General features: G+C 68.2%; 44 protein-coding genes and 1 pseudogene (2 of these 45 running past the window's edge). 29 read left to right on the top strand and 16 right to left on the bottom strand.

Annotation, left to right across the window (positions count from 1 at the left end; all coding sequences use genetic code 11):
- The 3 genes from polA to coaE form a co-directional block, all read left to right on the top strand.
- A protein-coding gene (gene polA / locus A5732_RS13885; protein ID WP_171975022.1) for a DNA polymerase I crosses the window boundary here: on the top strand, positions 1 to 2,011 show its 3' portion. Its footprint begins 650 nt before the window's first position; only the last 2,011 of its 2,661 coding nucleotides appear in the window; its start codon lies off the left edge, out of view; the stop codon is at positions 2,009 to 2,011.
- A gap of 247 nt (positions 2,012 to 2,258) precedes the next feature.
- On the top strand, positions 2,259 to 3,695 hold the full coding sequence (rpsA, locus tag A5732_RS13880) for a 30S ribosomal protein S1 (protein WP_065056140.1): 1,437 nt from the start codon (positions 2,259 to 2,261) through the stop codon (positions 3,693 to 3,695).
- Between the two features lie 18 nt (positions 3,696 to 3,713).
- Complete coding sequence (coaE, locus tag A5732_RS13875; protein ID WP_076102496.1) at positions 3,714 to 4,925, top strand: dephospho-CoA kinase; 1,212 nt, start codon at positions 3,714 to 3,716, stop codon at positions 4,923 to 4,925.
- A gap of 6 nt (positions 4,926 to 4,931) precedes the next feature.
- Here the strand turns inward: coaE and A5732_RS13870 are convergent, their stop codons facing one another.
- From A5732_RS13870 to A5732_RS13845, 6 genes are all read right to left on the bottom strand, one after another.
- Positions 4,932 to 5,345, bottom strand: coding sequence for a hypothetical protein (locus A5732_RS13870; RefSeq protein WP_065075250.1), 414 nt, complete (start codon positions 5,343 to 5,345; stop codon positions 4,932 to 4,934).
- A gap of 50 nt (positions 5,346 to 5,395) precedes the next feature.
- A complete protein-coding gene (locus A5732_RS13865) occupies positions 5,396 to 6,172 on the bottom strand; it encodes an Fpg/Nei family DNA glycosylase (protein WP_076102495.1) in 777 nt (258 codons plus the stop codon).
- Complete coding sequence (gene ligD, locus A5732_RS13860; protein ID WP_076102494.1) at positions 6,165 to 7,055, bottom strand: non-homologous end-joining DNA ligase; 891 nt, start codon at positions 7,053 to 7,055, stop codon at positions 6,165 to 6,167. Before ligD (A5732_RS13860) ends, A5732_RS13865 begins: the two co-directional genes overlap by 8 nt.
- The gene (gene ligD, locus A5732_RS13855) at positions 7,055 to 8,065 is read right to left on the bottom strand and encodes a non-homologous end-joining DNA ligase (protein WP_076055138.1); all 1,011 of its coding nucleotides are present in this window, start codon (positions 8,063 to 8,065) and stop codon (positions 7,055 to 7,057) included. The genes ligD (A5732_RS13860) and ligD (A5732_RS13855) overlap by 1 nt, the downstream gene beginning before the upstream one ends.
- A gap of 36 nt (positions 8,066 to 8,101) precedes the next feature.
- Positions 8,102 to 8,542, bottom strand: coding sequence for a DUF402 domain-containing protein (locus A5732_RS13850; RefSeq protein WP_076055254.1), 441 nt, complete (start codon positions 8,540 to 8,542; stop codon positions 8,102 to 8,104).
- A 96-nt stretch (positions 8,543 to 8,638) separates the two neighbouring features.
- Positions 8,639 to 11,323, bottom strand: coding sequence for an ATP-binding cassette domain-containing protein (locus A5732_RS13845; protein WP_216351581.1), 2,685 nt, complete (start codon positions 11,321 to 11,323; stop codon positions 8,639 to 8,641).
- A gap of 412 nt (positions 11,324 to 11,735) precedes the next feature.
- On the opposite strand from A5732_RS13845, the gene A5732_RS13840 reads away from it, so the two are divergent.
- From A5732_RS13840 to A5732_RS13830, 3 genes are all read left to right on the top strand, one after another.
- Positions 11,736 to 13,700 carry a serine/threonine-protein kinase gene (locus tag A5732_RS13840; RefSeq protein WP_253189067.1) on the top strand — a complete coding sequence of 655 codons (1,965 nt, stop codon included), beginning with the start codon at positions 11,736 to 11,738 and terminating at the stop codon, positions 13,698 to 13,700.
- A 198-nt stretch (positions 13,701 to 13,898) separates the two neighbouring features.
- The gene (gene uvrB / locus A5732_RS13835; RefSeq protein WP_065051692.1) at positions 13,899 to 16,058 is read left to right on the top strand and encodes an excinuclease ABC subunit UvrB; all 2,160 of its coding nucleotides are present in this window, start codon (positions 13,899 to 13,901) and stop codon (positions 16,056 to 16,058) included.
- A 57-nt stretch (positions 16,059 to 16,115) separates the two neighbouring features.
- Complete coding sequence (locus A5732_RS13830) at positions 16,116 to 17,534, top strand: MFS transporter (protein WP_076102491.1); 1,419 nt, start codon at positions 16,116 to 16,118, stop codon at positions 17,532 to 17,534.
- Between the two features lie 90 nt (positions 17,535 to 17,624).
- On the opposite strand, the gene A5732_RS13825 is transcribed toward A5732_RS13830, so the two are convergent.
- The gene (locus tag A5732_RS13825) at positions 17,625 to 19,211 is read right to left on the bottom strand and encodes a glycosyltransferase family 39 protein (RefSeq protein ID WP_076102490.1); all 1,587 of its coding nucleotides are present in this window, start codon (positions 19,209 to 19,211) and stop codon (positions 17,625 to 17,627) included.
- A gap of 284 nt (positions 19,212 to 19,495) precedes the next feature.
- On the opposite strand from A5732_RS13825, the gene A5732_RS13815 reads away from it, so the two are divergent.
- Positions 19,496 to 19,939, top strand: a complete 444-nt coding sequence (locus A5732_RS13815; protein ID WP_076102489.1) for a universal stress protein — start codon at positions 19,496 to 19,498, stop codon at positions 19,937 to 19,939.
- Positions 19,940 to 19,947: 8 nt separating this feature from the next.
- Here the strand turns inward: A5732_RS13815 and A5732_RS13810 are convergent, their stop codons facing one another.
- Positions 19,948 to 20,625 (bottom strand): MBL fold metallo-hydrolase, encoded by a 678-nt coding sequence (locus tag A5732_RS13810; protein ID WP_065054562.1) that lies wholly within the window; start codon positions 20,623 to 20,625, stop codon positions 19,948 to 19,950.
- A 134-nt stretch (positions 20,626 to 20,759) separates the two neighbouring features.
- On the opposite strand from A5732_RS13810, the gene uvrA reads away from it, so the two are divergent.
- Positions 20,760 to 23,675, top strand: a complete 2,916-nt coding sequence (uvrA, locus tag A5732_RS13805; protein ID WP_076055122.1) for an excinuclease ABC subunit UvrA — start codon at positions 20,760 to 20,762, stop codon at positions 23,673 to 23,675.
- Between the two features lie 6 nt (positions 23,676 to 23,681).
- On the opposite strand, the gene A5732_RS13800 is transcribed toward uvrA, so the two are convergent.
- Complete coding sequence (locus tag A5732_RS13800; RefSeq protein WP_064953377.1) at positions 23,682 to 23,930, bottom strand: hypothetical protein; 249 nt, start codon at positions 23,928 to 23,930, stop codon at positions 23,682 to 23,684.
- 276 nt (positions 23,931 to 24,206) lie between these two features.
- Between A5732_RS13800 and A5732_RS13795 the strand changes: the two genes are divergently transcribed.
- From A5732_RS13795 to A5732_RS13785, 3 genes are all read left to right on the top strand, one after another.
- On the top strand, positions 24,207 to 24,923 hold the full coding sequence (locus A5732_RS13795) for a hypothetical protein (protein WP_076102488.1): 717 nt from the start codon (positions 24,207 to 24,209) through the stop codon (positions 24,921 to 24,923).
- 29 nt (positions 24,924 to 24,952) lie between these two features.
- Positions 24,953 to 26,323 carry a cytochrome P450 gene (locus tag A5732_RS13790; protein ID WP_076055118.1) on the top strand — a complete coding sequence of 457 codons (1,371 nt, stop codon included), beginning with the start codon at positions 24,953 to 24,955 and terminating at the stop codon, positions 26,321 to 26,323.
- A gap of 89 nt (positions 26,324 to 26,412) precedes the next feature.
- The gene (locus A5732_RS13785) at positions 26,413 to 27,012 is read left to right on the top strand and encodes a class I SAM-dependent methyltransferase (protein WP_076102487.1); all 600 of its coding nucleotides are present in this window, start codon (positions 26,413 to 26,415) and stop codon (positions 27,010 to 27,012) included.
- Here A5732_RS13785 and A5732_RS13780 read toward each other — a convergent pair.
- From A5732_RS13780 to lysX, 6 genes are all read right to left on the bottom strand, one after another.
- Complete coding sequence (locus A5732_RS13780; protein ID WP_076055114.1) at positions 27,009 to 28,859, bottom strand: putative bifunctional diguanylate cyclase/phosphodiesterase; 1,851 nt, start codon at positions 28,857 to 28,859, stop codon at positions 27,009 to 27,011. The genes A5732_RS13785 and A5732_RS13780 overlap by 4 nt on opposite strands.
- A 112-nt stretch (positions 28,860 to 28,971) precedes the next feature.
- The gene (locus A5732_RS13775; RefSeq protein ID WP_076102486.1) at positions 28,972 to 31,098 is read right to left on the bottom strand and encodes an Rv1355c family protein; all 2,127 of its coding nucleotides are present in this window, start codon (positions 31,096 to 31,098) and stop codon (positions 28,972 to 28,974) included.
- A 67-nt stretch (positions 31,099 to 31,165) separates the two neighbouring features.
- A complete protein-coding gene (locus A5732_RS13770; RefSeq protein ID WP_076055252.1) occupies positions 31,166 to 31,813 on the bottom strand; it encodes a TetR/AcrR family transcriptional regulator in 648 nt (215 codons plus the stop codon).
- Positions 31,814 to 31,888: 75 nt separating this feature from the next.
- Complete coding sequence (locus tag A5732_RS13765) at positions 31,889 to 32,308, bottom strand: DUF6653 family protein (RefSeq protein WP_349289931.1); 420 nt, start codon at positions 32,306 to 32,308, stop codon at positions 31,889 to 31,891.
- A 5-nt stretch (positions 32,309 to 32,313) separates the two neighbouring features.
- Positions 32,314 to 33,798 (bottom strand): alpha/beta hydrolase, encoded by a 1,485-nt coding sequence (locus tag A5732_RS13760; protein WP_216351580.1) that lies wholly within the window; start codon positions 33,796 to 33,798, stop codon positions 32,314 to 32,316.
- Positions 33,799 to 33,874: 76 nt separating this feature from the next.
- Positions 33,875 to 37,207: a bifunctional lysylphosphatidylglycerol synthetase/lysine--tRNA ligase LysX gene (gene lysX / locus A5732_RS13755; protein ID WP_371915812.1), complete on the bottom strand. Its 3,333-nt coding sequence runs from the start codon at positions 37,205 to 37,207 to the stop codon at positions 33,875 to 33,877.
- A 459-nt stretch (positions 37,208 to 37,666) separates the two neighbouring features.
- Between lysX and infC the strand changes: the two genes are divergently transcribed.
- From infC to A5732_RS13735, 4 genes are all read left to right on the top strand, one after another.
- Complete coding sequence (gene infC / locus A5732_RS13750) at positions 37,667 to 38,272, top strand: translation initiation factor IF-3 (protein WP_075232996.1); 606 nt, start codon at positions 37,667 to 37,669, stop codon at positions 38,270 to 38,272.
- Positions 38,273 to 38,335: 63 nt separating this feature from the next.
- On the top strand, positions 38,336 to 38,530 hold the full coding sequence (gene rpmI / locus A5732_RS13745; protein ID WP_007776073.1) for a 50S ribosomal protein L35: 195 nt from the start codon (positions 38,336 to 38,338) through the stop codon (positions 38,528 to 38,530).
- An 80-nt stretch (positions 38,531 to 38,610) separates the two neighbouring features.
- Positions 38,611 to 39,006: a 50S ribosomal protein L20 gene (gene rplT, locus A5732_RS13740; RefSeq protein ID WP_007776071.1), complete on the top strand. Its 396-nt coding sequence runs from the start codon at positions 38,611 to 38,613 to the stop codon at positions 39,004 to 39,006.
- A gap of 24 nt (positions 39,007 to 39,030) precedes the next feature.
- Complete coding sequence (locus tag A5732_RS13735) at positions 39,031 to 39,831, top strand: TrmH family RNA methyltransferase (protein ID WP_076055248.1); 801 nt, start codon at positions 39,031 to 39,033, stop codon at positions 39,829 to 39,831.
- On the opposite strand, the gene A5732_RS13730 is transcribed toward A5732_RS13735, so the two are convergent.
- Positions 39,818 to 40,897 carry an oxygenase MpaB family protein gene (locus A5732_RS13730; RefSeq protein WP_076102484.1) on the bottom strand — a complete coding sequence of 360 codons (1,080 nt, stop codon included), beginning with the start codon at positions 40,895 to 40,897 and terminating at the stop codon, positions 39,818 to 39,820. The genes A5732_RS13735 and A5732_RS13730 overlap by 14 nt on opposite strands.
- 210 nt (positions 40,898 to 41,107) lie before the next feature.
- Here A5732_RS13730 and A5732_RS13725 point away from each other — a divergent pair, with 210 nt between their 5' ends.
- From A5732_RS13725 to A5732_RS13660, 14 genes and pseudogenes are all read left to right on the top strand, one after another.
- Positions 41,108 to 42,019, top strand: coding sequence for an adenylate/guanylate cyclase domain-containing protein (locus A5732_RS13725; protein ID WP_076102483.1), 912 nt, complete (start codon positions 41,108 to 41,110; stop codon positions 42,017 to 42,019).
- A 9-nt stretch (positions 42,020 to 42,028) separates the two neighbouring features.
- Positions 42,029 to 42,847, top strand: coding sequence for a rhomboid-like protein (locus tag A5732_RS13720; protein WP_076102482.1), 819 nt, complete (start codon positions 42,029 to 42,031; stop codon positions 42,845 to 42,847).
- A 145-nt stretch (positions 42,848 to 42,992) separates the two neighbouring features.
- Positions 42,993 to 44,036 carry a phenylalanine--tRNA ligase subunit alpha gene (pheS, locus tag A5732_RS13715; protein ID WP_076102481.1) on the top strand — a complete coding sequence of 348 codons (1,044 nt, stop codon included), beginning with the start codon at positions 42,993 to 42,995 and terminating at the stop codon, positions 44,034 to 44,036.
- Positions 44,036 to 46,531 carry a phenylalanine--tRNA ligase subunit beta gene (pheT, locus tag A5732_RS13710; protein ID WP_076102480.1) on the top strand — a complete coding sequence of 832 codons (2,496 nt, stop codon included), beginning with the start codon at positions 44,036 to 44,038 and terminating at the stop codon, positions 46,529 to 46,531. Before pheS ends, pheT begins: the two co-directional genes overlap by 1 nt.
- A gap of 30 nt (positions 46,532 to 46,561) precedes the next feature.
- A pseudogene (gene argC, locus A5732_RS13705) lies at positions 46,562 to 47,621 on the top strand (N-acetyl-gamma-glutamyl-phosphate reductase).
- Positions 47,618 to 48,832: a bifunctional glutamate N-acetyltransferase/amino-acid acetyltransferase ArgJ gene (gene argJ / locus A5732_RS13700; RefSeq protein WP_076102478.1), complete on the top strand. Its 1,215-nt coding sequence runs from the start codon at positions 47,618 to 47,620 to the stop codon at positions 48,830 to 48,832. The pseudogene argC and the gene argJ overlap by 4 nt, the downstream one beginning before the upstream one ends.
- Entirely contained in the window at positions 48,829 to 49,716 is an 888-nt protein-coding gene (argB, locus tag A5732_RS13695) for an acetylglutamate kinase (protein WP_076102477.1), read from the top strand. Before argJ ends, argB begins: the two co-directional genes overlap by 4 nt.
- Positions 49,713 to 50,906: an acetylornithine transaminase gene (locus A5732_RS13690; RefSeq protein ID WP_076102554.1), complete on the top strand. Its 1,194-nt coding sequence runs from the start codon at positions 49,713 to 49,715 to the stop codon at positions 50,904 to 50,906. The genes argB and A5732_RS13690 overlap by 4 nt, the downstream gene beginning before the upstream one ends.
- Positions 50,903 to 51,829, top strand: a complete 927-nt coding sequence (argF, locus tag A5732_RS13685; RefSeq protein ID WP_076102476.1) for an ornithine carbamoyltransferase — start codon at positions 50,903 to 50,905, stop codon at positions 51,827 to 51,829. The genes A5732_RS13690 and argF overlap by 4 nt, the downstream gene beginning before the upstream one ends.
- Complete coding sequence (locus tag A5732_RS13680; protein ID WP_064953357.1) at positions 51,826 to 52,320, top strand: arginine repressor; 495 nt, start codon at positions 51,826 to 51,828, stop codon at positions 52,318 to 52,320. The genes argF and A5732_RS13680 overlap by 4 nt, the downstream gene beginning before the upstream one ends.
- Positions 52,321 to 52,346: 26 nt before the next feature.
- Positions 52,347 to 53,567 carry an argininosuccinate synthase gene (locus A5732_RS13675; RefSeq protein WP_076056902.1) on the top strand — a complete coding sequence of 407 codons (1,221 nt, stop codon included), beginning with the start codon at positions 52,347 to 52,349 and terminating at the stop codon, positions 53,565 to 53,567.
- Positions 53,564 to 54,982: an argininosuccinate lyase gene (gene argH, locus A5732_RS13670; RefSeq protein ID WP_076102475.1), complete on the top strand. Its 1,419-nt coding sequence runs from the start codon at positions 53,564 to 53,566 to the stop codon at positions 54,980 to 54,982. The genes A5732_RS13675 and argH overlap by 4 nt, the downstream gene beginning before the upstream one ends.
- Positions 54,983 to 55,093: 111 nt before the next feature.
- Positions 55,094 to 56,155, top strand: coding sequence for a type III polyketide synthase (locus tag A5732_RS13665; RefSeq protein WP_076102474.1), 1,062 nt, complete (start codon positions 55,094 to 55,096; stop codon positions 56,153 to 56,155).
- A gap of 91 nt (positions 56,156 to 56,246) precedes the next feature.
- Positions 56,247 to 57,671, top strand: the 5' end (the start) of a protein-coding gene (locus A5732_RS13660) for a type I polyketide synthase (RefSeq protein WP_076102473.1). Its footprint extends 4,962 nt past the window's final position; only the first 1,425 of its 6,387 coding nucleotides appear in the window; the start codon lies at positions 56,247 to 56,249; its stop codon lies beyond the right edge, outside the window.

Here is a 57,671-nt window from a genome sequence, read left to right as displayed (position 1 = left end):
GGTGCGCGGCAAGGTGGGCGACGCGCTGCGCGCACATCTGGCCAGCGTCATCCGCAACCGCGAGCTGACCGACCTCGTGAAAGACGTGCCGCTGGCCCAGACTCCGGACACGTTGCGGCTGCAGCCGTGGGATCGCGACCAGATTCACCGGCTCTTCGACGACCTGGAGTTCCGGGTGTTGCGGGACCGGTTGTTCGAAACCCTGGCCGCGGTGGAGCCCGAGGTCGACGAGGGCTTCGACGTGCGCGGCGGCGCGCTGGAAGCCGGCGAGCTCGCCGTGTGGCTGGCCGAGCACAGCTCGGGGAAGCGCTTCGGCCTGGCCGTCGTCGGTACCCACCTGGCCTACGACGCCGACGCCACCGCGCTGGCCATCGTCTCCGCCGACGGCGAGGGCCGCTACATCAACACCGCGACGCTGGATCCCGAAGACGAAGCGGCGCTGGCGTCTTGGCTTGCCGACCCCGGCCCGCCCAAGGCGCTGCACGAGGCCAAGCTGGCGATGCACGACCTGGCCGGACGGGGCTGGACGCTGGCCGGGGTCACCTCCGACACCGCGCTGGCGGCCTACCTGGTGCGGCCCGGGCAGCGCAGCTTCTCCCTTGACGACCTTTCGCTGCGCTACCTGCGTCGCGAGCTGCGCGCGGAAAATCCCGAACAGCAACAACTTTCGCTGCTCGATGACAACGAGGGCACCGACGACCAGGCGGTGCAGACGCTGATTCTGCGCGCCGTGGCGGTGCTCGACCTGGCCGACGCGCTCGACGAGGAGTTGGCCCGCATCAACTCCACGTCGTTGTTGAGCGGCATGGAGCTTCCGGTGCAGGCGGTGCTGGCCGGCATGGAAAACGCCGGTATCGCAGTCGATTTGGACCTGCTCAACGAGCTGCAAAGCGATTTCGCCCACCAGATCCGCGACGCGGCCGAGGCGGCGTACGCGGTGATCGGCAAGCAGATCAACCTGGGCTCGCCAAAACAGTTGCAGGCGGTGCTCTTCGACGAGCTGGAGATGCCGAAGACCAAGCGCACCAAGACCGGCTACACCACCGACGCGGACGCCCTGCAGTCGCTTTTCGACAAGACCGGCCATCCGTTCCTGCAGCATCTGCTGACCCACCGCGACGCCACCCGGCTCAAAGTCACCGTCGACGGGTTGCTGAACTCGGTGGCCTCGGACGGGCGCATCCACACCACGTTCAACCAAACCATCGCCGCCACGGGCAGATTGTCGTCGACCGAGCCGAACCTGCAGAACATTCCGATCCGCACCGAAGCGGGCCGGCGGATCCGCGACGCGTTCGTCGTCGGAGACGGCTACAGCGAGCTGATGACGGCCGACTACAGCCAGATCGAGATGCGGATCATGGCCCACCTGTCCAAGGACGCGGGCCTGATCGAGGCGTTCAACACCGGGGAGGACCTGCACTCGTTCGTCGCCTCGCGGGCATTCGGCGTGCCGATCGAAGAGGTCACCGCCGAGCTGCGCCGCCGGGTCAAGGCGATGTCCTACGGCCTGGCTTACGGACTGAGCGCCTACGGGCTGTCCGCGCAGCTGAAAATCTCCACCGAGGAAGCCAAAGATCAGATGGAGCAATACTTCGCCCGGTTCGGCGGGGTGCGCGACTATCTGATGGACGTCGTGGAGCAGGCCCGCAAGGACGGCTTCACGTCGACGGTCTTCGGCCGCCGTCGCTACCTGCCCGAACTCGACAGCAGCAACCGCCAGGTGCGCGAGGCCGCCGAGCGGGCGGCGCTCAACGCGCCGATTCAGGGCAGCGCGGCCGACATCATCAAGGTGGCGATGCTCGAGGTGGACAAGGCCATCAAAGCCGCCGGGCTGTCTTCCCGGATTTTGCTGCAGGTGCACGACGAGCTCCTGTTCGAGGTCGCGTCCGGCGAGCGTGAACGGCTGGAGGCGCTGGTACGCGACAAAATGGGCGGCGCCTACCCGCTCGACGTGCCGCTGGAGGTTTCGGTGGGTTACGGCCGCAGCTGGGACGCCGCGGCGCACTAGCGCGGCCGACCGGACCGTGGCCGCGCGCCGAGGCCGGGCGGGTGCATAGTCGCAGCTCAACCCGCCGTCGAGCCTGGTGTCATTCCGAAAAGTTCGCTGGGGATTCGGCGTGGCGTCATGTTCGGGCCGGCCGTTCGACCAGATGCGACGGCGCTGGGTTTGGCCAGCGTGTGCACAGTCGAGTAGCCTCGACAGGTAAATCCTGAATTATCCCTACGACCAAACCTGTCCGGAGCAACCCAACAATATGCCGAGTCCCGCCGTCACCTCGCCGCAAGTAGCCGTCAACGACATTGGCTCGAGCGAGGACTTTCTCGCCGCAATAGACAAAACGATCAAGTACTTCAACGATGGCGACATCGTCGAAGGCACGATCGTCAAAGTGGACCGGGACGAGGTGCTCCTCGATATCGGCTACAAGACCGAAGGGGTCATCCCCGCCCGCGAACTCTCCATCAAGCACGATGTCGACCCCAACGAGGTCGTTTCCGTCGGTGATGAGGTCGAAGCCCTGGTCCTCACCAAGGAGGACAAAGAGGGTCGCCTGATTCTCTCCAAGAAGCGCGCGCAGTACGAGCGCGCCTGGGGCACCATCGAGGCGCTCAAGGAGAAGGACGAGGCCGTCAAGGGCACCGTCATCGAGGTGGTCAAGGGTGGCCTGATCCTCGACATCGGGTTGCGCGGCTTCCTGCCCGCCTCGCTGGTCGAGATGCGCCGGGTGCGCGATCTGCAGCCGTACATCGGCAAGGAGATCGAGGCCAAGATCATCGAGCTGGACAAGAACCGCAACAACGTGGTGCTGAGCCGCCGCGCCTGGCTGGAGCAGACCCAGTCCGAGGTGCGCAGCGAGTTCCTCAACCAGCTGCAGAAGGGCGCCATCCGCAAGGGTGTCGTCTCCTCCATCGTCAACTTCGGTGCGTTCGTCGACCTCGGCGGTGTGGACGGTCTGGTGCACGTCTCCGAGCTGTCCTGGAAGCACATCGACCACCCGTCCGAGGTCGTGCAGGTGGGCGACGAGGTCACCGTCGAGGTGCTCGACGTCGACATGGACCGCGAGCGGGTTTCGTTGTCGCTTAAGGCGACTCAGGAAGACCCGTGGCGCCACTTCGCCCGCACCCACGCCATCGGCCAGATCGTGCCCGGCAAGGTCACCAAGCTGGTTCCGTTCGGTGCGTTCGTGCGTGTCGAGGAGGGCATCGAAGGTCTGGTGCACATCTCCGAACTGGCCGAGCGCCACGTCGAGGTCCCCGACCAGGTGGTCGCTGTCGGCGACGACGCGATGGTCAAGGTCATCGACATCGACCTGGAGCGCCGCCGGATCTCGTTGTCGCTCAAGCAGGCCAACGAGGACTACACCGACGAGTTCGACCCGGCGAAGTACGGCATGGCCGACAGCTACGACGAGCAGGGCAACTACATCTTCCCCGAGGGCTTCGACTCCGAGACCAACGAATGGCTCGAGGGCTTCGAGAAGCAGCGCAACGAGTGGGAGGCCCGCTACGCCGAAGCCGAGCGCCGGCACAAGATGCACACGGCGCAGATGGAGAAGTTCGCCGCCGCCGAGGCTGCCGGGCACGCCGAGCAGTCGCCGGGCAACGGCGCTCCTCCGGAGAAGGCGGGCGGATCGCTGGCCAGCGATGCCCAATTGGCCGCTCTGCGGGAGAAACTCGCCGGCAACGCGTGACGCTCTGCTGAGCACGCCATGCTGCGGATCGGGTTGACCGGTGGCATCGGCGCCGGCAAGTCGGCGCTCTCGTCCACCTTCGAGCGATGCGGTGCCGTCATCGTCGACGGTGATGTGATCGCTCGTGAGGTGGTGCAGCCGGGAACCGAGGGCCTGGCGGCGCTGGTCGAGGCGTTCGGCAGCGACATCCTGCTTGCGGACGGATCGCTGGATCGACCGGCGTTGGCCGCCAAGGCCTTTCGCGACGACGAGGCACGCAAGACGCTGAACGGGATTGTCCACCCGCTGGTGGGCAATCGCCGTTCGGAGATCATCGCCTCGGTGCCCGAGGATTCCGTTGTGGTCGAGGACATTCCGCTGCTGGTGGAGTCCGGGATGGCGCCACTGTTCCCGCTCGTCGTCATCGTCTACGCCGACGTCGAGGTGCGGCTGCGGCGGCTGGTCGACCAGCGCGGCATGCCGGAGGACGACGCCCGCGCGAGGATCGCCGCACAGGCCAGCGACGAGCAGCGCCGCGCGGTCGCCGACATCTGGGTGGACAACTCGGGCAGCCCCGAGGATCTGGTACAGCGGGCCCACGACGTGTGGAACACCCGCATTATCCCGTTCGCGCACAACCTGAGCGCACACCAGACCGTCCGGGCCCCGGCCCGGTTGGTGCCGCCCGACCCGAGCTGGGCGGACCAGGCGCAACGAATTGTGAACCGCCTCAAGACCAGCTGCGGTCACCGCGCGCTGCGCGTCGATCACATCGGCTCGACCGCCGTGCCGGACTTCCCGGCAAAGGACGTCATCGACGTTCAGATCACCGTCGAATCCCTGGCCGTCGCAGACGAACTCGTCGAGCCGTTGCTGTCCGCCGGGTACCCGCGCATCGAGCGCGTCGCCGAGGACGTGGCCAAGCCCGACGCCCGCAGCACCGTCGAGGGCTACGACCACCGGGACGCTCCGGAGCTGTGGCTCAAGCGAATTCACGCCTCGGCCGATCCCGGTCGGCCCACGAACGTGCACATCCGGGTGGACGGCTGGCCCAACCAGCAGTTCGCCCTGCTGTTCGCGGACTGGCTGACCGCGAACCCCGACGCCCGCGCCGAGTACCTGAACGTCAAGCGCGCCGCCGAAAAGGGCGGCGGAGACACCGCGGCCTACGTCGAGGTCAAAGAGCCGTGGTTCCTCGACGCGTACCGACGGGCCTGGGAGTGGGCCGACTCGACGGGCTGGAAGCCCTGACCCCTGTCAGGGCAGCGGTGCGCCGCACTGCAGCGCCCCGTTGTTGGGATCGCTGTTACCGGCCGTCGGTCTCACCATTTGGTCGGTTTGGGTGAAAACGTTGTCGTCGGCGTCGATTTCGCAGTGCACGTTGGCCGCGTAGGGAAAGCGCAGCACGATCCGCAGGCCGGCCTGCGCCGGGTCGGGAAGCACGGTGTTGGCCTCGAATACGTTGCCGGGCATGGAGGGAAGGCCAGTCGTGCTCGTCTGGCCGCCGTTGGTCACGAACGTGGCCTGGCTACCGGTCGTCAGGGCGTCGATCCTCGCCCGGTAGGTGATGTTGTGCAGATCGGCCCTTGCGATTGGCGGACTCAGCTGGGCGCCGGCGGCGATGACCGTCAGCGCGGCGATCGGCATCCACCTGCGGGGTTGGGAGGTCATAGGAGCTGAGATTACGCCCAGGGTCGTTGGCTCGCTGTTCGGTGGAGCCCCTAGGGCTGGCAATGGGGACACCAGAACGACATCCGGCCGCCGATCCGGCCGTGGTGAAGGGCTGTGCCGCAGCGGGGGCAGTGCGGGTCTGGTTCGTCGCGTACCCCGGTGAGCCAGCGAGCGAGGCCAGGCACCCGGCCGTGGCGCACCGCCGTGTGCAGCACTTGCGTCATCGCGCGATGCAAGTCCTTGACGGCTTGATCGTCCAACTCCGCAACCGCAACGGTGGGCCGTATCCTGGCCCGCCAGCAGATTTCGTCGACGAGCAGATTGCCGAGGCCCGCGATCACCGTTTGGTCCATCAGCATCGGTTTCAGGCGACCGCGTCGCCCGGCCAGCACGTCACGAAACTCTCGCAGGCCCATGCGTAGCGCGTCGGGCCCCTGTGGGCCCAGTACACCCGCGAGGTCGCCCTCGTCGTCGGCCAGCCAGACCCCGCGCAGCTTGCGCAGGTCGGCGTACCGCAGTTCACCCTTGTCGAGCGACACCACCAGGCGCTCATACTTTTCCGGCTCGGCGCTCGCTTCGGTGTAGTACGGGTGTCCGGTCATGCCGCTGTGGATCAGGAGCGCCGGACCATCGGTCGGCAGTATCAGCCATTTGCCGTGCCGGCGCGGGGCGCGGAAGCGGTGCCCGGCCAGGCGCCGCGCGAGCGCGGCGGCGGAGGCGTTGCGCAAAATCCCGGGGTCCAGGACATCTACGTGTTCAATCCGGCGGCGGGGCAAGGCTTTAGCAAGCTCGCGGCGGAACCCTTCGACATCCGGCAATTCAGGCACGAAGGTTCGCCAATCGTTCGCGCGGCCCGGTCAGCGAGCGGGCGTGCCGGAACATGCCTGCCCACGGATCGCCTTGCCCGACGACCCGGTTGGGAACATCGCGGATGCTGAACCGATCCGCCCGCATGCCGCGCGAATCCAGTTCGTCCCACTCCAGCGGCGTGGCCACCGGCGCGCCACTGCGGGCCCGCACCGAGTAGGGCGCGACGGCGGTCTGCGCGTAGGCGTTGCGCATGACGTCGAGGTAAATGCGGCCATCGCGTTTGTCTTTGCGGGCCTCGACCGTGCGGTGCGCCTCGTCGTCGGCGGCGACGACTTCGGCGACGTCACGGGCGAATTGGCGGACGGTGTCGAAGTCGGTCTCGGGGCGCAACGGCACCACCACGTGTAGCCCGCGCGATCCGGTGGTCTGCAGGTAGCGTGCCAGTCCCAAGTCGTCGAGCACATCGGCCACCGCGCGGGCGGTCGCCCGCACCGCCGCGAAATCTGCGTCGGACGGGTCGAGGTCGAAGACCAACCGGTCGGGACGGTGCAAGTTGGCCTGCCGCGACTGCCACACATGCAGGGTTATGCAATTCTGGTTGGCCAGCCAGCGCAGCGCTTCCGGGCGTTCGGCCAGCGGGTGCACCAGGGTGCCGCCCTCTTTGTCGACCTCGACCCCGCTCATCCAGTCGGGCAGCGTTTCAGCGAAATCCTGTTGCACGAAACCTTTTCCGCCGATGCCACGGGGGAACCGCTGTACGGTCAGCGCGCGGCCCATCAGGTGCGGCAGCATGGTCTCGGCCACCTCGCCGTAATAGTCGGCCAGGTCGCGCTTGGTGATCCCGTCCTTGCCGAACATGACCCGATCCGGGTGGGTGATCTCGATGTGAATGCGCGCCATCAGCGTGTCTCCCGTACCACCTCTGCGGCCTCCTTGTCGATGCGCAGGCCCTGGTAGCGCGGATGACGGAGCTTGCCATCGCGGGTCCATTCGGTAAACCCGATCTGCGCCACCAACTCCGGGCGCACCCAGCGTGCACCGTTCTCGCGTACCAGCCCCCGGGTGAACGGCGGGGCGTCCTGTTCGAGGGGGGAGAGCCGCTCGTGCAGGCTGCGCAGCGTGGCCTCGTCGAACCCGGTGCCGACCTTGCCGGCGTAGACGAGGTCGCGGCTTTCCCCATGGCCTGAGTAGTAGCCGAGCAGCAGCGCGCCCAGTTCGATTCGGCTACCTTTCGGGTTGGTGTAGCCGCCCACGACGAATTCTTGGTCGCGGACGCATTTGAACTTCAGCCAGTTCTTCGACCGACCGCCGTCGTAGGTGGCGTCGGCCAGCTTGGCGATCACGCCTTCGTCGCCGCGCTTGCAGGCGGCGCGGTAGGCGGCGAGGCCGTCGCCGATGCGGTGCGCGGTGTTGCGCAACGGATCATCGAAGCTGATCGCATCGCGTAGTAGTCGCTTGCGCCACCGCAGCGGCAGCGCGGTGGTATCGCTGCCGTCCAGGTGCAGCAGATCGAACAGGTAGTAGTAGACCCGGATTCGCGAGGCGCGAGCCACCTCGGAGTCGGTGATACCCAAGCGTCCCTGCAGGCGGGCGAAGCTGGTACGGCGTCCCTGGAACGCGACCACCTCACCATCCACCACGAATCGGGTGGTGCGCTGGGCGGCGAGCGCATCGACCAGCTCCGGGTAAGTTCCGTTGAGCGGCTTGCGATTTCGCGACAGCAGACGGACTTCATCGCCGTCACGGAAGACGAGGCAACGCATGCCGTCGAATTTGCGTTCGAAGATCCACCGCGGGTCACCGAACCGCTCGTCGGTCAGTGTGGCCAGGGTGGGATCTCGCCAGACGGGCACCCGTTCGGCACGCAGCGCGCCGCGCACCGCATCTGGCAGGCCGGCGATATCCGTCATCTCACGTGCATACCCGCCGCCGGACTCAGAAAACGGCTACGTCCCGCGCCAGGTCAGCGCCATGCCGTGGTGCGCCAGCCACCGCGACAGGTCATAGCCGTTGCAGGCCAACCCATCGACGGCGGCCACGGCGCGTCGCACCGCCCGCTCGGCGGCCTCGGGAGTCAGCAACCCGTGCCGGACGGCGTCCAGCAGCTCGTCGACGTCGGTGAGCTCGGCCCTGGCGCCGGTGCGGACCTCGATGTCCAGGTAGTGGTCTTCGGAATGCCACACGGCGGGACCGGGTGAGTACTCGCCCACATCCAGGTAGTAGTCGTGGTCGCGTTCATGCCCGGGATTGAAGTGAAACACGGTGGCGCGCAAGCCCACCGACGGCAGCAGCCACGATTCGAGGTAATGGAACTGGGCGCGACCGGGGGTGGGGCGGGCGACGTAGAGGCCCCACGGGTGCACCGCGTACTCGTCGACGGCCCGCACGATGCCCTTGGGATCGGTGTTGGTGCGGGCCAGGAGGTCGAACGTCTCGTGCTTCGGCGGGTGAATCATGTCACCCTACCGCCGCGAGGCGATTGCTTACCGGCGCAACCGGATCTTCCACCGCACGAACCCGGCATAGAAGAGCGACAACGCGGCCAGCATGCCCATGTCCAGCAGCCACATCTTCGGCGTGTGTTGCCAGAACCGGTCTTGGGACAGCAGCGAATCGGGCACCAAGTGGCGCAGATCCACCGTCGACGACGCTGCGGCGTAGCCCCAGCGCGCCGGCATCGCCCACGACAGCTGGTTCAAGCCGAGTCGGCCGGTCACCGGGACCATGCCGCCGCACAGCACCAGCTGCGCCATCACCGTCACCACGAACAGCGGCATGATCTGCTCGCTGGACCGAACCAGCGACGAAATCGCCAGGCCCAGAATGGCCGAGGCGACACACGTCGCCGCCACGGTGGCGAACAGTTCGACGGTGGCCCCGACGGTCGAGTGGCCGAACAGCACCGCGCCGCGCGTCGGGGCGCCCTTGCCGATCACCACGATCGCCGTCACGATCGCCGACTGCAGTATCGCGAACCCGCAGAACACCGCGCTCTTGGCGAGCAGGTAGGCGGTGGTCGACAACCCGACCGCCTGCTCACGCTGGAAGATGGCGCGCTCGCCGACCAGGTCGCGAATTGTCAAGGCGGTACCCATGAATGCCGCGGCCGGCATCAGCAGGGCCAGTATCTGCGCGGCCTCGTCGGGCGTCCCCGCGTTGGGTGCCGGAACGTGAAATCCGTTGCTGCCCGGGACGGTCAACGACAGCGAGCCGAGAATGAACGGCAGCAGCGCCAGAAAGACGAAGTAGGCGCGGTCGGCGATGACCAGGCGGACCTGGCGGCGGGCGATCGTCGAGATCTGGCGCCGCACGCTGGTGTGCACCGGTTCGCCGAGACTGCTCGGCTCGTCGGTCTTGTCCGGCAGGTACTTCTGCGGCCGCTTCTGCGCCTCGTTCTGTTCCAGGAAGCGGCGGTTGGCCTCGTCGGGGTCGGCGCCGACCTGGGTGAAGATCTTCGCCCAGTTGGTGGTGCCCATCGCCCCGCCGATCTGGTCGGGCGCGCCGCAGTAGGCCGTCTTGCCGCCGGGCGCCATCAGCAACACCTGATCGCAGACGTCCAGGTACGACAGCGAGTGTGTCACCACCAGCACGACTCGACCGGCGTCGGCCAGTTGGCGCAGCATCGTCATCACCTGTAGGTCCAGCGCGGGATCCAGGCCCGAGGTGGGCTCGTCGAGGATCAGCAGCGACGGCCCGGTCAGCAACTCGAGCGCCACCGAGGCGCGTTTGCGTTGCCCGCCGGACAGCTTCTCGACGCGGGTATCGGCGTGCTTGGTGAGGTCGAGCTCCTCGAGCACCTGGGCGACGACCTTGGCGCGGTCCGCTTTGCTGGTGTCGGGCGGCAGCCGCAGCTCGGCGGCGTAGCCCAGCGCCTGGTTGATGGTCAGCTGGCGATGCACCACGTCGTCCTGCGGGACGATGCCGATCCTGCTGCGCAGCGACGCGTACTCGGCGTGAATGTTGTGGCCCTCGAACGTCACTGAGCCCGACGTCGGGGTGGTGTAGCCGGCGATGAGCCGGGCCAGGGTGCTCTTTCCGGCGCCCGAACCGCCGATCACGGCGGTCAGCGTGCCGGGGCGCGCGGTCAGCGAGATGTCGTCCAGCAGTTGTTTGCCGTTGTCGACGACATACTTGACGTCGCGCACTTCCAGGCCGCCGGTGCGGGTGGCGGCGCCGCCGTGTTCGGTCAGGGTGCCGTCGCGGAACACCAGGTCGACGTTGCCGATGGTGACGATGTCGTCCTCGGACAGGATGGCCGACCCGATCCGCGTGCCGTTCACGAACGTTCCGTTGACGCTGTTATCCCGGATCTCGGTGCCCAGCTGGGTGGGCACCAGGGTGGCGTGCTGACGCGACGCCAGGACGTCGGAGACGACGATGTCGTTCTCGGCGGCCCGGCCGATCGTCAAGGCGCCAACCGTGCCCGCGGCCGACGACGCGCGCGGCGAGAGCAATTTCACAAAACGGGTCGCGAGGTTCGACACGTCGGCCGTCTTGGCGTCGATGACGGTGAATTCCGCTGCGGGCGGCTTGACCTGCAACCTTGCCGGCGAGCCGGGGTCGATGACGGTGCGCTGCTCGGGCGGTGTGCCATGGGGCGCCGGCAGCGGGGGCACGCGGGGCGGGGGCGCGGGCTGTCGCAGCGGTGCGTTCGGCGGTCTGGCCGGCTGCCGGGGTGGCACCGGGCGCGACGGCGCCCTCGGCGGACCGCCGCGCGCCGGGCCGCTCGGCCGGGCCTGCGGGGGCCGCGGCGAGTGCGTCGGGTTGGTTTGCTCAGCAATTGCGGACCAGGGCAGGGTCGGCGGTCCGGAATCGTGGCTCGGCCGGGTCCGCGGCGGATGCCCGGCATGGCCCTGCTGCGGTCCGATCGCGAAGGTCAAACGCGGACCCTGCGGGTTTCCGATGTGAATGCTCTGGCCGTCGTGGACATCGACCACCGGCATCCGGTAGCCGTTGAGGTAGGTCCCGTTCAGCGAGCCGTTATCGATTGCCAGCCAACGGCCTTGATCGAACCGCAGGATCAGATGCGCGCGCGAGATCCGCGGATCGGGGATGCGCACATCGGCCTGCACGTCGCGCCCGACGACCACCTCGTGGCCGGCCGCGAAGGATCGTAGGGACCCGTCATGCCGGATTGTCAGGATGGGCGGGGCGGGTCGAGTCACTATTCAAGTATCGGCCCGCTTTGGCAGTGGGCTCTATTGGACCCAGCTGTGACTTCGCTTTGTTTCGATCCGGCCACTCATAGCCGTTTCATAGCCTGCTGCGACGAATCGCCTACGGAGGTGGGGCATTATTCGAACGGGAGGGGTAGTTCGATTGTGTCCGCGCGCCGAGCACAGCGTTGTGCCGGCAGCCAGCGAGACGGAGTAAAGGGCCCAATCGCTATGCGCATGCCCATGGTGGGCGATCCGCATCACATTGCGGCGACACCTGGGGAGGTGCCGGAAACGAGGGGGCAATGCATTGACGAACGAGCACAAGGGAACTACTCGGCGCATCGGCGCCGGGCGACGGCTGCTGAGCAACCCGCGACAAGCCCGTGCGGCGCTGCGCGCGGGTTTTCACTCGTTGCCCGCCATGCCCATCGGGCAGCTGTTCCGTCGGATACCACCCGTCGATTCCGCGCCGAACGTGGAACCCGTGGTGGCGCAACAGCCCAACGATTCGTCGGGGTCGCGCCTCGCGGTGGCCAACGGCGCGTCGTTCGCCGGCTACACGATCCTGCGGCAGCTGGGCGCGGGCGGCATGGCCGAGGTGTATCTCGCGCTGCACCCCAGGCTGCCCCGCCGTGACGTGATCAAGGTGCTGGCCGAGGCGGTGACCGCCGACCCTGAATTCCGCGAAAGGTTCAACCGGGAGGCCGATCTCGCGGCGACGCTGTGGCACCCGCACATCGTCGGTGTGCACGACCGGGGCGAATTCAACGGGCATCTGTGGATTTCGATGGACTACGTCGAGGGCACCGACGCCGCGCGGCTGGTCAAGGAGAACTACGCCGACGGCATGCCGATCCACGAGGTGTGCGCGATCGTGCAGGCGGTCGCGGGCGCGCTGGACTACGCCCACGACCGTGGCCTGCTGCACCGCGACGTCAAGCCCGCCAACATCCTGCTCACCCATCCGGACGAGGGCGAGCGCCGAATCCTGTTGGCGGACTTCGGCGTCGCGCGTCACCTCGGCGACATCAGCGGGATCACCGAAACCAACGTCGCGGTCGGAACCGTGGCATACGCCGCGCCCGAGCAGCTGACGGGTTCCCCCATCGACGGCCGCGCCGACCAATACGCCTTGGCCGCAACGGCTTTCCACCTACTCACCGGGGCGCCGCCGTTCCAGCATTCCAACCCGATCGCGGTGATCAGTCAGCATCTGCACGAGGACCCGCCCCGGCTCACCGACTTCCGCCCCGATCTGGCCGAGCTCGACGAGGTGTTCTTCCGCGCCCTCGCCAAGCGACCCGAGGACCGGTTCGAGCGGTGCCGCGCGTTCGCCGGCGCCGTCAGCGAGGCGGCCGGCGGTGTCTCCGAGGCCGGCACGGGCGCCCCGCCGCGAGCCGTCGTATCGACACCGCATCGCCGCCGCGGACCCGTGGGTGCCGTTGCCGGGCTGAGTCACCGGTTTTCGGCGAAGACCCGGTGGTCGACCGCGCTGGTGTGTGCGGTGCTCATCGCCGTCGCGGCGACCTGGTCGCTGCTCTACTCGTTTCAGCCCGACACACCGCCGGCCAGCCCCGCGCTCGCGTCGAGACCGTCCGCCCCGGCCGCCAGCGCCGCGCCCACCCCCGGCGCACCGGTGCTCAATGGGACCTACAAGCTCAACTACGACCAGACCAAGCGCACCACCAACGGCATCTCGATCCGCCACGACGGGGCGGCCACCAGTTGGTGGGCCTTCCGGTCGGCGTGCACCACCAACGGATGCGCGGCCACCGGGACCCAGCTGGACGATGCCACCCACCAGGTGGCCAACGCCACCGACGGGGGACAGACCGACACCCTGCGCTTCGTCGGGGGCTACTGGCAGGGCACCCCGGCGCAGCAGCGGGTGGGCTGCACCCAGCAAAATGGTCAGGTTCGGGCCACCCAGCAGGAAACCATCGCCTGGTCACTGGCGCCGCAGGCCGACGGCACCCTGCGCGGCACGCTGACCGAGACCGTGCTGAGCAACGAATGCGGCGCCCAGGGGGCGGTGGTGCGGGTGCCCGTGGTGGCCACCCGGACCGGCGACGTGCCCCCGAAGGTGACGTTGGGCGACCCCACCCAGGTCATCAACACCTCCACCACCGCGTCCGCCCCGGCGCCGCCGGTGCTCGGCGGGCTGTGCAGCGACGTCGGCAAGGTCGCCTACGACCCGACCAACAACGAGCAGATCGTCTGCGAGGGCAGCAGCTGGGCCAAGGCGCCGATCACGATGGGCGTGCACGCCGCCGGCGGCTCATGCGACCGGCCCGGCACGTCGGTGTTCGCCATGAGCACGTCCAGCGACGGCTATCTGCTGCAATGCGATCCGGTGACCCGGACGTGGACGCGCCCGGTGGGCTAGCCAACGCCGTTCGGGGCGGTCGGTCTCCCGGGTAGCAATAGGTGAGTCTCGAATCCGCTAGCGCATGCGCTAGCGCGTTTGGCAATCGCCCTATCCTTCCGGACAGGTACGGATGTGGCGGATGTGGCTGGCCGCCGGCGCTGACCTGGGCGGACCAGGCCCAGAGCACTTGTCGGTGATCGGTTCTACCCTGGTGGCATGGCATTCGCCACGGAGCATCCCGTAGTAGCGCATTCGGAGTATCGCGCTGTCGACGACGTCGTGCGCGTCGGCGGCGAGTTCGAGGTGGTCAGTCCGCACGATCCCGCCGGCGACCAGCCGGCCGCCATCCAGGAGCTGGAACGCCGGATCAGGGCGGGGGAGCGCGACGTCGTGCTGCTGGGCGCCACCGGTACCGGCAAGTCGGCCACCACCGCGTGGCTGATCGAGCGGCTGCAGCGGCCCACCCTGGTGATGGCGCCCAATAAGACGCTGGCCGCCCAGCTGGCCAATGAGCTGCGAGAGATGTTGCCGCACAACGCGGTTGAATACTTCGTCTCGTACTACGACTACTACCAGCCCGAGGCGTACATCGCCCAGACCGACACCTACATCGAGAAGGACAGCTCGATCAACGACGATGTGGAGCGGCTACGGCACTCCGCGACGTCCTCGCTGCTGTCGCGCCGCGACGTGGTCGTGGTGGCGTCGGTGTCGTGCATCTACGGCCTGGGAACCCCGCAGTCCTACCTGGACCGCTCGGTGGAGGTACGGGTGGGCGCCGAGGTGCCGCGGGATGCGCTGCTGCGGCTGCTGGTCGACGTCCAGTACACCCGCAACGACCTGTCGTTCACCCGCGGCTCGTTCCGGGTGCGTGGCGACACGGTGGAGATCATCCCGTCCTACGAAGAGCTGGCGGTGCGCATCGAGTTCTTCGGCGACGAGATCGAGGCGCTGTACTACCTGCACCCGCTGACGGGCGACGTGATCCGCCAGGTGGACTCGCTGCGGATCTTTCCGGCCACCCACTACGTGGCGGGCCCCGAGCGGATGGCCCACGCGATCTCGACGATCGAAGCGGAGCTGGCCGAGCGGCTGGCCGAGCTGGAGGGCCAGGGCAAGCTGCTCGAGGCGCAGCGGTTGCGGATGCGCACCAACTACGACATCGAGATGATGCGCCAGGTCGGGTTCTGCTCGGGCATCGAGAACTACTCCCGGCACATCGACGGCCGGGGTGCGGGCTCGCCGCCGGCGACCCTGCTGGACTACTTCCCGGAAGACTTCCTGCTGGTCATCGACGAATCCCACGTCACCGTCCCGCAGATCGGCGGCATGTACGAGGGCGACATGTCGCGCAAACGCAACCTGGTCGAATACGGGTTCCGGCTGCCGTCGGCGTGCGATAACCGCCCGCTGACCTGGGAGGAGTTCGCCGACCGGATCGGGCAGACGGTGTACCTGTCGGCCACGCCCGGCCCCTACGAACTCAGCCAGTCCGGCGGCGAATTCGTCGAGCAGGTGATCCGGCCCACCGGCCTGGTGGACCCGAAAGTGGTGGTCAAGCCGACCAAGGGGCAGATCGACGACCTGATCGGCGAGATCCGGAAGCGCACCGAGGCCGACCAGCGGGTGCTGGTCACGACGCTGACCAAGAAGATGGCCGAGGACCTCACCGATTACCTGCTCGAGATGGGCATCCGGGTGCGCTATCTGCACTCGGAGGTCGACACGCTGCGCCGGGTCGAGTTGCTGCGCCAGCTGCGGCTGGGCGAATACGACGTGCTGGTCGGCATCAACCTGCTGCGCGAGGGCCTGGACCTCCCCGAAGTGTCGCTGGTGGCGATCCTGGACGCGGACAAGGAGGGCTTCCTGCGGTCATCGCGCAGCCTGATTCAGACCATCGGCCGCGCCGCCCGCAACGTCTCCGGTGAGGTGCACATGTACGCCGACACCATCACCGATTCGATGAAAGAGGCCATCGACGAGACCGAACGGCGGCGGGCGAAGCAGGTCGCGTACAACGAGGAACACGGCATCGACCCGCAGCCGCTGCGCAAGAAGATCGCCGACATCCTCGACCAGGTCTACCGCGAGGCGGACGACAGCGAGACGGTGGAGATCGGCGGGTCAGGGCGCAATGCGTCCCGTGGCCGCCGCGCGCAGGGCGAGCCGGGCCGCGCGGTCAGCGCCGGGGTGTTCGAGGGCCGCGACACGGCCAGCATGCCGCGCGCCGAACTGGCCGACCTGATCAAGGACCTCACCGCCCAGATGATGGCCGCGGCACGTGACCTGCAGTTCGAGCTGGCGGCGCGGTTCCGCGACGAGATCGCCGACCTCAAGAAGGAACTGCGTGGGATGGACGCTGCTGGCCTGAAATGAGTTTGCTGGCAACCGATCTCCGGCTCTTATCTCCGCGTGACCCCATACGGTAGAGGGGTGACCGACGCGGCGACTATCACCGGCGGCTGGCGGGAGCTGCTGGGCGCGAGGTACCTGAGGACTTCCATCCTGCTGGCCGGCGGGGTGGCGCTCTACGCCACGAATGAGTTCCTGACCACCAGCTTATTGCCCAACACCATCGCAGAAATCGGCGGCAGCCGGCTCTACGCGTGGGTGACCACGCTGTACCTCGTGGGGTCGGTGGTCGCCGCCACGATGGTCAATCCGATGCTGCTGCGCATCGGGGCGCGGTCGTCATACCTGTTGGGTCTCGTCGTGTTCGGTATTGCCAGCCTGGTTTGCGCTGCCGCACCAACCATGCATGTTTTGATTGCTGGGCGGGCCATGCAGGGGGTGGCTGGGGGCTTGCTGGCCGGCCTGGGCTACGCGGTCATCAACTCCGCCCTGCCCCGCTGGTTGTGGACGAGGGGCTCGGCCCTGGTGTCGGCGATGTGGGGGGTCGCGACCGTGGTCGGACCCACCACGGGGGGCCTGTTCGCGCAGCTCGGGATCTGGCGATGGGCTTTCGTCGCGATGGCCATCCTGACCTTGCTGATGGCCCTGCTGGTCCCGGTCGCGTTGGCCCAGGTCAACCCGACGAACGGCCTCGCCAGGATGAAGATCCCGGTGTGGTCGCTGCTGATCATTGGGCTGGCGGCGCTGGCCGTCAGTGTCGCGCAGATTCCGCGCAACGCCGTCGCGACGTATGGGCTGCTCGCGGCGGGCATCGGCCTGGTCGGCGTCTTCGTGATCGTCGACTGGCGGATGCACGCGGCCATCTTGCCGCCCAGCGTGTTCTCGCCCGGCCCCCTGAAGTGGATCTACCTCACCATGGGCGTGTTGATGGGCGCGGCGATGGTGAACACCTACGTGCCGCTGTTCGGGCAGCGGCTGGCCCATCTGACGCCGATCGCGGCCGGATTCCTGGGAGCGGCGCTCGCGCTGGGCTGGACGGTGAGCGAGATCGTCAGCGCATCGCTGGAGAACCCACGGACGATCGGGCGGGTGGTCATGGTGGCGCCTATGGTGGCCGCGTCGGGCCTGGCGCTGGGTGCCGTCGCCCGGCACGGCGACGGCTCGCCCTGGACCGCCGCGCTGTGGGCGGTGGCCCTGCTGGTCGCCGGCATCGGGATCGGGATGGCCTGGCCGCACCTGTCGGCCCGCGCGATGGCTTCCGTCGCGGACCCGGCCGAAGGCGGCGCCGCTTCCGCGGCGATCAACACCGTCCAGCTGACCTCCGCCGCGATCGGTGCCGGATTGGCCGGTGTCGTCGTCAACACCGCGACCGGCGGCGAGGATATGGCGGCGCACCTGCTGTTCACGGTGTTCACCGCGTTGAGCGCGGCCGGCGTCGCCGTGTCCTACGCCGCTACGCGGGCCACCCGGCAAGCCGAGCCGGTCGCCACCGGGGGCTGAGCTTGCCGCCGAATAGCGTTGCGGTCAGCCAGATCTGCATGCTGCTCAACTACCGGCATCCGGCGCGTCACGCGGACGGCATAACGCAGATCACCGCGTGGACTTGACCACCTGCGAGTAGTGGAACTGCCACCGCTCGACAATGTGGAAGCCGAGGTAGCCCGGGAACCGGTACGCCGGGGCGCGCCCGAATGCGCTTCCGGGCGGTAGCGATTGCCCGGTTTGATGGTCGGGCAGCGAGTTGTCTTTATTGGTGATGGTCCAGATCGCCGGGCACTTATTGATTTTGGCCGTCGTCAGCCACACGGCGACGTGCCCGTCCCACAATGATCCGGCCTTCGGGCCGTACACCCCGCGTTCCACGTCGATCAACGACCGGAAGGCCGCCGGGCGGGTGGCCAGCAACGCACGAATCGGCCCGGGCCGCCACGGCACGGTGTTGTCCACCATCAGACAGTCGCCGGGGGCGGCGTGGGAGCTGATCAGATCGGCGACCTGGCTGTAGTCCCAACCCTCTTTGGCGTACGGCCAGCGTTGCACGAACAGGTAGTCGGGGACGGCCGCGCCGACGAAAAGCGCGACGAGACCGGCGATCAGCCACGCCCGACGCCCCACGGTGATGATGCAGATCGCCAGCACGACGGCCATCGCCGGCGTGGTCAGGATCAGGTAGCGGGGGAAGTACATCGGCTCGGAGACCGCCGAATAGATCACGACGGCGGCGGTGGGCAGCACCATCCACGCGATGCAGATGGTCAGGAGGCGACGCATGTCGCCCGGCGGGGCGGGCGCGCCGGCCAGCCGAGCGGCGACCGCGGCCACCATGATGACCGCACTGAGCACCGCGAACGGCACACTGTGGTCGAAATACTGGCGCTGGGTGATGTCGAAGGCGTAGTGCCAGCTGACCGGGAAAAGCCAATTGACCTGGAACGCCTGACCATGTGCGAACAGGATGAACGGCGTCATCGCGCCCAGCGCGACGGCCGTGCCGGCCGCGCACCAGATCGCCGGGAATTTTCGGGATCCCTTGGGGGCCACCAGCGGCAGCATCGCCGCGTAGACGAGAACGAGCAGGATCAGGTTGAGGCTCAGCAGGATCGACACCATCAGCGCCACGGCGTAGCCGACCCACAGCCGGGCACGATGTCGCCGCACCGCGGCGACGAACAATACCGTTAGCCAGATCGCCGCGGCCACCGACATCGCATACGAGCGGGCCTCCATGCCCGCCCACGTGATGCGAGGCAGGATCGCGAAGACGACGCCGGCGCACACCGCGGTACCGCGGCCGGGCGTGAACTGCCTGGTGAACACCGTGACGCCGGCGGCGGCGGCCCCGATCGCCAGGGCACTGGGGAAACGCGACCAGAATTCGGTAGGCGGGAACAGCGCGAACCAACCGTGCATCAGCAGGTAATAAGCGCCATGGACGGCGTCGATGTGACCCAGCAACCGCCACAGCTCTGGCAAAGTCCGGCTGGCCGCAGCCGATATCGTCGCCCCTTCGTCGAACCAGAGCGACGGCCGGCACGCCCAGGCGGCGCTGACGGCGGTGGCGAACATTGCGATTGCCCACGGATCGAGCAACCCGCCGCGAGCACGCCCGGCCGCGGGCTCGGCGCCGAAATCCCCGGCACGGGGCTCGACGGTGGGCTCGAGGGTGGGCATGGACATGATGCTTGTTACTGTAAGGCGCCGTTGATGGAACGAGTCACAAATCGCGTCCGGGGCATTCGCACTTCGCGCCCGCTTTCCCGAAAAGCGGCGTAATGCAATGCCTTCCGCGTTGGCCCTGCACATTCGAATGTTTTTTCATTGGCAATATTGTCCGTTGCCGCAGCCAGCGCCCGCAAATTGCGGACGCGCCACGCCGCGTTGTGTCGTTAATCTGTCTCCTCTGCAACGAGCAAACGCGCTACTGTCTTGGGTTGGCTGACCAACCGAAACTGGGAGGGTAAATGGGCGCCTATCGGACTGTGGTGGTAGGAACCGATGGCTCGGATTCGTCAATGCGCGCGGTGGAGAAGGCGGCGCAGATCGCGGGAGCGGACGCCAGGCTGATCGTGGCGTCGGCGTACCTGCCGCAACATGAGGACGCCCGGGCCGCCGACGCCCTGCGGGACGAAAGCTACAAGGTTTCGGGCACCGCCCCGATTTACGCGATCCTGCGTGACGCCAAGGACCGCGCCCACGCCGCCGGTGCGCAGAACATCGACGAGCGACCCATCGTCGGGGCGCCGGTCGACGCGCTGGTGCACCTCGCCGAGGAGGAGCAGGCCGATCTGCTCGTGGTCGGCAACGTCGGCTTGAGCACGATCGCCGGCCGGCTGCTGGGATCGGTGCCGGCCAACGTCTCGCGTCGGGCCAAGACCGACGTGTTGATCGTGCACACCACGACGTAGCCGTGCCGCTACCAGCCCCGCTCGCGCCACTCGCTCAGGTGCGGGCGCTCGGCGCCTAACGCCGTGTCGTCGCCATGACCGGGGTAGATGACCGTGGAGTCGTCATACACGTCGAACACCCGGGTGCTGACGTCCTCGATCAGCTGGGTGAAATCCCCCGGCTGCCACGTCTTCCCGACGCCGCCCGGGAACAGGCAGTCGCCGGTGAACAGCTGGGTGACCCCGCCGGTCGCGGGCCCGTCCAGAGCAAGCGCGATCGAGCCCGGGGTGTGCCCGCGCAGGTGGATGACATCGAACGTCAGCTCGCCGATCCGCACGGTGTCGCCATTGCCCAGCAAACGGTCCGGTTTGACCGGCAGCGGTTCCGCGTCGATCTCGTTGGCGGCGGTCGGCGCCCCGGTGGCGGCCGCCACCGCCTCCAGCGCCTGCCAGTGATCGAAGTGCTGGTGGCTGGTCACGATCAACGACACCTTCGGCGCGTTCTGCCGGATCAGGTCGATCAGCACGTCCGCGTCGTTGGCGGCGTCGATCAGCAGCGTTTCGCCGGTAGCGGAACAAGTGATCAGATATGCGTTGTTGTCCATGGGGCCGACAGAGACCTTTAGGATCGTGGCGCCGGGTAGGGTCCGGCGAGCCGCGGTACCGGGGTCAACGTGCCCGGTGTAGTTGTCGTCCACTGCAGTCATACCGGTCACGCTACTGGTCAAAACTTGCTTGTCGGTATGGGCACATAGCATGGAATGCGCCGTGCGCAATTCCGGTTTCGGATTCCGCAGCGCGGCTACGAGAAGTCGCCAGATAGTTCCTGAGAGGGGCAGCGTTGGCTGACCGTCTGATCGTCAAGGGCGCCCGCGAGCACAACCTGCGCGGCGTCGATCTCGACCTGCCCCGCGACGCGCTGATCGTCTTCACCGGGCTGTCGGGTTCGGGTAAATCGTCGCTGGCCTTCGACACGATCTTCGCCGAGGGACAGCGCCGATACGTGGAGTCGCTGTCCGCCTACGCCCGCCAGTTCCTGGGGCAGATGGACAAGCCGGACGTCGACTTCATCGAGGGTCTGTCCCCGGCGGTGTCCATCGACCAGAAGTCCACCAACCGCAACCCGCGCTCCACCGTCGGCACCATCACCGAGGTATACGACTACCTGCGCCTGCTTTACGCGCGGGCGGGCACGCCGCACTGCCCGATCTGTGGCGAGCGGATCGCCCGCCAGACCCCGCAGCAAATCGTCGATCAGGTGCTGGCGATGCCGGAGGGCACCCGATTCCTGGTGCTGGCCCCGGTGGTGCGCACCCGCAAGGGCGAGTTCGCCGACCTCTTCGAGAAGCTCAACGCCCAGGGCTACAGCCGGGTGCGGGTCGACGGCGTCGTGCACCCGTTGACCGATCCGCCGAAGCTGAAGAAGCAGGAAAAGCACGACATCGAGGTGGTGGTGGACCGCCTGACCGTCAAGGCGTCCGCCAAGCAGCGGCTCACCGATTCGGTGGAAACCGCGCTGAACCTGGCCGACGGCATCGTGGTGCTCGAGTTTGTCGACCACGAACACGACGCACACAACCGGGAGCAGCGGTTCTCCGAGAAGTTGGCCTGCCCCAACGGGCACGCGCTGGCGGTCGACGACCTGGAACCGCGGTCGTTCTCGTTCAACTCGCCCTACGGCGCCTGCCCGGAGTGCAGCGGCCTGGGCATCCGCAAGGAAGTCGACCCCGACCTGGTGGTGCCCGACCCCGAGCGCACCCTGGCCGAGGGCGCGGTGGCGCCGTGGTCGGCGGGCCACACCGCGGAGTACTTCACCCGGATGATGGCCGGGCTGGGCGACGAGATGGGCTTCGACGTCGACACCCCGTGGCGCAAACTGCCGGCCAAGGCCCGCAAGGCGATTCTCGAGGGCTCCGATCACCAGGTGCACGTGCGGTACCGCAACCGGTACGGCCGGACCCGGTCCTACTACGCCGATTTCGAGGGCGTGCTGGCGTTCCTGCAGCGCAAGATGGCCCAGACCGAGTCCGAGCAGATGAAGGAACGCTACGAAGGCTTCATGCGGGACGTGCCGTGCCCGGTGTGTGAGGGGACGCGGCTCAAGCCCGAGATTCTGGCGGTGTTGCTGGCCGCCGGGGACCGGGGCGCGAAGTCCATCGCCGAGGTCTGCGAGCTGTCGATCTCGGACTGCGCCGACTTCCTCAACGCGCTCACCCTGGGTCCGCGCGAGCAGGCGATCGCGGGACAGGTGCTCAAGGAGATCCAGTCGCGGCTGGGCTTTTTGCTCGACGTGGGGCTGGAGTACCTGTCGCTGTCCCGCGCCGCGGCGACGCTGTCCGGCGGTGAGGCGCAACGCATTCGGCTGGCCACCCAGATCGGGTCCGGTCTGGTCGGCGTGCTCTACGTCCTCGACGAGCCGTCCATCGGGCTGCATCAGCGCGACAACCGCCGGCTCATCGAAACCCTCACGCGGCTAAGGGGTCTGGGTAACACGCTGATCGTCGTCGAGCACGACGAGGACACCATCGCGCACGCCGACTGGATCGTCGACATCGGCCCGCGGGCCGGTGAGCACGGGGGCGAGATCGTGCACAGCGGCACCTACAGCGAGCTGCTGGCCAACAAGGATTCGATCACCGGCGCCTACCTGTCGGGCAAGGAACGCATCGAGATGCCGGTGAAGCGGCGACCCGTCGACCGCAAGCGTCAGCTCACCGTCGTCGGCGCCCGCGAGCACAATTTGCGGGGCATCGACGTCTGTTTCCCGCTCGGCGTGCTCACCTCGGTGACCGGCGTGTCCGGATCCGGCAAATCGACGCTGGTGAACGACATCCTGGCCGCGGTGCTGGCCAACCGGCTCAACGGCGCCCGGCAGGTCCCCGGCCGGCACACCCGGGTCACCGGGCTGGATCATCTGGACAAGCTGGTGCGAGTGGACCAGTCACCGATCGGTCGCACGCCGCGATCCAACCCCGCCACCTACACGGGGGTATTCGACAAGATCCGCACCCTGTTCGCCGCCACCACCGAGGCCAAAGTTCGTGGCTATCAACCGGGCCGGTTCTCGTTCAACGTCAAGGGCGGCCGCTGCGAGGCGTGCACCGGCGACGGCACGATAAAGATCGAGATGAACTTTTTGCCCGACGTGTACGTGCCGTGCGAGGTCTGCCACGGCGCCCGGTACAACCGGGAAACCCTGGAGGTGCACTACAAGGGCAAGACCATCTCCGAGGTGCTGGACATGTCCATCGAGGAGGCGGCGGAGTTCTTCGAGCCGATCACCGGCATCCACCGATACCTGCGCACCCTGGTCGACGTGGGGCTGGGATATGTGCGGCTCGGCCAGCCCGCGCCGACGCTGTCCGGCGGCGAGGCGCAACGCGTCAAACTGGCCGCGGAACTGCAGAAGCGCTCGACCGGGCGCACGGTGTACATCCTCGACGAGCCCACCACGGGACTGCATTTCGACGACATCCGCAAGCTGCTGAAGGTCATCAATGGCCTTGTCGACAAGGGCAATACGGTCATCGTCATCGAGCACAACCTGGACGTGATCAAGACCTCGGACTGGATCGTCGACATGGGCCCCGAAGGCGGCGCCGAGGGCGGAACCGTTGTCGCGGAAGGCACTCCAGAGGACGTCGCCGCCGTTCCGGAGAGCTACACCGGGAAGTTCCTCGCCGAGGTGATCGGCCGCAGCCCGGCGCCATCCAGCGCTCCGCCGCGATCGAACCGGCGCCGCAAAGTCACCGCCTGAGCCCGGTCATCCCTGATCGGGCCGCATCGACTCCCGGATCTGGGCCAGCCGCTCGGCCGCGGCACGCCGGCGTTCGTCGTATTGTTCGTCGACCGAGCGGCCTTCGGGTGATTCCGCGTCGAGTTCGGCGGCGCCTTGCGCGGTGGCATACCGCGCCTCGATCTGGTCGCGCACCGACTCGAAGGTCGGCACACCGGAGTCGTCGTATTCGGGGACGGGCCCGGTGGAGCTGGGCGTGACTGGTTCGTCGGGCATGACGTCACGGTACTGCGACGACGGATCGAAATGCCGCGTCGTGGTTTTGGTGCGGCAGCGTCAATATCCGCGTCGCGGCACTACAGCGGGTCCCGGTGGCCAAAACAAATGCGCCGCAAGAGCCTTTTTGTGTCCCATTGCGCTCGCGCTGCAGTCGAATTCGTCGGTTTATGTCACAATCCCTTTGGTTAATTTGTCGCGAGTCGAATTAACAAACGATTCAGAGGTGTTCAAAAAAATTACTGGTTAGTAACAGCGAATAAGCGGAGGTCACGTATGGAAGCGGTGCAAATCACGGGGCTCGGGATTGACGGTCCGTGGTCGGAATCGGGATGTGGTTGGCGCGATCACGCGACGGGGTGCTGGGTCACCGCGGCGACGCCGGCCGCGGAGCCCGATCTGTGGAATCAGTACCTGCAAGGCGCGCTGAACAGCTATCGCCGACACGGGCTGGATTGGGTGCTCGACCTCGACCAGATCCAGGATGGAACCGACACGTCCCTGTTTTTTGCTGCGCTTGACCCACATGGGCGGGTCGTCGGAGGTACGCGTGTTGTCGGGCCTTTGCGCTCGCCGGAGGACTCCCACGCTCTCGAGGAATGGAAAGGCAACCCGGGCCTTCCGTTGCTGCGCCATATGATTTCCAACCGGCTTCCGTTCGGCGTCGTGGAGGTGAAAAGTGCGTGGACCAATTCTCGCGAATATGGCAATCGCGCGCTGTCCACCGTGCTGGCCCGCACCGCGCTGCCGATGATGACTTTGCTGGGTGTCCAGTTCGTGATGGCCACCGCCGCGGCTCACGTGCTCGAGCAGTGGCAGTCGTCGGGAGGCGTGGTGGCCAACCGGGTGCCTGCGGCGGCCTATCCCAACGAGGACTATCGGACCAAGGTGATGTGGTGGGATCGTCGCACCCTTGCCACACATGCCGAGCCGGGACAATTCAGGCTGATGTGCGCCGAGAACGCCGAAATCCTCAGTCGCATCTCGGCGTAGCAGAAATCAAAGTGCTCTAGGGTCGACTCGTGTCCATCGCTGAGCCCGTGCGCGACGTTGCGGCGTTGCCCCTGGCCCCGAAAAACCCGCTTCCGTATCGGGAACGACTGAAGGCCATCAAGGAATTTCATACCGGCACCAACAAACTCCGCGATGCCGGTGGTCCTGTCACCCGGGTTACCTTGGGCCCGAAGTGGCTGATCCCGCCTATCGTTTTGGCGACATCACCACAAGGCATCCGCGACATCGTCAGTGTGAGAGACGGTTCGGTCGACAAGACGAGCACGGTGGCCACCGAGCTTCGTCGGCTGCTTGGCGCAAACCTGTTCGTCTTGCCCCACTCGGAGTGGTTGCCGCGCCGACGCACCCTGCAACCGGTGTTCACCCGCCAGCGTGTCCGCCAGTTCGGTGGGCACATGGCCGAGGCCGCTCAGATCGTGTGTGCCCAATGGCGCGACGGCGCCGAGATCGATCTGGACGCGCAATGCCGCACGCTGACGCTGCGGGCATTGGGTCGCTCGGTATTGGGTTTGGATCTCGATGAGCGCTCCGACGCGATCGCCGAGCCGCTGCGCGTGGCGACGAGTTACGCGGTACGGCGCGCGCTGCGGCCGCTGCGTGCACCAGAGTGGATGCCCACACCGGCGCGTCGGCGTGCCCGCGCTGCGGCCGCGGCGATTCGCGAGCTGGCCGAAGAGATTTTGCAAGCGTGTCGTGCCGACCCCGGGAGGGAGGCTCCGCTGGTACACGCGCTGATCGCCGCCACCGACCCCGAGACCGGGCAGTCGTTGTCGGATAACGAGATCCGCGACGAAATGATCATTTTTCTGTTCGCCGGCCACGACACCACGGCGACGACTCTGACCTACGCGCTGTGGGCGCTGGGTCGCCACCCGGACTTGCAGCAGCGCGTCGCGGCCGAAGCCGCCGGCCTGCCAAACCGCCAACTCACTCCCGACGACGTTGCGCGGCTGGGCTTTACCGTCCGGGTACTTCAGGAGGCGCTGCGGCTGTGCCCACCGGGCCCGACCGGAACCCGAATGGCGACGCGCGATGTGGAAGTCGCCGGCTACCGCGTCAAAGCCGGCACCATGCTGGCGTTCGGAAGGATGGCGGTACAAACCGACCCGGGCCTGTGGGACGATACGCTGCGGTTCGATCCCGACCGGTTCAGTCCCGAGCGCGCTGACGGTCGCGACCGTTGGCAGTATGTTCCGTTCGGGGGCGGGCCGCGCTCGTGTATCGGGGACCACTTCGCGATGCTGGAAGCCACCCTCGCGTTGGCGACCATCGTGCGCCGAGTCGAAATCGAGTCTCTTTCCGAAGAATTCCCGCTGGCCGTGCCCTTCACAATGGTCGCGGCAGCTCCGATCAGGGCCAAGATACGACTGCGTGAGTGACCGTTCCGCTGCCTAAGTCCTGACGCAGTGCGCACCTGCCGGCCGGGGGTGGGGACCGGCGAGTTGTCGCGAATGTCATGATTGCGGCTATGGCTTCTCGACACATGCGATTTCGGTTCTTCTATCGGGTTGGCTTCACGCCGTGGGAGGGCCATCCGATCGGGCAGGGTCTGCGGGATCTGGTCGAGGGAAACGCGGAGACCCCCGGGCTGCCCGAGGGGTCGGCTCTCGACGTGGGATGCGGCACCGGGGATTGCGCCATCTACCTTGCTCAGCAGGGCTGGAAGGTCACCGGGGTTGACTACGTCGCAAAGCCGCTCGACAAGGCGCGGGCCAAGGCCGGCGCCGCCAAGGTTCCGGTCGATTTCGTCCGTGCTGACGTCACCCAGTTGAGTCAGTCCGGAATCGGCACGGGCTTTGACTTGATCGTCGATAACGGGTGCATCCACAACATGAGTGGCGCCGATCGTGAGGCCTACGTCCGGGAGATCAGCGCCGTGGCCGCGCCCGATGCGCGGCTATTCATTGTCGCGTTCCCTCCCGGTGGCCGGTTGGGGGTGCCGGGCATTGATCACGCCGAGATCGAACGACGATTCGCTCCCGGCTGGAGGCTGCTGTCCACCGGCAACGAGAGGGAACTCGACGACAAGACCGCAACGTATTACTACCTGCTTCAACGCCACCCTTAAGAAGGGCCCGTGTCGGAGAAGTCAATCGGGACGACGCGTTTGGTCAAGAGCGACTCCATCGCCGAGTTGTCCAGCGGGCGGGACAGCAGAAAGCCTTGTGCGCGATGGCAACCGAGGCTGAGTAGCGTCTTGGCTGCGGCCACGGTTTCGACCCCTTCGGCGACGACCTCGAGCCCGAAGGCCTCGGCCAGTGCCATCGTCGAGCGCACGATCGCCAGGTCACCGGCGTCGGTATCGAGACTGCGGACAAACCCTTTGTCGATCTTGAGTGCGTCAACGGGCAGAGATTTCAGATAGGTCAGCACACTGTAACCGGTGCCGAAGTCGTCGATGGCGATCTGTACGCCGATATCCTTCAATCCGAACAATGTTTTGCGTGTGGCGTCGATATCTTGAACCACAACACTTTCGGTGATCTCCAGACATACGGTGCTGGGATCGAGACTAAACTCGTCGAGGGTGGCTGCGACCGCGCCGACAATGCCATCTGTGACGAGCTGCACCGGCGACACGTTGACACGGAGCACCGTGCCTTGTCCGACGCCGCGTGATTGCCAGAGCCCGAACTGTGCACACGCGGAACGCATTACGAGACGGCCGAGTTTGGCGCCGAGGTTGATCGATTCCACGACCTGAATGAACGAATCGGGCATCAATAACCCCAGAGTCGGATGTTGCCAACGGATTAGCGCCTCGGTACCCAGGATGGCGCCGGTGTTCATGTCGAACTCCGGCAGGTAGTGCAGCACTAAGGTCCCGATGCCGCTATCGATCGTTCCTTCCAGATGCAGTTCGATGTCGTTGCGGATCATGTCTGTCGTAGACATCTCCGGACTGAAGGTTGCGAGTTTGTTGCCGCCGGAACCCTTAGCTGACCGGGTGGCCTGGTCGACTCGACGCAGTAGGTCCGACGTGCTCTCGTTTCCGGGTAGGCCGGCTGCGACGCCGATACTGACGGTACGACTGAGCATCTCACCGTCGATTGAGACTTGTCCGTGAACCTTGTTGTGCAGCGACCGGGCGAATGCTTCGGCAGCCTCGACGTCCATGGGCCCGGTCGGCACGACGACAAACTCGTCACCGCCGAAACGCGCTATGACGGTGGGGACGGCATCGACGGCCTCGCGCAGCAGCGCGGCGAAGGCCACGATGAACCGGTCGCCGGCGTCTTGGCCGAGGCGGTCATTGATGACTTTGAAGCGGTCGAGCGAGACGAACACCACCGAGACCGGACCCGGCTGTCCCTCGGCCAGCCGCTTGTCGAGGTAGGCGATGAGCGCCCTGCGGTTCAGCAACCCGGTGAGTTCGTCATGTTCAGCGAGGTAGTGGATCTGCTCTTCGGCGACGACCCGGGCCTGCAATTGGGCGAAGAGCGCGGCGATCGCCTGCAGCGCGTTGAGCTCTTCGGGCAACCATTCGCGGTCTCCGACCTTGCCGAAGGCCAGCGTGCCGGTCGTTACATCGCCAGACAGCAGCGGCACGGCGGCCAGGGATACGGTGCCCCACCCGGTGCCCTCGTCGATATTGCGTTGATAGTCGGCATTCGCCGGCGCGGGACGCACAACTTGCGGCACCTTGAGGTGCTCGGCCTGGGCGAAGACGGAGTCGGCGTCGGAGAAATAGATGACGCCGATCGGGTCGGGGTCGGCGTTGCGTGGCGGCCACTCGGCGACGAGCACCGTGGCGTGGATCGTGTGATCGTTGTGGCGCAGGAAACTGAAGTCCACAGCCAATTCGCGGACCAAGTCGCCGAGCACTCGTTGACTCATCGCGGCAGAGTCAGCCGCGGTGGCCGCCATCAACTCTGCGGCGGCAGCGGTGACCAAATAATCTAGCGTGCCCGACATCGCCCTTACCGTAGCCTCAACTCGTGGGCCGCGCCGACATTGCGTACTGGGTCATGGGCATGCGCGCCAAACAGACTCGGAATCCATAAGTGGTGGATCAGCAGGGGATCGCTCAACGAAGCACCCGTCCGCGGTCAAAATCGCGGCGGCTTGGTACCGATGCCGGTGGACCGGCAGTGAACCGGAGTACCAGTACCGCGGAATGTTCGGAAGGTATGCCTGCCAAACCCCGGAAGTCGCGCTGCAATTGCGTTAGCTCATTCGCGAATTGGGTTGACAACTCGCCGAATTCAGTTTCGTTGTGGGCGTACAGGAAGACCGGGGAGACCGGCTGCACGGAAAGCCCTTGCTGCTGCGCAATGATCCAGATCAATTCAACGGCCGCTCCTCCCATCGCGTAGTCGCGAAGGTCCTCTCCTGGTACGGAGATCGCGGCCAGCGCAGAACTGGCTAATATCCGGTCCCGGGCGTCTTCACCGAGAGCGCTGCCGGCGTTCCATTGGGCCAGATGGGTCATGACGTCGGTGCGGCGCAGGATATCGAGCATCGCCAGATCTCCGGTGTCGAGTTCCAGACTGCGCACGTCGATGCCGGTGTCGGGGTCGGCGTCACCGGGCCAGCGCAGCTCGGAGACCATCTCCTTGTGCAGCTGCGGCGTCAGGTAGCGGGCGCGGTCGGACGCGGCAAGAATTGTTGCCGCATGCGCGATGTCGTCTCTGTCGGTGATGAGGTGTAGCTGCGCGCCTTCCCGTTTCGCCGCGGCGCGCAACGCCTCGATGGTGGTGGCGCCGATCGGCCGGGGGCTGCCGTGGTGGCGGTTGGTTTCGCGCTCGAGCATCGGTCGATAGAGATCGGCAAGGTCGGGGTCGGTGCCGTCGCTCAATTTCAGGGTGGCGCGCAGCGGCGATCCGTTGCCATTTTCGGTGAGGCTGACGGGGCCCAGGACGTGGTGAGCCGCGGCGGCGATCCTGGCGTTCAAGAGGGCAGCCCCCACTGCGACAGCGCTGCCCCGGAATCCGACGTCCATTGTCGACGTGTGTTGGGCGGCAACATCGATGGTGATCTCGGTAGCTCCGGCTTGGACATACCAGGGCTGCACATTTCCCCCGGAAGGCGCGCGGATCGCCGCGGCAGCGATGATTCCGGCGATCCCGGGCAGTTCCGGTGGCTCGGGATGGTCTACCGGCGTGGGGTGGTGGCTGGCCATATCGGGGTCATCGAGTTGGTCGAGCGCCCAGCCGATATCGATGCGAGTACGGCCCGAGCGAAGCTCCTCGCCGAGCCCGATTCTGCGCACGCCCTCGGCCAACGCCGACGCCCCCAGCACGACATCCGAGGCCACCTGCGGCCAGGTCGACACCGTGCGGTCGATCTCTAACAGGGAGGCAGCCGTCCGGGGTGAAAGGCGTTCGGCCTCAAGGTGACGCAAGATGTGGGGGACCTTCTCGCGGCTGCTCATGCCGGGCAACAATCCGATGTCGAGGTCGCCGAGCAGACCATGCAGAATCGGTCGCTGAGGCTGTTGATCGAAACGTTCCACATCGATCAGGCCGCGATCACTAGTCGCCATCAACACCGGAATGCGGCGGGCGCGGGCGCCTTCCCGCAAGACCGCCTTCATGTCCAGCGAATCGCATTCTTCGATGACGATGTCGAGCCCGTCCAAAAATGCGTCGACGGTATCGAAGGTCAGTCCGGCGTCAAACACCTCCACTGGCAGGTACGGGTCGAGCTCGGCGATCCTGCGCGCCGCCACACAAGCTTTATTGACGCCAAGGTCGAACACGGTGGCAGGCACCCGATTCAGGTTCGATAGCTCGAGATGATCGAAGTCAGCCAGCCGAAGGCGGCCACACAATCCCTGGGCCGCCAGGGTGTGCGCGATGACGTGGCCGACGCTGAGACCGGCGACGCCGATGCGCAGTGCGCCCAGCCGGTCCTGTTCCGCCGGGGTGATGTTATTGCGATTGCGGTCCAGGCGTACGGCGCGATATCCGCGCGGGCCCAGCACCGCCACAACCGCGCGCCGCCACGGGTAGTAGGCCCAGCGGCCGGGCTCTGTCAGAAGCTCAGGATGCGGGGTGGGCCGAAGGCTACGCAGGTTGGCTGTCTGTGCATCGAGCCGGTCGATGAACTCCACGCTGGGATCGGCGTGTAGTCGCTGCAACGCCAACTCGCCCTGTGCCACCGTAGCGTCGAGAAGCTGCGCGGTGTAGGCAATTTCGCCGGGCTCATCCATGGTGCTATGTGTATAGCACCTGGGCGGCAAGCCGGACCTGGTTTGAGCCGGTTTGCGTAGCGCAAGATCAACGCCGAGGTGTTCCTTCGTCGAGGAATTGCCCATGCCGTATGAGATTGGTGACGGCTGCATCCCAGCGGCGCAATTGCGGCTCGGTAAAGAAAGATTCCTGCAGGTATAGCTCGATGTACGGATGCAGAATGATCGCGCCGACACGCAGGATCAGCGGGTTGAGCGCAGCCCAATCGGGGTCGAGGTCGGGGTGTATGTTGTTCCGTCGGGCGAACTCGTCGCGCTGGGCCGTGCTGATTCCCAAGAGCCCGGTGAAGATGACCGAACCCAACGCGCCGCCTTCGACGAGCGCGCGACCGATATAGGTCATCACGTCGGGTCGTTCGAGCATAAGTGCTGTCAGTCGGCGCCCGGCCGCGTTGAGCCCGTCGGACGGGGGGTCGGGCAACGTTGTGGGTTCCAAAGCCTCGCTTACCACCTGCAGGACGTACTGATCGACCGCGGCGGTCAGCGCGGCCTTAGTACGAAAGTGGTGCTGCACCAGCCCAATCGAAACCTCCGCGCTCTCCGCGATCGCGCGCAGGGTCGTGGCGGCGATGCCGCGAACAGCGAAGCAGCTCAGCGCGGCGTCGCGAATTCGCTCCTTGGGGGGAGGCTCTGCCGGCGGGGGCGGGTCATACGGAAACAGCCGGGTGGATCCCACGGCCGGACAATATACCCGCGCCGCGTCGCGATACGCAGATATCGGATTACCGTACATTGGTATCGATTCCGGCGTTTAGCGCGTTCGACGCTCGAAATACCGGACCATCTGTTGCCAGTACACAAGCGTCAGTGCCATCTGCACCACGACGGCGATCAGCGCCGGGCGCAGCCGATGCCTGCGCGCGGCGACCACCGCCACGAACGCGGCAGCCGACGTCGCCGCGCTCACCAACATCGCCGCATCGCCGGGCCGACGGCTGATCCACAGCTCTTCGCCCAGCATCGCCCGCGTCGACCATGCGCGGTGATGCGCCGGCTTGCCGAAGACCACGGGATTCACGGCCAGCCACAACGCAATCCACACCGCGTGGGCCCGCCGCCGCGTCCAGACCGGGACCAGGACCAGCGGCGTGCTGGCCCACCGGGTCCAGGCGCTGAGCGGATGGCAGTGCCGCGCGAAGACGGCGCGCCGAATCCGCGCGACGGACGACACGGGCGCTATCGCTTGGCGGTGTTGGAACGCTGGGCCGGGACGACCACCGGGGCGCCCACGGCGGGCGCAGACGCGGCCGGCAGCGGCGGCCGCGGAATTCCCGGGGTGCCCAGCGCCCCCGCGAGCCAGGGCAGCGACGCCGCGAACACTCGGTCCGCGAATGGCCAGTCGTGCTTGCCGGGCTGCGGCACCACCGCGCAGTCGATTCCCTCGGAGCGGCCGAGCGCACACAGCGAATAGGCGGCGGCGGTCTGATTGCCCGGATTGGCGGCCGCGTCGCGTCCGGCGAGGCGGATGGCACCGCTGTCGCTCAGCTGGAGGTCGCGGCGCGCGGTGGGCGGGCCGTCGGACGAGATCGCAAACCAGCCGGCCACGTCGCGGTAAGGGCCGTGCCGGTTGATCACCGTGGTCGGATCGAAAGCCGCCCAGGCGTCGGCGTTTCCGCCGAACAGTCTCGCGATGGATTGGGCCTTGTTCCCGGCGTTCGGAAAGAAATCGCCGGCGACGTCGACGAACGCGCTGAACATGTCGGGGTGCATCACGGTCAGGTCCACGGCGCAGGTCCCGCCCATGGACCAACCCGCGACGCCCCAGTTTGCCCGGTGCGGGCTGACCCCGAAACTCGAAATCATGAACGGCACAACATCTTTGGTCAGGTGGTCGGCCGCGTTGCCCCGGACCCCGTTGACGCATTCGGTGTCGTTGTTGAATGCGCCGCCGGAATCCACGAACACCAGCACCGGCGCCTTGCCGTCGTGCGCGGCGGCGAAGTCGTCGATCGTCTTGACCGCGTTGCCCGCACGTGTCCAGTCCGCCGGTGTGTTGAACTGCCCGCCGATCATCATCACGGTCGGCAGCTGCGGAGGTGGGGTGGTCGCGAACCATTCGGGCGGCAGGTAGACCAGCTCGCCGCGGTGTTTGAAGTGCGACCCGTCCGAGGGGATCGCCACCGGCACCACCGTGCCGTGCGGTGGCCGGATTCGGTTGGCGGCCATCGCGGTAACGGTGGCCCGATCGGTTTGGTCGGGCAGCGGGCCCGACGTCAGCTGGCTCCACGCCGACTGCACGGTGGGGAAGTAGCCCACCCAGACGTTGAGCATCAGCGCGGTGCTGAGCAGGCACAGGGGCACGGCCAGCACCGCGGCGCCGCGCCGCCAGCGGCGCGCGGTGCGCCAGCCCAGCGCCAGCACCGCAGCCGCCGTGCCCGTCAGCGCGACCCAGAGCCACAGGGCCGCCGGGGCGGGGTCGTCGGAGAGCCCGCGGTCGACGATGTACCAGTGCGTCAGGTAGGCGGCGACCCCGCCGGCCAGCGCGGCCGCCGGCATCCACACCGTGCGCCAGCGGCGCGACCGCCAGCCGACGGCCAGCACCAGCACCACCGCGGCGAGCACCTGGATCGTCGCCGGCACCCAGCCATGCATCAGCGAGGTGTGGCTACTTGCCAGGAACTGCGCGGGAGCGCTGTCCGTCGGGGCTGTCACGTGACTCATTGTGATCTATCGGTAACCGGCCTGGAACCTATTCACCCAATGTTCGCTCTGGGCTTTCTGGAGTTCGGGGCCTGGGCTAATGCGGCTTGGCCAGCGGAAATGGCAATGTCTCGCGGATGCTGCGGCCCGTTATGAGCATGACGAGCCGATCGATGCCCATTCCCAGCCCACCGGTGGGCGGCATCGCGTATTCCATTGCCTGCAGGAAGTCTTCATCGAGCTCCATCGCCTCGGGATCCCCGCCGGCGGCTAACAGCGACTGCTCCTGCAGCCGGCGGCGCTGCTCGACCGGATCGGTGAGCTCGCTGTAGGCGGTGGCCAGCTCGACACCCCACGCCACCAGGTCCCACCGCTCGGCGACCCCCGGCTCGCTGCGGTGCGGCCGCGTCAGCGGGGACACCGAGGTCGGGAAGTCGATATAGAAGGTCGGCTCCTCGGTGCGGTCCTCGACCAGGTGCTCGTACAGCTCCAGCACCACCGCGCCCTCATCCCACTGCGCCCGGTAGGGGATGTGCGCGGCGTCGGACAGCTTGCGCAGGGTGGACAGCGACGTCGCGGGGTCGATGTGCTCGCCGAGCGCCTCGGACACGGCGTCATGGACGGTCTTGACCGCCCAGAGCCCGGAGATGTCGACCGGTTCCAGCCTGCCGTCGGCGCCGTGCCGCATCACGATCTGCTCGCCGTGCGCGGCCTGGGCGGCGTTCTGGATGAGCTCGCGGCATCCGTCGATCCACACCTTGTAGTCGGCGTGGGCCTGGTAGGCCTCCAGCAGGGTGAATTCCGGGTTATGGCTGAAGTCGACACCCTCGTTGCGGAAGGCCCGGCCCAATTCGAAGACCCGCTCCACGCCCCCGACGCACAGCCGCTTCAGGTAGAGCTCCGGCGCGATGCGCAGGAACAGGTCCAGGTCGTAGGTGTTGATGTGCGTGACGAAGGGCCGGGCGGTGGCTCCGCCGTGGATCTGCTGCAGGATCGGGGTCTCGACCTCGACGAAGTCCTTGGCGAACAGCGTCTGCCTGACCGAGCGCAACACCTCGCTGCGCGCCTTGATCAACTCGCGCGACTCGGGGTTGACGGCCAAGTCGACGTAGCGGGTCCGCACTCGCGCCTCCGGGTCGGTCAGCCCCTTCCATTTGTTAGGCAACGGCCGCAGGCACTTTCCGATCATCCGCCAGTCGGCGACGATCAGCGAGCGGCTTCCCTTCTTGGAGAAGCCCATGTGTCCGGACACCTCGACCAGGTCGCCCAGGTCGATGGCCGCGGTGAAGTCGGCGGTTCGTCCCCGCTGCAGCTGCGAATTGTCCAGCAGCACTTGCATTTCCCCCGACCAGTCACGCAGATCCGCGAACAGCACGCCGCCGTAGTCGCGGATCCGCAAGACCCTGCCCGAGACGGTGATGGCGTCCCGGTCGTCCGCGTCGAGGGCGTTGGCCACGGTGTGGCTGGGCGGAGTTCCGACCGGATACGCGTCGATGCCGTTGCGCTGCAATATCTTCAGCTTGGCCAGCCGCACCCGCACCTGTTCTGGCAGCCGGGACCTGGACTCCTCCTCGTCGGCGGTCTCGCGACGCTCCCGCAGCCCGCTGACGTCCGGGGCGCTGCCGTCGTGATGCAGCAGTCCGGATTCCGCCAATCGCGGCGGGACGGCGGGGTAGTGGCCGGTGTGCGTCTTGCGCCGGCCGAACGGCAACACCAGGAATCCCTCGGCGAGGGCCGAGGCGACGCCGACCCGCGGAATCAGGCGGGCGTCCTCGTAGCACGCGTACCGCGGCACCCAGTCGGGCTGGTACTTCATGTTCGAGCGGTACAGCGTCTCCAGCTGCCACCACCGGGAGAAGAACAGCAACAGCCCCCGCCACAGCCGGGCCACGGGGCCGGCGCCGAGCTGGGCGCCCTGTTCGAACGCCGAGCGGAACATCGCGAAGTTCAGTGAGATGCGGGTGATGCCAAGGGCTTCGGCGTTGAGCGCCAGGTCGCTGACCATCAGCTCGATGGTGCCGTTGGGGGACTGCGGTGAGCGGCGCATCAGGTCCAGGGAAACGCCGGTGGTGCCCCACGGAACCAGCGACAGCATCGCCACGACGCTGCCGTCCCGGTCCAGCGCTTCGACCAGCAGGCAGTCCCCGTCGGCGGGGTCGCCGAGCCGGCCCAGCGCCATGGAAAAGCCGCGCTCGGTCTGGGTATCCCGCCAGGCGTCGGCGCGGGCGATGGTGTCGGCCATCGCGTCGGCCGCGATGTCGCGGTGCCGCCTGATCCGCACGGTCAGCCCCGCCCGGCGAGCCCGGGTCACGGCCTGACGGACCCCGCGCATGTCGGGGCCGGACAGCTTGAAATCGGACGTCCGCAGGATGGCCTCGTCGCCGAGCTCGAGCGCGTTCAGGCCGCCCTCGCGGTACGCCCGCGCGCCCTGGGTGCTGGCGCCCATCACGCCGGGCGCCCAGCCGTAGGTCTGGCACAGACCCAGCCAGGCGTCGACGGCCTGGCCCCAGGCCCTGGGATCGCCGATCGGGTCGCCGCTGGCCAGGCACACGCCGATCTCCACCCGATAGGTGATGGCGGCGCGCCCGCTCTGGGCGAAGACCACGGACTTGTCGCGGCGGGTGGCGAAGTAGCCCAGGGAGTCGTTCTTGCCGTACAGCTCGAGCAGGCCGCGGATCGCCGATTCGTCCTCGCCGGTCAGCGCGTTCTCCGCGCGCTGGGACTGGAATAGCACGATCGTCGCCAGGATCAGCGCCAGCGCACCGAACAACCCGAAGATCGCGTTGAGGAATACGTGCGGCCGGCCGGTGAACAGGTCCGGATCCGCCAGCGCGAACCCGACCACCCGGTTGGCCACATACGGCAGACGGTCCGGGCGGGCCAGGGTTCCCGGGAACAACTCGACCAGACCCCAGGACACCAGGATCCCCACCACGTCGCCGGCGACCAGCACCGCGGCCGCCTTGACCAATGCGCCCTTGCGGACCTTGGCCCAGAACTCGCGGTACGCCAGCACCAGCAGGACGATCGCCACGATATGTACGGCGAACCCGAGGTTTTCGCCGAAGATCTCGGCGGCGGTGTTGTCGCCCGCGGCGATGTCGGCGGCGTTCAGCGCGGCGGCCAGGATCATGTTGGCCAGCAACAGCAGCCAGGCGATGCGCTTGCGCGCGGTCAGCGCCGCGGCCAGTAGGGCGAGGATGAACGACCACGCGATGCTGGTGTCCGGGAAGTTGAACAGATAGTCGTTGATGAACTCGCGGGGGACCTTGATCAGGTACCTGATCAGCGGGGACACGCTCCCGAGCAGTGACACGGTGGCGATGACGCCCACGGTCCATCCGGCCGCCGCCGGCACCCAGCGATACCGCGAGTTCGACCGGCGGCCGGGCCCCAAACGCGGCCCCGAACGAGGAGATGCGAGTGTCACAGACCGCGAGGATATGCCCTCAATCCGTGAAAAGCTTGTCGAAGCGCTAAGTGTGGCGGGCACGAGTTTGGGACTGCTTTTTGGGCCGCATTGGCCCCCGTTGCAGCGCGGTCGCCCGGCCGAAGTGCTAAAAGCCACCTCAAGGCTGCTAAACTGGCGCCTGCGACCATCCCGGCGAATGCCAGGAACAGTTAAGTGGAGTCCCACTCCCACCGCGCGCCGACGAAATCCCTGAGCGGATCTTCCAAGGTTCAGCGGTCCGGTCACAGGCATCGCGGATGCCTGTTCCGCGGGCAACGCGGGCGGCTCGAGTAGTTTCCAGCCGTGATCGGTCGGCATTGGGCCCTGCTTGTGCAGGGCTTTTTTGCTTAGTGGTGTGGTGTCTCCGCCGCTGCTTCCTCCGACCGTCCGGACCGGTCGCCATCGCAAGACATATAGAAGCCCAACAAGGGAGGCCCCATCAGCACTGAGACCCGCGTCAACGAGCGCATTCGCGTACCTGAAGTCCGATTGATCGGCCCAGGGGGAGAGCAGGTAGGCATAGTGCGCATCGAAGACGCACTGCGCGTCGCTGCGGACGCCGATCTCGACCTTGTCGAAGTTGCCCCGAACGCCAGGCCGCCGGTCTGCAAGATCATGGACTACGGCAAGTTCAAATACGAAGCGGCGCAAAAGGCGCGCGAATCCCGCCGGAACCAGCAGCAGACCGTCGTCAAAGAACAAAAGCTGCGACCGAAGATCGACGATCACGACTACGAGACCAAAAAGGGCCACGTCATCCGCTTCCTGGAAGCGGGATCGAAGGTGAAGGTCACCATCATGTTCCGCGGACGTGAGCAGTCGCGGCCCGAGCTGGGCTATCGGTTGCTCCAGCGCCTGGGTGCGGACGTCGCCGAGTACGGCTTCGTCGAGACGTCCGCCAAGCAGGACGGCCGCAACATGACGATGGTGCTGGCACCGCATCGCGGCGCGAAGACTCGCGCCAAGGCGCGGCATCCGGAAGGACCCGGCGGCGGCCCGGCATCGGACGATGCGGGCGCCGAAGCCGAACCTTCGTCGAACTGACCGAGAGACAGCAGCGAGGGCTCGAGTACTCAGCACTCGAGCACTTCATAGAACAGAGGAAACATGCCCAAAGCCAAGACCCACAGCGGTGCGTCAAAGCGGTTCCGGCGCACCGGAACCGGCAAGATCGTCCGCCAGCAGACCAACCGCCGGCATCTGCTCGAGCACAAGCCCTCGAAGCGGACCCGCCGCCTCGACGGCCGAATCACGGTGTCGGCCAACGACACCAAGCGTGTTAACAGCCTGCTGAACGGCTGACCACCGCGCCGGCCAGACCCGCATCGCGAGCTGGCACGGCGACCCGACCAACTAATTTTGAACGAGAGTAGGAACATCCAATGGCACGCGTGAAGCGGGCGGTCAACGCCCACAAGAAGAGGCGCAGCATCCTGAAGGCCTCGAAGGGCTATCGCGGCCAGCGATCCCGGCTCTACCGCAAGGCCAAAGAGCAGCAGCTTCATTCACTGAACTACGCCTACCGCGACCGTCGTGCGCGCAAGGGCGAGTTCCGCAAACTGTGGATCTCGCGGATCAACGCGGCGGCGCGCGCCAACGACATCACCTACAACCGGCTGATCCAGGGCCTCAAGGCCGCCGGTGTGGAAGTGGACCGTAAGAACCTGTCCGACATCGCGATCGCCGACCCGGCGGCCTTCACGGCGCTGGTCGACATCGCGCGGGCGGCACTGCCCGAGGACGTCAACGCTCCCTCGGATTCCGGAGAAGCGGCCTAACCAGAGACGGTGCGGACCGGCCAGGTGCTGACCGAACGTTCGGCCAGGGTCGCCGCGGCGGTCAAGTTGCATCGCCACGTCGGCCGCCGGCGGACGGGCCGATTCCTCGCCGAGGGCCCCAACCTCGTCGAGGCCGCCGCCCGCCGCGGTCTGGTTCGCGACGTGTTCGTCACCGAGGTCGCCCAGCAGCGTCACGCGTCGCTGCTGGCGACTTTGGCATCCGAGGGATGCCCGGTGCATCCGGTGACCGAGCGCGCGGCAAAAGCGCTGTCCGACACCGTCACCCCGGCCGGGTTGGTCGCCGTGTGCGAAACGCCGCGAACCCACCTGCAGGACGTGCTGGCCGGCTCGCCCGCGCTGGTCGCGGTCGCCGTCGAGATCGGCGAGCCGGGCAACGCGGGCACGCTCATTCGCCTCGCCGACGCGATGGGCGCGGCCGGCGTGATACTCGGCGGCCACAGCGTCGACCCGTACAACGGCAAGTGCCTGCGCGCGTCGGCCGGCAGCATCTTCTCGGTCCCGGTCGCCGTCGCGCCGGACACGCTCGCCGCCGTCGACGCGTTGCGTGCCGCGGGTCTGCAGCTGCTCGCCACCACCGTGGACGGCGAGACGCGGCTCGACGAGGCCACCGACCTGCTCGGCACACCGACGGCATGGCTGTTCGGCCCCGAATCACACGGGCTGCCAAACGAAATCGCGGCGACGGCCGACCACCGCATGCGCATTCCCATGGCCGGCGGCGCGGAGAGCCTCAACGTGGCGTCGGCCGCGGCCATCTGTCTGTATCAGAGCGCGCGGGCGCTGAGGCTTCCTACGCGGCCGTAGCCGGCCGCTTCGGCCGACCGCGGCCCGCGGCCAGGCCGGCCAGCGACAGCGTCGTGTGCACCAGGGATCCGGCGCGTTCCATCAGGGCCCGGGCGGGCTGCAGCGCGGGGTCCAGCGGCGACTTGGGCGACGGCGGGAAGTAATGCATCGGCAGCCCGCGGCGGTCACGCGGCGGCGCCATGAACGGCGGGGCCTCGACCAGCGGCGCGTCGCTGGGCAGCCGCCCCTCGGCGCGGCGGTAGGCGGCCAGCGCGCGCGGGTGCAGCCGGATCTCGTCGGGCACCGCCAGGAAAGCCAGTTCGACGAGCTTGCCGAACAACCGCAGCAACACCTCGTCGCCCGGCGTCCAACGCATTCCGGCCTTCTCGCGCACCGCGGGCTCGAAGAGACCCGCCGCGATCCAGCGTTGGCCGGCGACCAGCGGCTTGAACATCTGGTCCCAGATGGTGGTCGGCATCAACACGAATTTCGGCTTCGGGATTCGCATCTGGAAGATGTCCAGCGTCGCCCGGTTGATTTCCAGGGTGTCGCGGCCGGTGCGCTCCCAGTACTCCTGGAACTCCTCCCACGTTTCGGGCACCGGCCGCATGCTCATCCCGTACATCCGGTACCACTGCACGTGCTCGGCGAACAGCTGCCGCTTCTCGGCCTCGGTCAGCCCGCCGCAGAAGTATTCGGCCACCTTGACGATCAACATGAAGAACGTGGCGTGCGCCCAATAGAAGGTCTCCGGGTTGAGCGCGTGATAACGCCGCCCGGCGGCGTCGGTGCCCTTGATGGTGTGGTGGTAGCTGGTGATCTGGCGGCCGGTCTGCGATGCCCGGTCGCCGTCGTACACCACGCCCATGATCGGGTAGACCGACCGGGCGACCCGCTGCAGCGGCTCCCGCAGCACGATCGAATGCTCCTCGACGGCCGCGCCGAGTTCGGGGTACATGTTCTGGATCGCGCCGATCCAGACACCCATCATCCCGGTGCGCAGATCGCCAAAATACTTCCAGGTCAGGGAATCTGGTCCGAGCGGGTCCGCGGATTCGCTCCCGCAAGGATTCACAGTGCCAGTCATTGCGGCCTCCTGCTCCGATTGGGCTCACGATAACTTTGACAACGCGCGTTGTCTACGATTTCGGCGATGTGTTGGCGAGGGTGTTATCGAGCTTCCACATCGGTGTGGCGCCACCGTGATCAGGTGGTTCGGTGCGAGATGTGACACATATGGCAGGACCGTCACGGTCTGTCGTTGCCTGCCTGGAACGAAAACAAATAACCTGGCCAGGTGGAACTCGCGCGTCGCGATCTGGACCCGGGTGAGCCCGAAGAGACCGAGGCGCAATCCGCTACGCAACGTTCTCCGCTGCACAGCGCGACTCAATGGCTACACGGACGCAACCGCAGCCCCGGGGCGGTTGAGTTCATCCGGCGCGCGCGCCAACTGCTGCCCGGCGACCCCGAGTTCGGCGATCAGCTGTCCACGGCGGGCGACGGCGGTCCGCGCGCCGCGGCGCGCGCGGCCGACCGGTTGCTGGGGGACCGGGGTGCGGTGTCACGCGAGGTCAGCCTCGGGGTGCTGCAGGTGTGGCAGGCGCTGACCGAGGGGGTGTCCCGCCGGCCGGCCAACCCGGAGGTGACGCTGGTCTTCACCGACCTGGTCGGCTTCTCGACGTGGTCTTTGCAGGCCGGCGACGACGCGGCCCTCGCGCTGCTGCGCCAGGTCGCGCGGGCGCTCGAGCCACCCCTGCTCGACGCCGGCGGGCACATCGTCAAGCGAATGGGCGACGGCCTGATGGCCGTGTTCGGCGATCCGACGGTCGCAGTCCGGGCGGTGCTGGCCGCCAAGGAGGCGGTGAAATCGGTCGAGGTGGCGGGTCATACGCCTCGGATGCGGGTCGGGATTCACACCGGGCGGCCGCAGCGGCTGGCGGCCGACTGGCTCGGTGTCGATGTGAATATCGCCGCACGAGTTATGGAAAGAGCCACCAGAGGTGGAATCATGGTGTCGAGTTCAACGTTAGATCTCATACCGCAAAGCGAGTTGGACGCGTTGGGCGTCGAGGCCAGACGCACGAGGAAGCCGGTTTTCGCGCCGAAGCCCGCCGGCATTCCCGACGATTTGGCGATATATCGCCTCAAGACTCTTAAGGAGTTGTCAGGCCCTGATGACACAGCCGAGACGAAACCGCAGCCATAATGGATGCCAATGTTAGGGGGCATCGTGTCCCGGCTCGCCCGGGTCCAATTCACTGTGGGATATGCGGCGCTGTTGCTTGCCATCAGTTGCGCCATCCTGGCCCTCGGCCCGCAGGCGCATGACGTCATCGTTCAGCGCGCCAGCACCAACGTGCACAACCTGGCCCACGGCCACGTGGGCACGCTGCTGGGCAGCGCGCTGGTGGTCGACGCCGGTCCGCTCTACTTCTGGCTGCCCTTCCTGACCTGCCTGCTGGCGCTGGCCGAGCTGCATCTGCGCACCATCCGGCTGGTGGTGGCCTTCGTGGTCGGCCACATCGGCGCGACGCTGCTGGTGGCCGCCGCCCTGGCCGCGTCGGTCGAGTTCGGCTGGCTGCCGGTGTCCATCACCCGGGCCAGCGACGTCGGCATGAGCTACGGCGCGCTGGCGGTGCTCGGCGCGATGACGGCGGTGATCCCGTCGCGCTGGCGGGCCGCCTGGGTCGGCTGGTGGGTGGCGGCGGGCATCGCCTCGGCGATCATCGGCGGCGACTTCACCGACGCCGGCCACACCGTCGCCGTGATCCTGGGCGTGCTGGTCTCCGCCCGGTTCCGGCAGCCGATCCACTGGACGCCGGCGCGGTACCTGATGCTCGCGGCGTCCTCGGGCTTCGGCTTCCTGATGCTGGCGCACCACTGGGGGACCCTGGCGGCGACGCCGGTGTTCGGCCTCGTCGGCGCCTTCGTCGCCTACCAGGTGACGAAGTTGGCCGCCGGTCGACGCCTCCCGGCCCTGCCACTCGACGGCGACGAGACGCTGGCCAGCCCGCAGCCGGCCGTCGCAGGCTAAGCACTTCGCGATCCGCGCTGTGCTCGCGCGGCGACGGGCCGCTCAACTGCCACGCGCCCGCCCGGCGCGACGCGCCGAATCACTATGATCAGCACTTGCCGCTGGGCAATTTGCAGCCACCAACAGCCAAGGAGAGTGTCGCCGCGTGGGTGATCAACCCGTCGACCTGTCGCCGGAAGCCCTGGCCCGAGCGGTCAGCGCCGCCCGGGAGGCCTTCACGCGCGCCGGCGATCTCGACGAACTCGCGCGCGCCAAGACCGAGCACCTCGGCGACCGCTCACCGCTGGCCCTGGCGCGCCAGGCGCTGGCCGGCGTCGCCAAGGACGAGCGGGCCGACGCCGGCAAGCGGGTCAACGCCGCCCGGACCGACGCCCAGCAGGGCTACGACGACCGGCTCGCGGTCCTGCGCGCAGAACGCGACGCCGCGGTGCTGGTCGCCGAAGGCATCGACGTCACGCTGCCGTCGACCCGGCAGCCGACCGGCGCCCGGCACCCGATCACGATCCTGGCCGAACACATCGCCGACACCTTCATCGCCATGGGTTGGGAACTGGCCGAGGGCCCCGAGGTCGAGTCCGAGCAGTTCAACTTCGACGCGCTCAACTTCCCGGCCGACCACCCCGCCCGCAGCGAGCAGGACACCTTCTACATCGCGCCCGACGGTTCCCGGCAGCTGCTGCGCACCCACACCTCGCCGGTGCAGGTGCGTACCCTGCTCGCCCGCGAGCTGCCCGTCTACATCGTCTCGATCGGCCGGACGTTTCGCACCGACGAACTCGACGCCACCCACACGCCGGTGTTCCATCAGGTCGAGGGCCTGGCGGTGGACCGCGGCCTGACGATGGCGCACCTGCGCGGGACGCTGGACGCGTTCGCGCGCGCCGAGTTCGGCCCCGAGGCCCGCACCCGGATCCGGCCGCACTTCTTCCCGTTCACCGAGCCGTCCGCGGAGGTCGACGTCTGGTTCGTCGGCAAGAAGGGCGGCGCCGGCTGGGTGGAATGGGGCGGCTGCGGGATGGTGCATCCAAACGTGTTGCGGGCCGCGGGAATTGACCCGGCTGTCTACTCCGGCTTCGCCTTCGGCATGGGGTTGGAGCGAACGTTGCAGTTCCGCAATGGGATTCCGGACATGCGCGACATGGTCGAGGGCGACGTCCGGTTCTCGCTGCCGTTCGGGGTGGGTGCCTGATGCGCGTTCCGTACAGCTGGCTACGTGAGATCGTGGCGGTCGGCGCGCCGGACTGGCACGCCGCCCCCGCCGAGCTCGAACAGGCGCTGGTGCGCATCGGCCACGAGGTCGAGGAGGTCGCCACCCTCGGGCCGGTCGAGGGCCCGCTGACCGTGGGCCGGGTCACCGCCATCGAAGAACTCACCGGTTTCAAGAAGCCGATCCGGTTCTGCCACGTCGACGTCGGCGAAGGCAAAGACCGTGAGATCGTCTGCGGTGCAACCAACTTCGCCGTCGGTGATCTGATCGTCGCGGCGCTGCCCGGCACCACCCTGCCCGGTGACTTCAAGATCGCCGCCCGCAAAACCTACGGCCGCAACTCCGACGGGATGATCTGTTCGGCGGCGGAACTCGGTTTGGGCGCAGACCAATCCGGGATCCTGGTGCTGCCGCCCGGCACCGCCGACCCCGGCGCCGACGGCGCCGCCGTGCTGGGCCTGGACGACGTGATCTTCCACCTGGCGATCACGCCCGACCGCGGCTACGGCATGTCGCTGCGCGGCCTGGCCCGCGAGATCGCCTGCGCCTACAACCTGGACTTCGTCGACCCCGCCGGCGGCCAGGTGGTCAAGGCGCTGCCGGTCAACGGCGAAGCCTGGCCGCTGACCGTGCAGCCCGGCACCGGCGTGCGGCGCTTCGCGCTGCGTCCGGTCACCGGCCTCGACCCCGCGGCCGTGTCGCCGTGGTGGCTGCAGCGCCGGCTGCTGCTGTCCGGCATCCGCGCGGCCTCCCCGGCGGTCGACGTGACGAACTACGTGATGCTCGAGCTGGGTCACCCCATGCACGCCCACGACCGCAAGCGGATCACCGGAAGCTTCGTCGTGCGGTTCGCCCGGCCCGGCGAGACCGTGGTGACCCTCGACGACATCGAGCGCAAACTCGAGCCGGCCGACGTCCTCATCGTCGATGACACGGCGACCACCGCGATCGGCGGCGTGATGGGCGCGGCGAGCACCGAGGTGCGCGCCGATTCGACGGACGTGCTGCTCGAGGCCGCGGTCTGGGATCCCGCCGCCGTGTCGCGCACCCAGCGCAGGCTGCACCTGCCCAGCGAAGCCGCCCGCCGCTACGAGCGGGGCGTGGATCCGGCCATCTCGGTGGCCGCGCTGGACCGGTGCGCCACGCTGCTCGCCGACATCGCCGGCGGAGTGGTCTCCGACGGCCTGACCGACTGGCGCGGCGACCCGCCGCGCGACGACTGGTCGCTCCCGCCCATCGAGATCTCGGTGGACCTGCCGGACCGCGTCGCCGGGGTGGACTACGACCCGGGCACGACCGCCAAGCGGCTCGCCCAGATCGGCGCCGACGTGGCGGAGCGGGGCGACACGTTGACGGTGACTCCACCCAGCTGGCGGCCCGACCTCGTGCAGCCCGCCGACCTCGTCGAGGAGGTGCTGCGCCTCGAGGGGCTGGAGGTCATCCCGTCGGTGCTGCCGCCGGCGCCGGCCGGCCGGGGCCTGTCCGCCGTGCAGAAGCGCCGCCGCGCCATCGGCAAGTCCCTGGCTCAATCCGGCTACGTCGAGATCCTGCCGACGCCGTTTCTGCCCGCGGGCGTGTTCGACCTCTGGGGCCTGCCGGCCGACGACCCGCGGCGCACCACCACCGACGTGCTCAACCCGCTGGAGGCCGACCGCCCGCACCTGGCCACCACGCTGCTGCCCGCCTTGCTGGAAGCGTTGGTGCGCAACGTCTCTCGCGGCCTGGTCGACGTCTCGCTGTATGCCCTGGCGCAGGTGGTCCAGCCGACGGCGGACACCCGCGCGGTGGACCTCATCCCCGTCGACCGCCGGCCCACCGAGGCCGAGATCGCCGTGCTCGACGCGTCGTTGCCGCGGCAGCCGCAGCACGTCGCGGCGGTGCTGACCGGCCTGCGTGAACACCGCGGACCCTGGGGCCCGGGCCGCCGGGCCGAGGCCGCCGACGCGTTCGAGGCGGTCCGCATCATCGCCCGCGCGAGCGGGATCGACGTGCGGTTGCGCGCGGCGCAGCAGTTGCCGTGGCATCCGGGTCGGTGCGCCGAAGTGCTCGTCGGGGACACCCCGGTGGGTTACGCGGGCCAGCTGCATCCCGCGGTGATCGAGCGCTCCGGGCTGCCCAAGGGCACCTGCGCGCTCGAGCTGAATCTGGACGCGATGCCTATCGCCGCGGCGCTGCCCGCGCCCCGGGTGTCGCCGTTCCCGGCGGTCTTTCAGGACGTCAGCCTGGTGGTGGCCGCGCACGTGCCGGCCCAGGCGGTGGCCGACGCCGTCCGCGAGGGCGCGGGGGAGCTGCTCGAAGACCTGCAACTGTTCGACGTGTTCACCGGCCCGCAGATCGGCGAGGACCGCAAGTCGCTGACCTTCGCGCTGCGGTTCCGCGCGCCCGATCGCACGCTCACCGAGGACGACGCCACCGCGGCCCGCGACGCGGCGGTCCGACGCGCCGCCGAGGCGGTCGGCGCCGAGCTCCGCGCCTAGTGGAATGGATTTGCAAACTACTGCATAACCATGCAGAATCGGCGGAATGGCCGACGGAATGAAGGTGGCGGTTGCCGGTGCCAGCGGCTACGCGGGCGGTGAAATCCTGCGCCTGCTGCTCGGGCACCCCGCCTACGCGCACGGGCGCCTGACGATCGGCGCGGTGACCGCGGCCGCCAGCGCCGGCAGCACGCTCGGTGAGCACCACCCGCACCTGACGCCGCTGGCCCAGCGCGTGGTCGAGCCGACCGAGGTCGACGTGCTCGCCGGCCACGACGTGGTGTTCCTGGGCCTGCCGCACGGTCATTCGGCCGCGCTGGCCGAACAGCTCTGCCCCGACACGTTGATCATCGACTGCGGCGCCGACTTCCGGCTCACCGACGCCGGAGCGTGGGAGCGGTTCTACGGGTCGCCGCACGCCGGCAGCTGGCCGTACGGGCTGCCGGAGCTGCCCGGCGCGCGCGAGCGGCTGCGCGGCGCCCGCCGCATCGCGGTTCCGGGCTGTTACCCGACCGCGGCGCTGCTGGCGCTGCTGCCCGCGGTGGCCGAGGACCTGATCGAACCGGCCGTCACCGTGGTCGCCGTCAGCGGCACCTCCGGGGCAGGCCGCGCCGCCAAGACCGACCTGCTCGGCGCCGAGGTCATCGGCTCGGCCCGGGCCTACAACATCGCCGGGGCGCACCGGCACACCCCCGAGATCGCCCAGGGCCTGGGCGCCGTCACCGGCCGCGACGTCACCGTGTCGTTCACCCCGGTGCTGATCCCGACGTCGCGCGGCATCCTGGCGACGTGCACCGCGCGCACGCGCGCGCCGCTGGCCCGGCTGCGGGAGGCCTACGAAAAGGCCTACCATGCAGAACCTTTCATCTATTTGATGCCCGACGGGCAACTGCCCCGCACCGGGGCGGTGATCGGCAGCAACGCGGCGCACATCGCCGTCGCGGTCGACGAGGCGGCGAGCACCTTCGTGGCCATCGCCGCGATCGACAACCTGGTCAAGGGGACGGCCGGCGCCGCCGTGCAGTCGATGAACCTGGCGCTGGGATGGCCGGAGACCGAAGGCCTTTCGGTGATCGGGGTGGCGCCGTGACGTCCACCGCAGCGCAGGCGCGGTTGCTGCGCGAGCAGGGTGTCACCGCGCCGGCCGGATTCCGGGCCGCGGGCATCGCCGCCGGGATCAAGGCCTCGGGCGGTCGCGACCTGGCCCTGGTCTTCAACGAGGGACCGGACTACGCGGCGGCCGGGGTGTTCACCCGCAACAAGGTCAAGGCCGCGCCGGTGCTGTGGAGCCAGCAGGTGCTGAGCACCGGCGCGCTGCGCGCGGTGATCCTCAACTCCGGCGGCGCCAACGCTTGCACCGGACCCGGCGGGTTCCAGGACACCCACGCCACCGCCGAGGCAGTCGCGGCCGCGCTGTCGGACTGGGGCACCGAGACCGGCGCCATCGAGGTCGCGGTGTGCTCGACCGGGTTGATCGGTGACCGGCTGCCGATGGACAAGGTGCTCGCCGGGGTGCGCACGATCGTGCAGGACATGGCCGGCGGCCTGTCCGGCGGCGACGAGGCGGCCCAGGCCATCATGACCACCGACACCGTGCCCAAACAGGTTGCGCTGCACCATCCGGGCAACTGGACGGTCGGCGGAATGGCCAAGGGCGCCGGCATGCTCGCCCCGTCGCTGGCGACGATGCTCTGCGTGCTCACCACCGACGCGGCCGTCGACGCCGCCGCCCTGGACTCCGCGCTGCGCCGCGCCAGCGCCCGCACCTTCGACCGGCTCGACATCGACGGCGCCTGCTCGACCAACGACACGGTGCTGCTGCTGGCCTCGGGGGCCAGCGGCATCGCGCCCAGCCAGGCCGACCTCGACGAGGCCGTGCTGCGAGTGTGCGACGACCTGTGCGCCCAGCTGCAGGCCGACGCCGAGGGCGTCACCAAGCGGGTGAACGTCACCGTGCAGGGGGCGGCCTCCGAGGACGACGCCCTGATCGCCGCCCGGACGATCGCCCGCGACTCCCTGGTCAAGACCGCGGTGTTCGGCTCGGACCCCAACTGGGGCCGGGTGCTCGCCGCCGTCGGCATGGCGCCGATCGCCCTGGACCCCGACCGGATCATGGTGTCGTTCAACGGCTTTGCGGTCTTCGCCGACGGGGCGGGGGCCCCGGGTGCGCGCGAGGTGGATCTCTCCGAAGCCGACATCGACATCACGGTCGATCTGGGCCTCGGCGACGGCCGGGTGACCATCCGGACCACCGACCTGTCCCACGGTTACGTCGAAGAGAATTCGGCCTACAGCTCATGAGCGCCTCGACGGAAGCCTTACCCACCGCGGTCAAGGCGCAGGTGCTCGCCGAAGCCCTGCCCTGGCTCAAGCAGCTGCACGGCAAGATCGTCGTCATCAAGTACGGCGGCAACGCCATGACCGACGACACGCTGCGCCACGCGTTCGCCGCCGACATGGCGTTCCTGCGTAACTGCGGCGTGCACCCGGTCGTCGTGCACGGCGGCGGCCCGCAGATCAGCGCGATGCTGCGGCGGCTCGGCATCCCGGGTGACTTCAAGGGCGGATTCCGAGTCACCACACCGGAAGTGCTCGACGTGGCGCGGATGGTGTTGTTCGGCCAGGTCGGCCGCGAACTGGTCAACCTGATCAACGCGCACGGGCCGTATGCCGTCGGCATCACCGGCGAGGACGCCCAGCTGTTCACCGCGGTGCGGCGCAGCGTCACCGTGGACGGCGTGGCCACCGACATCGGCCTGGTCGGGGACGTCGAACGGGTCAACACCGCCGCGGTGCTGGATCTGATTGCCGCACGGCGCATTCCGGTGGTGTCGACGCTGGCCCCGGACGCCGAGGGCGTGGTGCACAACATCAACGCCGACACCGCGGCGGCGGCGCTGGCCGAGGCGCTGAACGCCGAGAAGCTATTGATGCTCACCGATGTCGAAGGCCTGTACACCAGCTGGCCCGACCGCGGTTCGCTGGTCAGCGAAATCGACACCGCCACACTGTCACAACTGCTACCCACGCTGGAGGCCGGCATGATTCCCAAAGTCGAAGCCTGCCTGCGGGCGGTGACCGCGGGCGTGCCGAGCGCGCACGTCATCGACGGGCGGGTCGAGCACTGTGTGCTGGTGGAGCTTTTCACCGACGAGGGCACCGGCACCAAGGTGGTGTGCGCGTGACGGGCACGGATGACATCAAGCAGCGGTGGGAAGCCGTCATGATGAACAACTACGGCACCCCGCCGATGGCCCTGGCCAGTGGCGACGGCGCCGTGGTCACCGACGTGGACGGGAAGTCGTATCTCGACCTGCTCGGCGGCATCGCGGTCAACGTCCTGGGCCACCGCCACCCCGCGATCATCGAGGCCGTCACCCGCCAGATGTCGACGCTGGGCCACACCTCGAATCTGTATGCCACCGAACCGAGCCTCGCCCTGGCCGAAGAACTGGTAAACCTGCTCGGCACCGATTGCCCGGCGCGGGTGTTCTTCTGCAACTCCGGAACCGAGGCCAACGAGGTGGCGTTCAAGCTGTCGCGGCTCACCGGGCGCACCAAACTGGTTGCCGCACAAGAGGCTTTCCACGGCCGGACCATGGGCTCGCTGGCGCTGACCGGGCAGCCGAGCAAGCAGGCGCCGTTCGCGCCGCTGCCCGGCGACGTCACGCACGTGCCCTACGGCGACACCGAAGCCCTCGCCGCCGCGGTCGACGACGCCACCGCCGCGGTGTTCCTGGAGCCGATCATGGGGGAGAGCGGCGTGGTCGTCCCGCCCGAGGGATACCTCGTCGCCGCCCGCGACATCACCGCGCGGCACGGGGCGCTGCTGGTACTCGACGAGGTGCAGACCGGGATGGGCCGCACCGGAACGTTTTTCGCCCACCAGCACCACGGCATCACCCCCGACGTCGTGACGCTGGCCAAGGGCCTCGGCGGCGGCCTGCCCATCGGCGCCTGCCTGGCCATCGGGCCGGCCGCCGACCTGATGACACCCGGCCTGCACGGCAGCACCTTCGGCGGCAACCCCGTCTGCGCGGCGGCGGCGCTCGCGGTGCTGCGGGTGCTGGCCGAGGAGAACCTGGTCCGGCACGCCGAGGTGCTGGGCAAGTCGCTGCGCCACGGCATCGAGGCGCTGGGCCACCCGCTGATCGACCACGTGCGCGGCCGCGGGCTGCTCTGCGGCGTGGCGCTCACCGCACCGCGCGCCAAGGACGCCGAAGCGGCCGCCCGCCGGGCCGGGTTCCTGGTGAACGCGGCCGCACCCGACGTCGTCCGGCTGGCGCCGCCGCTGATCATCACCGAAGCCCAGGTCGACGGCTTCGTCGCCGCGCTGCCGGGCATCCTCGACGAAGCGGCAGGAGCCGCGGCATGACCCGTCACTTCCTTCGCGACGACGACCTGTCGCCCGCCGAGCAGGCCGAGGTGCTGCAGCTGGCCGCCGAATTGAAGAAGGACCCGTTCAGCGCCCGCCCGCTGGAGGGTCCGCGCGGCGTCGCGGTCCTGTTCGACAAGAACTCCACCCGCACCCGGTTCTCGTTCGAGGTGGGCATCGCCCAGCTCGGAGGGCACGCCGTCGTCGTCGACGCCCGCAGCACCCAGCTGGGCCGCGACGAGACCCTGGAGGACACCGCGCGGGTGCTGTCGCGCTACGTCGAGGCCATCGTCTGGCGGACGTACGGCCAGGACCGCCTCGACGCGATGGCCTCGGCCGCGACGGTGCCGGTGGTCAACGCGCTCTCCGACGAGTTCCACCCCTGCCAGGTGCTGGCCGATCTGCAGACCGTCGCCGAACGCAAGGGCTCGCTGACCGGTTTGCGGATGACCTATTTCGGTGACGGCGCCAACAACATGGCCCACTCGCTGATGCTCGGTGGCGTCACGGCCGGCCTGCACGTCACCGTCGCCGCGCCCGACGGCTTCGCCCCGGACGAGGCGTTCGTGGCCGCGGCCCGGCGCCGTGCCGAGGACACCGGCGCCTCGGTCACCGTCACCACCGACCCCGACGCGGCCGCCGGCGGCGCCGACGTCCTGGTCACCGACACCTGGACGTCGATGGGGCAGGAGGACGACGGGCTGGACCGCCTCACCCCGTTCCAGCCCTACCAGATCAACGCCCGGCTGCTGTCCCTGGCCGACCCGGAAGCCATTGTGCTGCACTGCCTTCCGGCTCACCGCGGCGACGAGATCACCGACGAGGTGATGGACGGCCCGGCCAGCGTGGTCTGGGACGAGGCCGAAAACCGGTTGCACGCCCAGAAAGCGCTGCTGGCCTGGCTGCTGGAGCGGTCGCGATGACTCGCAGCAAGACCACACCCGAAACCACCCGGGCCGGCCGGCAGGCCCGCATCGTGGCCATCCTGTCGTCGGCCGAGGTGCGCAGCCAGAGCGAACTGGCCGCGCTGCTGGCCGACGAGGGCATCGACGTCACCCAGGCCACCCTGTCGCGGGACCTGGAAGAACTCGGCGCGGTGAAGCTGCGCGGCGCCGACGGTGGCGTCGGCGTCTACATGGTTCCCGAGGACGGCAACCCGGTGCGCGGGGTGTCCGGCGGCACCGCGCGGCTGTCCCGGCTGCTGAGCGAACTGCTGGTGTCGGCCGACGCCAGCGCCAACCTCGCGGTGCTGCGCACCCCGCCCGGCGCCGCCGACTACCTGGCCAGCGCGATCGACCGCGCGGCGCTACCGTACGTCGTCGGCACCATCGCCGGAGATGACACCGTCTTCGTGGCCGCTCGAGAGCCGATGACCGGCGCCGAGCTGGCCACCACCCTGGAAAAACTCACGTAAGCGTTTCAACCTAAGGAGATTGGTTCATGTCAGAACGCGTCATCCTGGCGTATTCCGGCGGTCTGGACACCTCGGTGGCCATCAGCTGGATCGGCAAGGAGACCGGCCGTGAGGTCGTAGCGGTGGCGATCGACCTCGGCCAGGGCGGCGAAGACATGGAGGTCATTCGCCAGCGGGCCCTGGACTGCGGCGCGGTGGAAGCCGTCGTCGTCGACGCCCGCGACGAGTTCGCCGACGGCTACTGCCTGCCCACCATCCTGTCCAACGCCCTCTACATGGATCGCTACCCGCTGGTGTCGGCGATCAGCCGGCCATTGATCGTCAAGCACCTGGTGGCGGCGGCCCGCGAGCACGGCGGCAGCATCGTCGCGCACGGCTGCACCGGCAAGGGCAACGACCAGGTCCGGTTCGAGGTCGGATTCGGTTCGCTGGCACCCGATCTCGAGGTGCTGGCACCCGTCCGCGATTACGCCTGGACGCGGGAGAAGGCGATCGCGTTCGCCGAAGAAAACGCCATCCCGATCAACGTGACCAAGCGCTCGCCGTTCTCCATCGACCAGAACGTGTGGGGCCGCGCGGTGGAAACCGGCTTCCTGGAACACCTTTGGAACGCCCCCACCAAGGACGTGTACGCATACACCGAGGACCCCACGCTGAACTGGAGCACGCCCGACGAGGTGATCGTCGGGTTCGAGCGCGGCGTGCCGGTGACCATCGACGGCAAGCGGGTGTCGGTGCTACAGGCCATCGAGGAACTCAACACCCGCGCGGGCGCCCAGGGCGTCGGCCGCCTCGACGTCGTCGAGGACCGGCTGGTGGGCATCAAGAGCCGCGAGATCTACGAGGCGCCCGGCGCCATGGTGCTCATCACCGCGCACACCGAGCTCGAACACGTCACGCTGGAGCGGGAATTGGGCCGGTTCAAGCGGCACACCGATCAGCGTTGGGCTGAGCTGGTTTACGACGGGCTGTGGTACTCGCCGCTCAAGGACGCGCTGGAAAGCTTCGTCACCAAGACCCAGGAGCACGTGACGGGCGAGGTGCGAATGGTGTTGCACGGCGGCCACATTGCGGTCAACGGCCGGCGCAGCGCGGAATCCCTGTACGACTTCAACCTGGCCACCTACGACGAGGGCGACAGCTTCGACCAGTCGGCGGCCAAGGGATTCGTCTACGTGCACGGGCTGTCGTCGAAGATCGCGTCCCGCCGGGGCCAGGCCTTCGAAAAGGGCCCGGCCGAAGCGTGAGCACTCGCGAGGGGTCCTTGTGGGGTGGGCGGTTCGCGGACGGCCCGTCGGATGCACTTTCCGCACTGAGCAAGTCCACCCACTTCGACTGGGTGCTGGCCCCCTACGACATCGTCGCCTCGCGTGCCCACACCGTGATCCTGTTCCGGGCCGGGCTGCTGAACGAGGAGCAGCGCGACGGGCTGCTGGCCGGTTTGGATCAGCTCGCCGAGGACGTCGCCGACGGCAGCTTCGCGCCACTGGTCACCGATGAGGACGTGCACGGGGCGCTGGAACGCGGGCTGATCGACCGGGTCGGGCCCGACCTGGGCGGGCGGCTGCGGGCCGGTCGGTCGCGCAACGACCAGGTGGCCACCCTGTTCCGGATGTGGCTGCGCGACGCGGTGCGCCGGGTCGCTGCCGGGGCGCTGGACGTCGTCGGCGCGCTGGCCGCCCAGGCCGCCGCCCACCCGAGTGCCATCATGCCGGGCAAGACCCACATGCAGTCCGCGCAGCCGGTGCTGCTGGCTCATCACCTGCTGGCGCACGCCCACCCGCTGCTGCGCGACGTCGACCGGATCGTCGACTTCGACCGGCGCGCCGGGGTGTCCCCGTACGGTTCGGGCGCGCTGGCCGGCTCGTCGCTGGGCCTGGACCCCGATGCGATCGCCGCGGAGCTCGGTTTCGCCGCCGCGGCCGACAACTCCATCGACGCGACCGCGTCCCGCGATTTCGCGGCGGAGGCCGCCTTCGTGTTCGCCATGATCGGGGTCGACCTGTCCCGGCTGGCCGAGGACGTCATCCTGTGGAGCTCGACGGAATTCGGTTACGTCACCCTGCACGATTCGTGGTCGACCGGCAGCTCGATCATGCCGCAGAAGAAGAACCCCGACATCGCCGAGCTGGCGCGCGGCAAGTCCGGCCGGCTGATCGGGAACCTGACCGGCCTGCTGGCCACGCTGAAGGCCCAGCCGCTCGCCTACAACCGTGACCTGCAGGAAGACAAGGAACCGGTGTTCGATTCGGTGGCCCAGCTGGAGCTGGTGCTGCCCGCGATGGCCGGGCTGGTGGGCAGCCTGACCTTCGACGTCGAGCGGATGGCCGCCCTGGCCCCGGCCGGCTACACCCTGGCCACCGACATCGCCGAATGGCTGGTGCGCCAGGGGGTGCCGTTCCGGTCCGCGCACGCGGCCGCCGGCGCCGCGGTGCGCGCCGCCGAGCAGCGGGCGGTCGGGCTCGACGAGCTGACCGACGACGAATTGGCCGCCATCAGCCCCGATCTCACGCCACAGGTGCGTGAGGTATTGACGATCGAGGGTTCGGTGGCGTCGCGCGATGCGCGGGGCGGCACCGCGCCGGCGCGGGTCGCCGAGCAGATCGAAACCGTCCTGGCCAGCGTCGATGCCCTCAAAAGCCGGCTGCGCGGCGACGATTGAGATGAGGTTGGTTTCCCTGACGGGCCGTCGCAGGCAGACTAGACTTCGGGCTCAAAGCGATCTGGTTGAACGTTTCCGACCGGGTCCTCGTCACCAAGGGGTGGGAGAACAATGAGCGTCGTCGCCGGCGTCTTCGGTGCGCTACCGCCGCACCGATACTCCCAGCGCGAGCTCACCGACTTCTTCGTCAGCATCCCGGAGTTCGAGGGCTACGAGGACATCGTCCGGCAGCTGCATGCCAGCGCCAAAGTCGGCAGCCGTCACCTGGTGCTTCCGATCGAGCAATACCCTGCGCTGACCGACTTCGGCATGGCGAACCGGATCTTCACCGAGCACGCCGTGAAGCTGGGCTGCGAAGCGCTGTCCGGCGCGCTCGAAGAGGCGGGACTGGAGCCAGGGGACGTCGACGTGCTCATCACCACCACCGTCACCGGCCTCACCGTGCCGTCCGTGGACGCCCGGATCGCCGCGCAGCTCGGCCTGCGCGACGACGTGCGACGGGTGCCGATGTTCGGCCTGGGCTGCGTGGCCGGCGCCGCCGGAATGGCCCGCGTGAACGACTACCTGCGCGGCGCACCGGACGCCGTGGCCGCCCTGCTCTCCGTCGAGCTGTGCTCGCTGACCTATCCCGGATACAAGCCGTCGCTGGCCGGCATGGTCGGCAGCGCCCTGTTCGCCGACGGGGCCGCGGCGGTGGTGGCCGTCGGCGAGCGGCGCGCAGAACAACTGGTGGCCGGCGGGCCCACCATCGTCGACTCGGTTAGCCACCTGTACCCCGATTCGCTGCGCACCATGGGCTTCGACGTGGGCGCCACCGGCTTCGAGCTGGTGCTGTCCAAGGACGTCGCGGCCGTCGTCGAGCAGTACATCGAAGCGGACGTCACGAGCTTCCTGGGGGCGCACGGTCTGACGACGGCAGACATCGGCGCCTTCGTGAGCCATCCCGGCGGCCCCAAGGTCATCGAGGCCATCAACGCGGCGCTCAGCCTGCCGCCCGAGGCCCTCGAACTCACCTGGCGTTCGCTGGGCGAGATCGGCAACCTCTCGTCGGCCTCGGTGCTGCACGTGCTGCGTGACACCATGGCCAAGCCGCCGCCGAGCGGAAGCCCCGGTCTGATGCTCGCGATGGGTCCAGGATTCTGTTCCGAACTGGTGTTGTTGCGTTGGCACTGATCCTGGCCCGCGTGCTCCCGTTCCAACGGTAGGCATGACGAAGGACCCATCGCGCAGGTACCGCCATGAGTGACACGAGAGGCCGCGTTCGATGAACGGCAACACCGAAGAGCTGATCAAGGCTCTTCGCCAGTCGCTGAAAGACAACGAGCGGCTCAAGCGCGAGAACCGCCAGCACCTTTCCGCCGCGACCGAACCGGTGGCGGTGGTCGGCATGGCCTGCCGGTACCCGGGCGGCGTGAATTCACCAGAGGCTTTGTGGCAGATGGTGGTTGAGGGCCGCGATGTGGTCTCGGACTTCCCCGAGGACCGCGGCTGGAACCTCACCGGTCTGTTCGACGCGGATCCCGACGCCGTGGGCAAGTCGTACGCGCGGTGCGGCGGGTTCCTCTCGGATGTCGGCGATTTCGATGCCGCGTTCTTCGGGATCGCCCCCAGCGAGGCGCTGGCCATGGACCCCCAACAGCGCCTGCTGCTCGAGGTGTCCTGGGAGGCGTTGGAGCGGGCCGGGATTGACCCGGCCACGCTGCGCGGCTCGGCGACGGGAGTGTTCGCCGGGATCTTCCACGGCTCCTACGGGGGTCAGGGACGGGTGCCGGGACACCTGGAGCGCTACGGCCTGCGCGGTTCGACGCTCAGTGTCGCCTCGGGCCGGGTGGCCTATTCGCTGGGGTTCGAGGGCCCGGCCGTCTCGGTGGACACGGCGTGTTCGTCGTCGCTGGTCGCGCTGCACCTGGCGGCGCAGTCGTTGCGTTCCGCCGAGTGTGATCTCGCGCTGGCCGGCGGCGTGACCGTGATGGCCACCCCGGCGATGTTCATCGAGTTCAGCCGGCAGCGCGCGCTGGCCGCCGACGGCCGGTGCAAGGCCTACGCGGGTGCCGCCGACGGCACCGGGTTTTCCGAAGGCGTCGGGGTGCTGGTGCTGGAACGGCTGGCCGATGCCCGCCGGCACGGGCATCCGGTGCTCGCGGTGGTGCGCGGGTCCGCGGTGAACCAGGACGGCGCCTCCAACGGCCTGGCGACGCCCAACGGACCGTCGCAGCAACGGGTGATCCGGGCGGCGCTGGCCAACGCGCGGCTGGACACGGCCGACGTCGATCTGGTCGAGGGTCACGGCACGGGCACCACGCTCGGGGATCCCATTGAGGCGCAAGCGGTTCTGGCGACGTACGGGCAGGACCGGCCGGCGGATCAGCCGCTGTGGCTGGGATCGATCAAATCGAACATGGGTCACACCTCGGCCGCCGCGGGTGCCGGCGGAGTGATCAAGATGGTGCAGGCGCTCCGGCACGGGGTGATGCCCAAGACGTTGCACGTGGATGAGCCGACGCCGCATGTGGATTGGACCGCCGGGGCGGTGTCGCTGCTGACCGAGCAGCGGCCCTGGCCGGCGGTGGACCGGCCGCGCCGCGCGGGAGTCTCGTCCTTCGGCATCAGCGGCACCAACGCGCACGTCATCGTGGAGCAATACGTCGGGGCGCCCGAAACCGCCGCGCGCCCAGGCGACGACGTAGTG

The organism is Mycobacterium colombiense (assembly GCF_001953985.1).
Lineage (GTDB): Bacteria > Actinomycetota > Actinomycetes > Mycobacteriales > Mycobacteriaceae > Mycobacterium > Mycobacterium colombiense_B.
This window is presented reverse-complemented; position numbering and strand designations above follow the sequence as displayed.

Excerpts from the sequence above, each read along its gene's own strand:
- A5732_RS13760 (WP_216351580.1), bottom strand. The coding sequence starts at position 33,798 with ATGAGTCACGTGACAGCCCCGACGGACAGCGCTCCCGCGCAGTTCCTG.
- rpmI (WP_007776073.1), top strand. The coding sequence starts at position 38,336 with ATGCCCAAAGCCAAGACCCACAGCGGTGCGTCAAAGCGGTTCCGGCGC.
- A5732_RS13870 (WP_065075250.1), bottom strand. The coding sequence starts at position 5,345 with ATGACCTCCCAACCCCGCAGGTGGATGCCGATCGCCGCGCTGACGGTC.
- A5732_RS13800 (WP_064953377.1), bottom strand. The coding sequence starts at position 23,930 with ATGCCCGACGAACCAGTCACGCCCAGCTCCACCGGGCCCGTCCCCGAA.
- A5732_RS13780 (WP_076055114.1), bottom strand. The coding sequence starts at position 28,859 with ATGTCGGGCACGCTAGATTATTTGGTCACCGCTGCCGCCGCAGAGTTG.
- uvrB (WP_065051692.1), top strand. The coding sequence starts at position 13,899 with ATGGCATTCGCCACGGAGCATCCCGTAGTAGCGCATTCGGAGTATCGC.
- A5732_RS13825 (WP_076102490.1), bottom strand. The coding sequence starts at position 19,211 with ATGTCCATGCCCACCCTCGAGCCCACCGTCGAGCCCCGTGCCGGGGAT.
- A5732_RS13840 (WP_253189067.1), top strand. The coding sequence starts at position 11,736 with ATGCCCATCGGGCAGCTGTTCCGTCGGATACCACCCGTCGATTCCGCG.
- ligD (WP_076055138.1), bottom strand. The coding sequence starts at position 8,065 with ATGACGGATATCGCCGGCCTGCCAGATGCGGTGCGCGGCGCGCTGCGT.
- ligD (WP_076102494.1), bottom strand. The coding sequence starts at position 7,055 with ATGGCGCGCATTCACATCGAGATCACCCACCCGGATCGGGTCATGTTC.
- A5732_RS13795 (WP_076102488.1), top strand. The coding sequence starts at position 24,207 with ATGGAAGCGGTGCAAATCACGGGGCTCGGGATTGACGGTCCGTGGTCG.
- A5732_RS13810 (WP_065054562.1), bottom strand. The coding sequence starts at position 20,625 with ATGACTGCAGTGGACGACAACTACACCGGGCACGTTGACCCCGGTACC.
- coaE (WP_076102496.1), top strand. The coding sequence starts at position 3,714 with ATGCTGCGGATCGGGTTGACCGGTGGCATCGGCGCCGGCAAGTCGGCG.
- pheT (WP_076102480.1), top strand. The coding sequence starts at position 44,036 with ATGCGCGTTCCGTACAGCTGGCTACGTGAGATCGTGGCGGTCGGCGCG.
- A5732_RS13815 (WP_076102489.1), top strand. The coding sequence starts at position 19,496 with ATGGGCGCCTATCGGACTGTGGTGGTAGGAACCGATGGCTCGGATTCG.
- A5732_RS13730 (WP_076102484.1), bottom strand. The coding sequence starts at position 40,897 with ATGACTGGCACTGTGAATCCTTGCGGGAGCGAATCCGCGGACCCGCTC.
- A5732_RS13680 (WP_064953357.1), top strand. The coding sequence starts at position 51,826 with ATGACTCGCAGCAAGACCACACCCGAAACCACCCGGGCCGGCCGGCAG.
- A5732_RS13785 (WP_076102487.1), top strand. The coding sequence starts at position 26,413 with ATGGCTTCTCGACACATGCGATTTCGGTTCTTCTATCGGGTTGGCTTC.
- A5732_RS13720 (WP_076102482.1), top strand. The coding sequence starts at position 42,029 with ATGTTAGGGGGCATCGTGTCCCGGCTCGCCCGGGTCCAATTCACTGTG.
- A5732_RS13665 (WP_076102474.1), top strand. The coding sequence starts at position 55,094 with ATGAGCGTCGTCGCCGGCGTCTTCGGTGCGCTACCGCCGCACCGATAC.
- argF (WP_076102476.1), top strand. The coding sequence starts at position 50,903 with ATGACCCGTCACTTCCTTCGCGACGACGACCTGTCGCCCGCCGAGCAG.
- A5732_RS13775 (WP_076102486.1), bottom strand. The coding sequence starts at position 31,098 with ATGGATGAGCCCGGCGAAATTGCCTACACCGCGCAGCTTCTCGACGCT.
- A5732_RS13675 (WP_076056902.1), top strand. The coding sequence starts at position 52,347 with ATGTCAGAACGCGTCATCCTGGCGTATTCCGGCGGTCTGGACACCTCG.
- rpsA (WP_065056140.1), top strand. The coding sequence starts at position 2,259 with ATGCCGAGTCCCGCCGTCACCTCGCCGCAAGTAGCCGTCAACGACATT.
- argB (WP_076102477.1), top strand. The coding sequence starts at position 48,829 with ATGAGCGCCTCGACGGAAGCCTTACCCACCGCGGTCAAGGCGCAGGTG.
- rplT (WP_007776071.1), top strand. The coding sequence starts at position 38,611 with ATGGCACGCGTGAAGCGGGCGGTCAACGCCCACAAGAAGAGGCGCAGC.